The sequence below is a fragment of the Kaistella montana genome, assembly GCF_024436175.1.
Classification (GTDB): Bacteria; Bacteroidota; Bacteroidia; order Flavobacteriales; family Weeksellaceae; genus Kaistella; species Kaistella montana.
The window spans coordinates 115343-171738 of the sequence record NZ_JANFQP010000003.1; the positions used below are offsets into that span (position 1 = coordinate 115343).

Annotated in this window: 67 protein-coding genes, 2 tRNA genes and 1 riboswitch (2 of these 70 running past the window's edge); of the genes, 16 read left to right on the forward strand and 53 right to left on the reverse strand. The window is 35.8% G+C overall.

From position 1 onward, the window contains the following. The 31 genes from rpsD to NOV28_RS10520 form a co-directional block, all read right to left on the reverse strand. Positions 1-361: the 5' portion of a 30S ribosomal protein S4 gene (gene rpsD, locus NOV28_RS10370; protein ID WP_255930682.1), read on the reverse strand. The gene continues 248 nt to the left of window position 1, outside the view; 361 of the gene's 609 nt are visible here — the first part of the coding sequence; it begins with the start codon at positions 359-361; its stop codon lies off the left edge, out of view. Between the two features lie 95 nt (positions 362-456). Continuing rightward, positions 457-846: a 30S ribosomal protein S11 gene (gene rpsK, locus NOV28_RS10375; protein ID WP_088358785.1), complete on the reverse strand. Its 390-nt coding sequence runs from the start codon at positions 844-846 to the stop codon at positions 457-459. Positions 847-858: 12 nt separating this feature from the next. Next, a complete protein-coding gene (rpsM, locus tag NOV28_RS10380) occupies positions 859-1236 on the reverse strand; it encodes a 30S ribosomal protein S13 (protein ID WP_055041710.1) in 378 nt (125 codons plus the stop codon). A gap of 9 nt (positions 1237-1245) precedes the next feature. Then, positions 1246-1362 carry a 50S ribosomal protein L36 gene (gene rpmJ, locus NOV28_RS10385; RefSeq protein ID WP_007839480.1) on the reverse strand — a complete coding sequence of 39 codons (117 nt, stop codon included), beginning with the start codon at positions 1360-1362 and terminating at the stop codon, positions 1246-1248. Between the two features lie 138 nt (positions 1363-1500). Next, on the reverse strand, positions 1501-1716 hold the full coding sequence (infA, locus tag NOV28_RS10390; RefSeq protein ID WP_031503426.1) for a translation initiation factor IF-1: 216 nt from the start codon (positions 1714-1716) through the stop codon (positions 1501-1503). Positions 1717-1724: 8 nt separating this feature from the next. Further along, complete coding sequence (gene secY / locus NOV28_RS10395; RefSeq protein ID WP_255930710.1) at positions 1725-3104, reverse strand: preprotein translocase subunit SecY; 1380 nt, start codon at positions 3102-3104, stop codon at positions 1725-1727. Between the two features lie 8 nt (positions 3105-3112). Further along, entirely contained in the window at positions 3113-3559 is a 447-nt protein-coding gene (gene rplO, locus NOV28_RS10400; RefSeq protein WP_255930712.1) for a 50S ribosomal protein L15, read from the reverse strand. A gap of 77 nt (positions 3560-3636) precedes the next feature. Beyond that, complete coding sequence (rpmD, locus tag NOV28_RS10405) at positions 3637-3813, reverse strand: 50S ribosomal protein L30 (RefSeq protein WP_031503420.1); 177 nt, start codon at positions 3811-3813, stop codon at positions 3637-3639. A gap of 10 nt (positions 3814-3823) precedes the next feature. Beyond that, positions 3824-4345: a 30S ribosomal protein S5 gene (rpsE, locus tag NOV28_RS10410; RefSeq protein WP_255930715.1), complete on the reverse strand. Its 522-nt coding sequence runs from the start codon at positions 4343-4345 to the stop codon at positions 3824-3826. An 18-nt stretch (positions 4346-4363) separates the two neighbouring features. After that, positions 4364-4711, reverse strand: coding sequence for a 50S ribosomal protein L18 (gene rplR, locus NOV28_RS10415; RefSeq protein ID WP_255930717.1), 348 nt, complete (start codon positions 4709-4711; stop codon positions 4364-4366). A 17-nt stretch (positions 4712-4728) separates the two neighbouring features. Continuing rightward, on the reverse strand, positions 4729-5274 hold the full coding sequence (rplF, locus tag NOV28_RS10420; protein ID WP_255930719.1) for a 50S ribosomal protein L6: 546 nt from the start codon (positions 5272-5274) through the stop codon (positions 4729-4731). 17 nt (positions 5275-5291) lie between these two features. Beyond that, a complete protein-coding gene (gene rpsH / locus NOV28_RS10425; RefSeq protein ID WP_255930721.1) occupies positions 5292-5690 on the reverse strand; it encodes a 30S ribosomal protein S8 in 399 nt (132 codons plus the stop codon). Positions 5691-5839: 149 nt separating this feature from the next. Next, positions 5840-6109, reverse strand: a complete 270-nt coding sequence (rpsN, locus tag NOV28_RS10430; RefSeq protein ID WP_031503409.1) for a 30S ribosomal protein S14 — start codon at positions 6107-6109, stop codon at positions 5840-5842. Between the two features lie 3 nt (positions 6110-6112). Then, the gene (gene rplE / locus NOV28_RS10435) at positions 6113-6664 is read right to left on the reverse strand and encodes a 50S ribosomal protein L5 (RefSeq protein WP_255930732.1); all 552 of its coding nucleotides are present in this window, start codon (positions 6662-6664) and stop codon (positions 6113-6115) included. A gap of 11 nt (positions 6665-6675) precedes the next feature. Further along, entirely contained in the window at positions 6676-7002 is a 327-nt protein-coding gene (rplX, locus tag NOV28_RS10440; protein ID WP_255930734.1) for a 50S ribosomal protein L24, read from the reverse strand. An 18-nt stretch (positions 7003-7020) separates the two neighbouring features. Further along, the gene (rplN, locus tag NOV28_RS10445; RefSeq protein ID WP_031503404.1) at positions 7021-7389 is read right to left on the reverse strand and encodes a 50S ribosomal protein L14; all 369 of its coding nucleotides are present in this window, start codon (positions 7387-7389) and stop codon (positions 7021-7023) included. Next, positions 7389-7646 (reverse strand): 30S ribosomal protein S17, encoded by a 258-nt coding sequence (gene rpsQ, locus NOV28_RS10450; RefSeq protein ID WP_088263399.1) that lies wholly within the window; start codon positions 7644-7646, stop codon positions 7389-7391. Before rpsQ ends, rplN begins: the two co-directional genes overlap by 1 nt. A gap of 12 nt (positions 7647-7658) precedes the next feature. Then, entirely contained in the window at positions 7659-7847 is a 189-nt protein-coding gene (gene rpmC, locus NOV28_RS10455; RefSeq protein ID WP_255930737.1) for a 50S ribosomal protein L29, read from the reverse strand. A 12-nt stretch (positions 7848-7859) separates the two neighbouring features. Next, positions 7860-8285, reverse strand: coding sequence for a 50S ribosomal protein L16 (gene rplP, locus NOV28_RS10460; RefSeq protein WP_031503399.1), 426 nt, complete (start codon positions 8283-8285; stop codon positions 7860-7862). An 81-nt stretch (positions 8286-8366) separates the two neighbouring features. Further along, positions 8367-9101 carry a 30S ribosomal protein S3 gene (rpsC, locus tag NOV28_RS10465; protein WP_255930740.1) on the reverse strand — a complete coding sequence of 245 codons (735 nt, stop codon included), beginning with the start codon at positions 9099-9101 and terminating at the stop codon, positions 8367-8369. Between the two features lie 7 nt (positions 9102-9108). Further along, positions 9109-9510, reverse strand: coding sequence for a 50S ribosomal protein L22 (gene rplV / locus NOV28_RS10470; RefSeq protein WP_031503600.1), 402 nt, complete (start codon positions 9508-9510; stop codon positions 9109-9111). A gap of 2 nt (positions 9511-9512) precedes the next feature. Then, positions 9513-9791 carry a 30S ribosomal protein S19 gene (gene rpsS / locus NOV28_RS10475; protein WP_048499083.1) on the reverse strand — a complete coding sequence of 93 codons (279 nt, stop codon included), beginning with the start codon at positions 9789-9791 and terminating at the stop codon, positions 9513-9515. Between the two features lie 2 nt (positions 9792-9793). Then, on the reverse strand, positions 9794-10615 hold the full coding sequence (gene rplB, locus NOV28_RS10480) for a 50S ribosomal protein L2 (protein ID WP_255930755.1): 822 nt from the start codon (positions 10613-10615) through the stop codon (positions 9794-9796). A gap of 13 nt (positions 10616-10628) precedes the next feature. Beyond that, a complete protein-coding gene (gene rplW, locus NOV28_RS10485) occupies positions 10629-10919 on the reverse strand; it encodes a 50S ribosomal protein L23 (RefSeq protein ID WP_255930757.1) in 291 nt (96 codons plus the stop codon). 3 nt (positions 10920-10922) lie between these two features. After that, positions 10923-11552 (reverse strand): 50S ribosomal protein L4, encoded by a 630-nt coding sequence (gene rplD, locus NOV28_RS10490; RefSeq protein ID WP_255930759.1) that lies wholly within the window; start codon positions 11550-11552, stop codon positions 10923-10925. Then, positions 11543-12169, reverse strand: coding sequence for a 50S ribosomal protein L3 (rplC, locus tag NOV28_RS10495; protein WP_255930761.1), 627 nt, complete (start codon positions 12167-12169; stop codon positions 11543-11545). Before rplC ends, rplD begins: the two co-directional genes overlap by 10 nt. A 263-nt stretch (positions 12170-12432) precedes the next feature. Continuing rightward, a complete protein-coding gene (gene rpsJ / locus NOV28_RS10500; RefSeq protein ID WP_031503579.1) occupies positions 12433-12738 on the reverse strand; it encodes a 30S ribosomal protein S10 in 306 nt (101 codons plus the stop codon). Positions 12739-12757: 19 nt separating this feature from the next. Next, positions 12758-14875, reverse strand: coding sequence for an elongation factor G (gene fusA, locus NOV28_RS10505; RefSeq protein WP_255930764.1), 2118 nt, complete (start codon positions 14873-14875; stop codon positions 12758-12760). A gap of 6 nt (positions 14876-14881) precedes the next feature. Next, positions 14882-15358 (reverse strand): 30S ribosomal protein S7, encoded by a 477-nt coding sequence (rpsG, locus tag NOV28_RS10510; RefSeq protein ID WP_122027051.1) that lies wholly within the window; start codon positions 15356-15358, stop codon positions 14882-14884. Positions 15359-15383: 25 nt separating this feature from the next. Beyond that, positions 15384-15797: a 30S ribosomal protein S12 gene (rpsL, locus tag NOV28_RS10515; protein WP_027383325.1), complete on the reverse strand. Its 414-nt coding sequence runs from the start codon at positions 15795-15797 to the stop codon at positions 15384-15386. Between the two features lie 91 nt (positions 15798-15888). After that, complete coding sequence (locus NOV28_RS10520) at positions 15889-17442, reverse strand: DUF8728 domain-containing protein (protein WP_255930779.1); 1554 nt, start codon at positions 17440-17442, stop codon at positions 15889-15891. Between the two features lie 449 nt (positions 17443-17891). Between NOV28_RS10520 and pncB the strand changes: the two genes are divergently transcribed. The 4 genes from pncB to NOV28_RS10540 all read left to right on the forward strand — a co-directional run bounded on the left by pncB (position 17892) and on the right by NOV28_RS10540 (position 21917). After that, positions 17892-19070, forward strand: coding sequence for a nicotinate phosphoribosyltransferase (gene pncB, locus NOV28_RS10525; protein ID WP_255930781.1), 1179 nt, complete (start codon positions 17892-17894; stop codon positions 19068-19070). A gap of 14 nt (positions 19071-19084) precedes the next feature. Further along, a complete protein-coding gene (locus NOV28_RS10530; protein WP_255930783.1) occupies positions 19085-19561 on the forward strand; it encodes a YciI family protein in 477 nt (158 codons plus the stop codon). Positions 19562-19642: 81 nt separating this feature from the next. Continuing rightward, complete coding sequence (locus NOV28_RS10535; RefSeq protein WP_255930785.1) at positions 19643-21145, forward strand: DNA recombination protein RmuC; 1503 nt, start codon at positions 19643-19645, stop codon at positions 21143-21145. A gap of 1 nt (position 21146) precedes the next feature. Further along, complete coding sequence (locus tag NOV28_RS10540) at positions 21147-21917, forward strand: TrmH family RNA methyltransferase (RefSeq protein WP_255930787.1); 771 nt, start codon at positions 21147-21149, stop codon at positions 21915-21917. 51 nt (positions 21918-21968) lie between these two features. Here NOV28_RS10540 and NOV28_RS10545 read toward each other — a convergent pair whose 3' ends face one another. Beyond that, positions 21969-22307, reverse strand: a complete 339-nt coding sequence (locus NOV28_RS10545; RefSeq protein WP_255930789.1) for a hypothetical protein — start codon at positions 22305-22307, stop codon at positions 21969-21971. 180 nt (positions 22308-22487) lie between these two features. Between NOV28_RS10545 and NOV28_RS10550 the strand changes: the two genes are divergently transcribed. Continuing rightward, a complete protein-coding gene (locus NOV28_RS10550) occupies positions 22488-23657 on the forward strand; it encodes a hypothetical protein (RefSeq protein WP_255930791.1) in 1170 nt (389 codons plus the stop codon). Then, on the forward strand, positions 23641-24222 hold the full coding sequence (locus NOV28_RS10555) for a hypothetical protein (protein ID WP_255930793.1): 582 nt from the start codon (positions 23641-23643) through the stop codon (positions 24220-24222). The genes NOV28_RS10550 and NOV28_RS10555 overlap by 17 nt, the downstream gene beginning before the upstream one ends. Here NOV28_RS10555 and NOV28_RS10560 read toward each other — a convergent pair. The 4 genes from NOV28_RS10560 to NOV28_RS10575 form a co-directional block, all read right to left on the reverse strand. After that, positions 24159-24746 (reverse strand): 5-formyltetrahydrofolate cyclo-ligase, encoded by a 588-nt coding sequence (locus tag NOV28_RS10560; RefSeq protein WP_255930795.1) that lies wholly within the window; start codon positions 24744-24746, stop codon positions 24159-24161. The genes NOV28_RS10555 and NOV28_RS10560 overlap by 64 nt on opposite strands. Positions 24747-24751: 5 nt before the next feature. Next, positions 24752-26104 carry an oxygen-dependent tRNA uridine(34) hydroxylase TrhO gene (trhO, locus tag NOV28_RS10565; protein WP_255930797.1) on the reverse strand — a complete coding sequence of 451 codons (1353 nt, stop codon included), beginning with the start codon at positions 26102-26104 and terminating at the stop codon, positions 24752-24754. Positions 26105-26196: 92 nt separating this feature from the next. After that, positions 26197-27360 carry a putative sugar nucleotidyl transferase gene (locus NOV28_RS10570; protein WP_255930799.1) on the reverse strand — a complete coding sequence of 388 codons (1164 nt, stop codon included), beginning with the start codon at positions 27358-27360 and terminating at the stop codon, positions 26197-26199. 102 nt (positions 27361-27462) lie between these two features. Next, a complete protein-coding gene (locus tag NOV28_RS10575) occupies positions 27463-27714 on the reverse strand; it encodes a type B 50S ribosomal protein L31 (protein ID WP_055041739.1) in 252 nt (83 codons plus the stop codon). A gap of 183 nt (positions 27715-27897) precedes the next feature. On the opposite strand from NOV28_RS10575, the gene NOV28_RS10580 reads away from it, so the two are divergent. From NOV28_RS10580 to NOV28_RS10595, 4 genes are read left to right on the forward strand one after another with little or no spacing between them, the layout of a single operon-like run. Then, entirely contained in the window at positions 27898-29280 is a 1383-nt protein-coding gene (locus NOV28_RS10580) for a hypothetical protein (RefSeq protein WP_255930812.1), read from the forward strand. 4 nt (positions 29281-29284) lie between these two features. Beyond that, positions 29285-29611, forward strand: coding sequence for a nucleotide pyrophosphohydrolase (locus NOV28_RS10585; protein WP_255930814.1), 327 nt, complete (start codon positions 29285-29287; stop codon positions 29609-29611). A gap of 14 nt (positions 29612-29625) precedes the next feature. Further along, complete coding sequence (locus tag NOV28_RS10590) at positions 29626-30855, forward strand: 3-phosphoshikimate 1-carboxyvinyltransferase (RefSeq protein ID WP_255930816.1); 1230 nt, start codon at positions 29626-29628, stop codon at positions 30853-30855. A gap of 3 nt (positions 30856-30858) precedes the next feature. After that, a complete protein-coding gene (locus NOV28_RS10595) occupies positions 30859-31647 on the forward strand; it encodes an SDR family oxidoreductase (RefSeq protein ID WP_255930818.1) in 789 nt (262 codons plus the stop codon). Positions 31648-31680: 33 nt separating this feature from the next. On the opposite strand, the gene metF is transcribed toward NOV28_RS10595, so the two are convergent. The 6 genes from metF to NOV28_RS10625 form a co-directional block, all read right to left on the reverse strand. Beyond that, a complete protein-coding gene (gene metF / locus NOV28_RS10600; RefSeq protein ID WP_255930820.1) occupies positions 31681-32637 on the reverse strand; it encodes a methylenetetrahydrofolate reductase [NAD(P)H] in 957 nt (318 codons plus the stop codon). Positions 32638-32679: 42 nt separating this feature from the next. Next, a complete protein-coding gene (gene metH, locus NOV28_RS10605; protein ID WP_255930822.1) occupies positions 32680-35340 on the reverse strand; it encodes a methionine synthase in 2661 nt (886 codons plus the stop codon). A gap of 56 nt (positions 35341-35396) precedes the next feature. After that, the gene (locus NOV28_RS10610) at positions 35397-36407 is read right to left on the reverse strand and encodes a homocysteine S-methyltransferase family protein (RefSeq protein ID WP_255930824.1); all 1011 of its coding nucleotides are present in this window, start codon (positions 36405-36407) and stop codon (positions 35397-35399) included. 70 nt (positions 36408-36477) lie between these two features. Then, a complete protein-coding gene (locus tag NOV28_RS10615; RefSeq protein ID WP_255930826.1) occupies positions 36478-37656 on the reverse strand; it encodes an O-succinylhomoserine sulfhydrylase in 1179 nt (392 codons plus the stop codon). Positions 37657-37673: 17 nt separating this feature from the next. Continuing rightward, positions 37674-39212 carry an ACT domain-containing protein gene (locus tag NOV28_RS10620; RefSeq protein WP_255930828.1) on the reverse strand — a complete coding sequence of 513 codons (1539 nt, stop codon included), beginning with the start codon at positions 39210-39212 and terminating at the stop codon, positions 37674-37676. Positions 39213-39214: 2 nt separating this feature from the next. Further along, positions 39215-40159, reverse strand: coding sequence for an alpha/beta fold hydrolase (locus NOV28_RS10625; RefSeq protein WP_255930830.1), 945 nt, complete (start codon positions 40157-40159; stop codon positions 39215-39217). A 54-nt stretch (positions 40160-40213) separates the two neighbouring features. Beyond that, positions 40214-40318, reverse strand: a riboswitch (SAM riboswitch). Between the two features lie 100 nt (positions 40319-40418). On the opposite strand from NOV28_RS10625, the gene NOV28_RS10630 reads away from it, so the two are divergent. Beyond that, positions 40419-43049 (forward strand): MGH1-like glycoside hydrolase domain-containing protein, encoded by a 2631-nt coding sequence (locus NOV28_RS10630; RefSeq protein ID WP_255930832.1) that lies wholly within the window; start codon positions 40419-40421, stop codon positions 43047-43049. 6 nt (positions 43050-43055) lie between these two features. On the opposite strand, the gene NOV28_RS10635 is transcribed toward NOV28_RS10630, so the two are convergent. Then, complete coding sequence (locus NOV28_RS10635; protein WP_255930835.1) at positions 43056-43478, reverse strand: OsmC family protein; 423 nt, start codon at positions 43476-43478, stop codon at positions 43056-43058. A gap of 110 nt (positions 43479-43588) precedes the next feature. Between NOV28_RS10635 and NOV28_RS10640 the strand changes: the two genes are divergently transcribed. After that, positions 43589-43879 (forward strand): GNAT family N-acetyltransferase, encoded by a 291-nt coding sequence (locus NOV28_RS10640; RefSeq protein WP_255930837.1) that lies wholly within the window; start codon positions 43589-43591, stop codon positions 43877-43879. Positions 43880-43923: 44 nt separating this feature from the next. On the opposite strand, the gene NOV28_RS10645 is transcribed toward NOV28_RS10640, so the two are convergent. From NOV28_RS10645 to smpB, 3 genes are all read right to left on the reverse strand, one after another. After that, the gene (locus NOV28_RS10645) at positions 43924-44664 is read right to left on the reverse strand and encodes a YebC/PmpR family DNA-binding transcriptional regulator (RefSeq protein ID WP_255930839.1); all 741 of its coding nucleotides are present in this window, start codon (positions 44662-44664) and stop codon (positions 43924-43926) included. Positions 44665-44763: 99 nt separating this feature from the next. After that, on the reverse strand, positions 44764-46185 hold the full coding sequence (locus tag NOV28_RS10650) for an OmpA family protein (RefSeq protein WP_255930841.1): 1422 nt from the start codon (positions 46183-46185) through the stop codon (positions 44764-44766). Positions 46186-46262: 77 nt separating this feature from the next. Next, complete coding sequence (gene smpB, locus NOV28_RS10655; RefSeq protein WP_255930852.1) at positions 46263-46721, reverse strand: SsrA-binding protein SmpB; 459 nt, start codon at positions 46719-46721, stop codon at positions 46263-46265. A gap of 169 nt (positions 46722-46890) precedes the next feature. Here smpB and NOV28_RS10660 point away from each other — a divergent pair, with 169 nt between their 5' ends. Together NOV28_RS10660 and recJ are read left to right on the forward strand one after the other, a co-directional pair. Beyond that, positions 46891-48513, forward strand: a complete 1623-nt coding sequence (locus tag NOV28_RS10660) for an ABC-F family ATP-binding cassette domain-containing protein (protein ID WP_255930864.1) — start codon at positions 46891-46893, stop codon at positions 48511-48513. 115 nt (positions 48514-48628) lie between these two features. Next, positions 48629-50338, forward strand: a complete 1710-nt coding sequence (recJ, locus tag NOV28_RS10665; RefSeq protein ID WP_255930909.1) for a single-stranded-DNA-specific exonuclease RecJ — start codon at positions 48629-48631, stop codon at positions 50336-50338. A 6-nt stretch (positions 50339-50344) separates the two neighbouring features. Here recJ and NOV28_RS10670 read toward each other — a convergent pair whose 3' ends face one another. Beyond that, on the reverse strand, positions 50345-51496 hold the full coding sequence (locus NOV28_RS10670; RefSeq protein WP_255930866.1) for a hypothetical protein: 1152 nt from the start codon (positions 51494-51496) through the stop codon (positions 50345-50347). A gap of 80 nt (positions 51497-51576) precedes the next feature. Between NOV28_RS10670 and NOV28_RS10675 the strand changes: the two genes are divergently transcribed. Together NOV28_RS10675 and NOV28_RS10680 are read left to right on the forward strand one after the other, a co-directional pair. Then, positions 51577-52098: an NAD(P)H-dependent oxidoreductase gene (locus NOV28_RS10675; protein WP_255930868.1), complete on the forward strand. Its 522-nt coding sequence runs from the start codon at positions 51577-51579 to the stop codon at positions 52096-52098. Next, positions 52095-53927: a monovalent cation:proton antiporter-2 (CPA2) family protein gene (locus NOV28_RS10680; RefSeq protein WP_255930870.1), complete on the forward strand. Its 1833-nt coding sequence runs from the start codon at positions 52095-52097 to the stop codon at positions 53925-53927. Before NOV28_RS10675 ends, NOV28_RS10680 begins: the two co-directional genes overlap by 4 nt. On the opposite strand, the gene NOV28_RS10685 is transcribed toward NOV28_RS10680, so the two are convergent. The 6 genes from NOV28_RS10685 to NOV28_RS10710 form a co-directional block, all read right to left on the reverse strand. Next, complete coding sequence (locus tag NOV28_RS10685) at positions 53928-54410, reverse strand: hypothetical protein (RefSeq protein ID WP_255930872.1); 483 nt, start codon at positions 54408-54410, stop codon at positions 53928-53930. Between the two features lie 40 nt (positions 54411-54450). Then, positions 54451-54864, reverse strand: coding sequence for a type II 3-dehydroquinate dehydratase (locus NOV28_RS10690; RefSeq protein ID WP_255930874.1), 414 nt, complete (start codon positions 54862-54864; stop codon positions 54451-54453). Between the two features lie 65 nt (positions 54865-54929). Further along, positions 54930-55001, reverse strand: a tRNA-Glu gene (locus NOV28_RS10695). Between the two features lie 18 nt (positions 55002-55019). Then, positions 55020-55274, reverse strand: a complete 255-nt coding sequence (gene rpsT, locus NOV28_RS10700) for a 30S ribosomal protein S20 (RefSeq protein WP_255930876.1) — start codon at positions 55272-55274, stop codon at positions 55020-55022. Positions 55275-55361: 87 nt separating this feature from the next. Next, a tRNA-Glu gene (locus NOV28_RS10705) sits at positions 55362-55433 on the reverse strand. A 60-nt stretch (positions 55434-55493) separates the two neighbouring features. Further along, positions 55494-56396, reverse strand: the 3' portion of a protein-coding gene (locus tag NOV28_RS10710; protein WP_255930878.1) for an N-acetylmuramoyl-L-alanine amidase family protein. The gene runs 384 nt beyond the window's last position; 903 of the gene's 1287 nt are visible here — the last part of the coding sequence; the start codon falls outside the window, past its right edge — the gene reads right to left on this strand; it ends in the stop codon at positions 55494-55496.

The window sequence follows — 56396 nt, forward strand, 5'->3', positions numbered from 1 at the left end:
GTCTGTGAGAAACCAATTGTCTTGCTCCTGCTCTTGTTTTACCAAAACCAAGTCTGTAAACAACGTTATCTAATCTAGATTCACATAATTGTAAAAGAACTTCACCAGTAACGCCTTTTGCTCTTTGCGCTTTTTCGTATAGGTTAGCAAATTGTCTTTCTAAAATACCGTAAGTATATTTAGCTTTCTGCTTTTCCATTAACTGGACAGCATATTCAGATTTCTTTGATCCTCTTCTTTTGTTCACACCATGTTGTCCTGGTGGTTGGTTTTTTCTTTTCTCGAAGTTTTTGTCATCTCCGTAGATTGCAACACCAAATTTTCTTGCAATCTTAGTTTTAGGTCCAATATATCTTGCCATAATTTTCTAAGGATTATAGATTTTAGATTTCAGATTTCAGATTAATAAATGAATTCATTCAAAATTTAAAATTTAAAATTTAAAATTCTAATTTATTATACTCTTCTTCTTTTTGGTGGTCTACATCCGTTGTGTGGCATTGGAGTCACGTCAACGATTTCACTAACTTCAATTCCTGAATTGTGAATAGTTCTGATTGCAGATTCTCTACCTGCACCAGGTCCTTTCACAAACACCTTTACTCTTCTAAGCCCAGCTTCGTGTGCTACAGTAGAACAATTTTCTGCAGCCATCTGAGCTGCGAAAGGAGTATTCTTTTTAGAACCTCTGAATCCCATTTTTCCGGCAGATGCCCAAGAGATTACTTCTCCGTTTTTATTCGTCAAAGAAATAATAATATTGTTGAATGATGCTTGGATGTGTGCTTCACCAATCGCTTCAACTTTTACTTTTCTTTTTTTAACTACTTTAGTCTGTTTTGCCATAATTCTTACCGATTATTTACTTGCTTTTTTCTTGTTAGCAACAGTTTTTCTCTTTCCTTTTCGGGTTCTAGAATTGTTTTTAGTTCTTTGGCCTCTTAAAGGTAATCCCAGTCTGTGACGTATTCCTCGTTGGCAACCAATGTCCATCAATCGCTTGATGTTCAATTGTGTTTCAGAACGCAATTCACCTTCTACTTTGATGTTTTCAGTGATGTAGTTTCTGATCAATGCCAATTCATCGTCATTCCATTCGTTGACTTTCTTGTCTTCGCTGATTCCGGCTGCTTTAAGGATTTCGGAGGAAGTGCTTCTTCCGATTCCGTAGATGTAAGTTAAGCCGATAACGCCTCTTTTGTTTTTTGGTAAATCAATACCTGAAATTCTCGCCATAATTTAATTTTAGCCTTGTCTTTGTTTAAATTTTGGGTTTTTCTTGTTGATTACAAACAGAACGCCTTTTCTGCGAACAATTTTGCAATCAGCACTTCTTTTTTTGATAGATGCTCTAACTTTCATTTGTTTTGGTTTAATTTTCCAACGGTTAGATGAACTCCAAGTGATTCCACCCCCTTTTGTTTAAATATTTAAATGACTAATAAAATCGTATGATTCTATTTGTTTTCTTATTATAATAACTTCCGGACTGCTCCGTAATTAGTATCTAAATGTGATTCTTCCTTTCGATAAATCGTAAGGAGATAATTCCAATTTTACCTTATCACCAGGTAAAAGTTTGATGTAGTGCATTCGCATTTTACCCGAAATATGAGCAATAAGTACATGCCCATTTTCTAGTTCAACACGGAACTGCGCGTTCGAAAGTGCTTCTGTAATGACACCGTCTTGTTCTATATGTTTTTGTTTAGCCATTTATCTAATTACTGGTTTGTTGTTCTAGATAATTTCGACTGCATCAAGCCATCATAATGGTGGTTCAGCAAATACGTGTTGATTTGTTGAACGGTATCTAGGATTACTCCTACCATAATTAATAGCGATGTACCCCCGAAAAAGAGGGCAAATCTATCTGTTTGAACAAACGCTCCGTGCACTATTGCCGGAAGGATTGCAAAGATAGCTAAAAACATTGAACCGGGCAAAGTAATTTTTGATAAAATATCATCAATATAATCTGCAGTCTCTTTTCCGGGTCTTACTTTAGGAATTAATCCACCATTTCTCTTCAAATCATCAGCCATTTGATTCACTGGAATAGTGATCGCTGTGTAGAAGAAAGAGAATATGATAATCAATAACGCAAACAATACATTATATTGCCAGCTGAAAACATTTTTAAATCCTGCAAGGAAAGTATTGGTCTCATCAACTTTCGTTAAAAGTCCAGGAACAAACATTAAAGCTTGGGCAAAAATGATCGGCATTACTCCCGAAGCATTTACTTTAAGTGGAATCCACTGTCTTGCACCTTGCATTAAATTTCTGTTTGCACCACCTCTTGCCTGTGCTCTACTTACATACTGAATAGGAATTTTTCTTACCGCAACCGATAATACAATTGCTAAAAGAACTACAAGCATCCAGAATAAAACTTCAATTAAAATCATGATAGTACCTAAACCGCCTTTCCCAGTTTGTGTAGCAACTTCCTGGATAAATGCTCCCGGAAGGTCTGCCAAAATACCAACCATAATTAAGATTGAAATACCGTTTCCGATACCCTTATCCGTAATTTTTTCTCCTAACCACATTGCAAATACCGATCCTGCTACTAAAATTACAATACTTGGCAACCAAAACATGATAGAATCAGGATGCACATAATAAGCAGATGCAAATTGCGCATGTGGCAAGAACATCTGGGTAATTGAAGTAAGGTAAGAAGGTGCTTGCACCAAACAAACTGCGATCGTTAACCATCTTGTAATCTGGTTCAAAGTATTTCTACCACTTTCACCATCTTTCTGTAACTTCTGAAGATAAGGAATAGCCATCCCCATAAGCTGAACGATGATCGATGCAGAAATATAAGGCATAATTCCGAGCGCCATAATTGAAGCTCTACTGAATGCCCCCCCTGTAAACGAAGAAAGCAACCCAAGAAGACCTGCTCCTTGTTTGTTGCCACCTTGGTTCTGGTAATGTTCCAAAAGATTCCCTACCTCTGCCATGTTGATAGCAGGTAGGGAAATATAAGATGCGAATCTATACACGAGGACTAAACCAAGGGTAAAAAGTATTTTATCCCTAAGTTCCTTAAGACTCCAAATGTTTTTTAGTGTTTGTATAAATTCTTTCATTGTAATGATTATAGAGTAATTGCTTTACCTCCTGCTTTTGCGATAGCTTCTTCAGCAGTTTTTGTGAATTTGTGTGCAGAGATTGAAACCGCTGATTTCAATTCTCCTCTACCCATGATTTTCACAATTTCGCTTTTCTTAGCCAAACCGTTTTCTACTAAAATGTCTTTAGTAATTTCGGTGATGTTTTTCGCATCAGCTAAAAGTTGAAGGGTATCAAGATTAATTGCTCTGTACTCTTTTCTGTTTACGTTGTTGAAACCGAATTTAGGAAGTCTTCTTTGCAAAGGCATCTGTCCACCTTCAAAACCGATTTTTTGGGAGTAACCCGCTCTCGCTTTTTGACCTTTGTGTCCTTTTGCAGAAGTACCACCTTTTCCACTTCCTTGCCCTCTACCAAGTCTTTTAGAATTGTGAGTTGCACCTGATGCCGGTCTTATATTATTTAAATTCATTTCTAATTTTGTTTAAGGTTTAAAGTTTAAAGTTTAAGGCTAAAAAATTTAACCTCAAACTTCAACTGTAACAATTTTTATTTTTGAACTTCAACTAAATGACTCACAGCAGCCACCATTCCTAAGATAGAAGGAGTAGCTTCGTGTTCAACAACTTGGTGAAGTTTTTTCAATCCTAATGCTTCAAGCGTTCTTTTTTGGGTTTTAGTTCTACCAATAGCGCTTTTTACTTGTTTTACTGAAATTTTTGCCATTGCTTTTATATTAACCGTTAAACACTTTATCTAATGAAACACCTCTTAATTTTGCAATATCTTCTGGTCTTCTGATGTCCAACAATGCTTTGAAAGTAGCTTTCACTACGTTGTGTGGGTTAGAAGATCCTTTAGATTTTGACAAGATGTCGTGTACACCTGCAGATTCCAATACTGCTCTTACCGCACCACCGGCAATAAGCCCGGTACCGTGAGAAGCTGGTCTTAAGAAGATATCGGCACCGCCGTATCTTGCAGAAGTTTGGTGAGGAATGGTATGGTTGATTACTGGAACTTTAACTAAGTTTTTCTTTGCATCTTCTACCGCTTTTGCGATTGCAGAAGCAACTTCCTTAGATTTTCCTAAACCGAAACCTACGGTTCCAGCTTCGTCTCCTACAACAACAATTGCAGAAAAACCGAATGCACGTCCCCCTTTGGTAACTTTAGTTACTCTGTTTACAGCAACGAGACGATCTTTTAATTCTAATCCTCCCGGTTTTACTTTTTCTATATTATCTAGTCCTAACATGTTTCCGAAATTTAATGATTAGAATTTTAGTCCGCCTTCTCTAGCACCGTCAGCAAGAGCTTTTACTCTACCATGGTACACGAAACCGTTTCTGTCAAACACTATATTTTCAATTCCTGCAGCTTTAGCTTTTTCAGCGATTGCTTTTCCTACTTCTGCAGAGATTTCAACTTTATTTCCTTTAGCGTTAAGGCTTCTAGAAGAAGCTGATGCTAAGGTTTTACCTTCTTTATCGTCGATTAGTTGCGCGTAAATTTCTTTATTGCTTTTGTAAACTGATAATCTTGGTAATTCTGAAGAGCCTGAGATTTTTCCTCTTACTCTTCTTTTAATTCTATTTCTTTTTTCTAATTTGCTTAGTGCCATTTTCTTAAGTTTTAAAATTAAGCAGATTTACCAGCTTTACGTCTAACAATTTCACCTACGAATCTTACCCCTTTTCCTTTGTAAGGTTCAGGTTTTCTGAAAGATCTGATTTTAGCAGCAACCATTCCAAGAAGTTGTTTGTCGTATGAAGACAAAGTAATGATTGGGTTTTTACCTTTTTCAGATAATGTATCCAAAGTGATTTCTTTTGGAAGATCCATCACGATACCGTGAGAGAATCCTAAAGCCATATCCAATCTGTTACCTTGGTGTGATGCTCTGTATCCTACTCCTACTAGCTCCAATTGTTTAGTGAAGCCTTCAGATGTTCCTACAATCATATTGTTGATTAACGCTCTGTAAAGACCGTGTAATGCTTTATGTTGTTTTGATTCGGACGGTCTTTCTAAAGTAAGTATTCCGTCTTCTTGTTTTAGAGTGATTCCTTCACTGATTTGCTGTGTAAGTTCTCCTTTCGGTCCTTTCACAGTTACTAAACCGTCTTTTTCGGTTACGGTAACATTAGCAGGAATTTCTATAATTGATTTACCAATTCTTGACATTTTCCTTTGATTAAAAATTAATAAACATAGCAGATTACTTCTCCACCTACTTTTTCTTGTCTGGCTTTTTTATCTGTCATTACTCCTTTAGAAGTTGAGATAATAGCAATACCTAAACCGTTCAATACTCTTGGAAGTTCTTCTGAACCTTTGTATTGTCTTAAACCTGGTCTTGAAGCTCTTTGAATGCTTTTGATTGCAGGTTTGTTGGTTTGCTTGTCATACTTTAAAGCGATTTTGATATTTCCTTGAACAGCATTATCTTCGAACTTGTAGTTCAAAATATAACCTTGATCAAACAAAATTTTTGTAATCTCCTTTTTGATTTTCGATGCAGGAATATCCACCACTTTGTGGCCTGCGCTTTGTGCGTTCCTTACTCTGGTTAGGAAATCTGAAATTGGATCTGTTACCATTTTTCTATTTTAAATTATTGGTTTATGATAATTAGTTTTGAAAAAATAAGCAAGAGCAAAGAACAAAGAGCCAAGATCTGAATCTTTTCTCTTTATTCTTTTTTCTTTTATCTTATAATCAACTTGATTATCTCGATTGTTCTAAATTGTTACCAACTTGCTTTTTTCACTCCCGGAATCAAACCTGCATTGGCCATTTCACGGAAAGTTACTCTAGAAATACCGAAGGTTCTCATGTAACCTCTTGGTCTTCCTGTTAATTTACATCTGTTGTGCAATCTTACTGGTGAAGCGTCTTTCGGTAATTTTTGTAATGCTTCGTAATCTCCGGCTTCTTTCAAAGCTTTTCTTTTCTCAGCATATTTTGCTACTGTAGCTTCTCTTTTGCGCTCACGCGCTTTCATTGATTCTTTAGCCATCTTTTAGTTCTTTTTGAAAGGTAAACCGAAGTGAGTTAATAATGCTTTTGCTTCTTTATCAGTTTTCGCAGAAGTAACGAAAGTAATGTCCATCCCTTGGATTTTTTTTACTTTGTCGATTACGATTTCTGGGAAAATGATTTGTTCAGTGATCCCCAAGTTGTAATTTCCTCTTCCGTCGAAACCGTCAGCTTTGATACCAGAGAAATCTCTGATTCGTGGTAAAGCTGAAGAAGTAAGACGATCTAAGAACTCATACATTTGGTTGGATCTTAAAGTTACTCTTGCTCCTACTGGCATACCTTTTCTTAGTTTAAAAGCTGCCTCATCTTTCTTAGAGAGAGTTCCTACTGCTTTTTGGCCGGTGATTGCGGTAAGTTCTTCAACTGCATAGTCCACAATTTTTTTATCGGCTGTAGCAGCTCCTAAACCTTGCGAAATAACGATTTTTTCTAATTTAGGTACCTGCATTACAGATTTGTACCCAAATTCTTCCATCATCGCAGGAACAATTTTCTCTTTATAATTTTGTTTTGGTCTTGCTATATATTGCATCGTCTTTATAATTATAAGGTTTCACCGGTTGTTTTGGCAACTCTTACTTTTTTATCACCTTCCACTTTGTATCCTGTTTTAGTTGCTTTACCGTTCTTGTCGATAAGTGCTACGTTAGAAATGTGGATAGATGCTTCTTTTTCTACAATTCCGCCTTGTGGGTTTGCTGCTGAAGGTTTGGTATGTTTTTTAACGATATTTAAACCTGCAACAATTACTCTAGCGTCTTTGCCTTCTTTTCTGATCACTTCAATAACTTCACCTTTTTTACCTTTAATTTCTTTCTTTCCGGTAGTGATGATTACGTTATCTCCTCTTTTGATTTTTAACTTTGTCATTTTTTGTAAATTTTAAAATTAAAGTACTTCAGGAGCTAATGAAATGACTTTCATATATTCTTTATCTCTTAGTTCACGGGCAACGGGTCCGAATACACGGGTACCTCTCATTTCTCCGGCTGCGTTAAGAAGAACACAAGCATTGTCGTCGAATTTGATGTAAGATCCATCTTTTCTTCTTACTGCTTTTTTAGTTCTTACTACTACTGCTTTAGAAACGGTTCCTTTTTTGGCGTTTCCTTGTGGTGTAGAATCTTTGATAGTAACTACGATTTTATCACCAACTGAAGCGTATCTTCTTCTGGTTCCTCCCAGAACTCTGATAACAAGTACTTCTTTTGCACCTGTGTTATCAGCAACTTTTAATCTTGATTCGGTTTGTAACATTACTTAGCTTTTTCAATGATTCGTACTAATCTCCATCTTTTACTTTTACTTAAAGGTCTTGTTTCAGTAATTAATACTGTATCCCCTTCAGTACACTCGTTGTTTTCGTCGTGAGCGGTATATTTTTTCGTTTTTAGAACGAATTTACCGTACATCGGGTGCTTTACTCTGGTAGTTTCACTTACAACAATGGTTTTTTCCATTTTATTGCTGGAAACAATTCCGATTCTTTCTTTTCTTAAATTTCTATCCATGATAAAATGAAATTCTTATTGTTGTTTTAGTGTTAATTCAGTTTCAAGACGAGCGATTGTTTTTCTCAAGTCTCTGATTTGAATAGGATTTTCAATCGGGCTGATTGCGTGTGCAAGTTTCAATTTGTTGAAATCTGCTTTTACTTCAGCTAATTTGTTTTGGATGTCTCCTGCGCTTAGATTTTTGATGTCAGCTTTTTTCATAATAATTTCAGATTATTGAGGTTGAACAAAATCGTTAGCGACTACAAATTTGGTAACTACCGGTAATTTTTGTGCGGCAAGTCTTAGTGCTTCTTTCGCTACATCGTAAGGAACACCGCCTACTTCGAACATAATTTTCCCTGGTTTTACTACAGATACCCAATATTCCACGGCACCTTTACCTTTACCCATACGTACTTCGGCTGGTTTCTTGGTGATAGGCTTATCCGGGAAGATTTTGATCCATAGTTGACCTTCTCTTTTCATATATCTTGTAGCAGCGATACGAGCTGCTTCAATTTGTCTTGCAGTGATCCAAGCTCCTTCTGTTGCTTTGATACCGAAAGTTCCGTAAGCAAGTTGATTCCCTCTTTGGGCAATCCCCTTCATTTTCATCTTGTGAACTTTACGGAATTTGGTTCTTTTTGGTTGTAACATAATTTCTTAAATTTTAGATTTTAGATTTTAGCTTTTAAAAAAGTAACGGTCATTTAAAACTGTCCTCTAAAATTTTATTAATTATTTTCTTTCTCTTGGTCTTCTGTCTCCTCTATCGCCTCTTTCATTTCTCTCTCCTCTTCCTCCTGCGGCTTTCTTCTGCTGTCCTACTAGTGGAGAAAGGTCTCTTTTACCGTAAACTTCTCCTTTCATGATCCAAACTTTCACGCCTAATTTCCCATACTGAGTAAGTGCTTCACCGATATGATAATCGATATCTGCTCTAAAAGTTGACAATGGGATTCTTCCTTCTTTGAAAGATTCGCTTCTTGCCATTTCAGCTCCGTTTAATCTACCTGAGATTTGTACCTTGATTCCTTCAGCTCCCATTCTCATGGTGCTTTGAATTGCCATTTTCACAGCTCTTCTGTAAGAAATTCTATTTTCGATTTGTTTTGCGATGCTGTCAGCAACTAATACTGCGTCTAGTTCAGGTCTTTTGATTTCGAAGATGTTGATTTGGATATCCTTATCGGTAATCTTTTTCAATTCTTCTTTTAATTTATCAACTTCCTGTCCTCCTTTTCCGATGATTAATCCCGGTCTAGCAGTAGTGATGGTTACTGTTACTAATTTTAGGGTTCTTTCAATATAGATTTTTGAAATACCACCTTTAGATAATCTAGCTTCAAGGTATCTTCTGATTTTGTAATCTTCAGCGATTCTGTCGCCGTAGTTTTTACCACCAAACCAGTTAGAATCCCATCCTCTGATGATACCTAATCTGTTACCAATTGGATTTGTCTTCTGTCCCATACCTTGATTATTTATTGTCTTTAGTACCTAAAATTAGTGTAATGTGGTTCGATCTTTTTCTGATTCTGTGTCCTCTACCTTGTGGTGCAGGTCTTAGTCTCTTCAATTGTCTAGCACTATCAACCATAATTTCTTTTACGATTAAGTTTGCTTCTTCGATATCAGCTCCTTCGTTTTTAGCTTGCCAGTTTGCCATTGCAGAAAGAAGAACTTTCTCCAATTTGTTTGAAGCCTCTTTTTTAGAAAACTTAAGGATAGCTAAAGCTTTATCTACTTCTACTCCTCTGATGATATCAGCAACTAATCTCATCTTTCTTGGAGAAGATGGGCAATCATTATGTAACGCTTTTGCTACATCTTGGTTTGCTATTTTACGTGCTAATGCACTTTCTCTTTTTCTTGATCCCATGATTATCTACCTCCTTTATTTTTGTTACCACCGTGACCTCTGAAAGATCTTGTCGGAGAAAATTCGCCTAACTTGTGACCTACCATGTTTTCGGTTACGTATACTGGGATAAAAGATTTCCCGTTGTGTACTGCGATGGTTTGTCCTACGAAGTCCGGAGAGATCATTGATGCTCTGGACCAAGTTTTAATAACTGTCTTCTTACCAGACTCTATATTTGCCTGAACCTTCTTATCTAAAGTGTGATGAATGAAAGGTCCTTTCTTAAGTGATCTTGCCATAATTATTTTCTTTTAGATACGATAAATCGGTTAGACGCTTTGTTTTTCTTTCTAGTTTTGTAACCTTTAGCCGGCATACCATTTCTAGATCTTGGGTGACCTCCTGAAGAACGTCCTTCACCACCTCCCATTGGGTGATCAACTGGGTTCATTACAACTGGTCTTGTTCTAGGTCTTCTTCCTAACCATCTGCTTCTACCTGCTTTACCAGATACGGTAAGTTGGTGATCAGAGTTAGAAACAGATCCAATCATAGCCATACACTCAGTAAGAACCATTCTTGATTCTCCTGAAGGTAATTTTACGATTGCGTATTTACCATCTCTTGAAGTTAACTGTGCTGAAGATCCTGCACTTCTTGCCATTACCGCACCTTGACCAGGTCTAAGTTCGATACAAGATACTACAGTTCCTAATGGAATGTTCTTCAACTTCATTGCATTACCTACGTTAGGTTCTGCAGCTTCCGAAGCGATTACTTTCTGATCTACTTTGATCCCATTTGGAGCGATGATATATCTCTTCTCTCCATCTGTGTACTCTACTAGAGCGATGAAAGCTGTTCTGTTCGGATCGTACTCTACAGTTTTTACCGTTCCTTCAACATCAAACTTGTTTCTTTTGAAGTCGATAATTCTGTACTTTTGTTTGTGTCCACCTCCGGTGTAACGCATGGTCATTTTACCAGTATTGTTACGACCACCTGACTTTTTAATACCAACGGTTAGAGACTTCTCTGGTTTGTTGGTAGTAATTTCCTCAAAGTTGTTCACAACTCTGAATCTCTGTCCCGGGGTGATAGGTTTTAATTTTCTAACAGACATTACTATTGATTATTTAATTCGTTGCAAAAATATCAATTACTTCTCCTTCTACTAGAGAAACAACTGCTTTCTTCAATTTGTTGGTTTTCCCAACCTGTAATCCTTTTTTGGTGTGTTTCGCTGAAACTTTAGGAGCGTAAATCATTGTTCTTACGTCTGCTACTTTTACACCATAAGCCTCTTCTATCGCTTTTTTGATTTGGATTTTATTCGCTTTTGTGTTCACAAAAAAAGAATAAGCTCCTCTCAAATCGGTAAGATAGTTCGCTTTTTCTGAAATGATCGGTTTAATAATAATAGACATGATTTATTTTCTTAAGTTTTCCTGAAATTTTTCGATAGCACCTTCTAAAAATACAATCTCGCCAGCGTTTACTAAATCATAAGAACTGATCTCGTTATAAGTCAATACTTTTGTTTTAGGTAAATTTCTTGATGACAGATATACATTTTTGTTAGCTTCAGGTAAAATATATAAAGATTTTTTACCTTCAAATCCTAATGCATTGTTCAGATTGATAAATTCTTTAGTTTTTGGAGCTTCAAAGTTGAATGCTTCTAAAACTTTAATAGAATTGTCTCTCATTTTCTGAGAAAGCACAGATTTTTTTGCTAATCTTTTCAAAGCTTTGTTCAATTTGAATCTGTAGTCTCTTGGTTTTGGACCGAAAACTCTACCTCCACCTCTGAAAGTTGGAGATTTGATATCCCCGTATCTTGCAGATCCAGATCCTTTTTGCTTCTTAAGCTTTCTTGTAGAAGCTGTAATTTCGCTTCTTTCTTTCGATTTATGTGTCCCTTGTCTTTGTGCAGCAAGGTATTGTTTCACTTCTAAGTAAACCGCGTGCTGATTTGGCTCAATACCAAAGATAGCGTCGTCTAACTGAACAGATCTTCCGGTTTCTTTTCCTGATGTATTGTATACTACTAGTTCCATTTTCTGATAATTACATAAGAATTTTTTGCTCCCGGAACAGCACCTTTTACTACTAAAAGATTTTGCTCTTCATCTACTTTTAACACTTGAAGGTTTTGTACGGTAACTTGCTTACCACCCATTCTACCTGCCATACGCATTCCTTTGAATACTCTTGACGGGTCGGATCCTGCACCGATAGAACCTGGAGCTCTCAATCTGTTGTGCTGTCCGTGAGTTGCTTGCATTACCCCACCGAAGTTGTGTCTTTTTACAACCCCTTGGAAACCTTTACCTTTTGAAGTTCCTGTAACGTCAACATACTCGCCTTGAGCAAATAAATTAACTTTCACTTCATCTCCAACGCTTAAACTGTCTACGAATTCATGATAGAATTCTACCAATTTAGCTTTTGGAGCAGAACCAGCCTTCTTGAAATGGCCGGCTAACGCTTTACCAACGTTCTTTTCACTCTTGTCATCGAAACCAAGTTGAGCAGCTTTGTACCCATCTTTTTCTACGGTTCTGACCTGTAAAACCGAGCAAGGACCAGCTTGAATAACTGTACATGGCATGTTTTTGCCATTTTCGTCAAACAAGGAAGTCATCCCGATTTTTTTACCAATAATACCTGACATTGTTTATATATATTATTTAAAATTCACGTTTATCAATCGAGGTTTCAGTGATTTCTACTTCTGAAATAGGCATACTTCTTCCCTAAATTGAGTGTGCAAATGTATGAAGTTTTTTTGAATTGACAATGAGTGAGTTAAAAAATATTGATAAAAAACTAAAAAAACTTTAGATTTTTATCAAATTTAATATTACACCATTACAAACCAAAAAAAATCCCTCTTCTTTCGAAAAGGGATTTGCTATCATAGCAAAGGTGATTTTATCACACTTTAATTTCTACATCAACTCCTGAAGGAAGCTCTAATTTCATTAGTGCATCTACAGTTTTAGAAGAAGAAGAATAGATATCCATCAATCTCTTGTGAGCAGAAAGTTGGAACTGTTCTCTTGCTTTCTTGTTTACGTGTGGAGATCTCAACACAGTGAAGATTCTCTTATTGGTTGGCAATGGAATTGGTCCGTTTACAACAGCACCAGTCGCTTTTACCGTTCTCACGATTTTTTCAGCAGATTTGTCTACCAAATTGTAATCGTAAGATTTTAATTTTATTCTGATTCTTTGTGACATTTTAATCTAAATTTTAATATTAACCTCTTGCTTTAGCGATTACGTCTTCGGCAACGTTAGTAGGTGCTGCTTCGTATTTTTCAAATTCCATAGAAGATGTTGCTCTACCTGAAGAAAGTGTTCTGAGTGAAGTAACATATCCGAACATTTCAGAAAGTGGAACGAATGCTTTGATTACTTTCGCATTGTTTCTATCGTCCATACCGTTTACAGTACCTCTTCTTCTGTTCAAATCTCCTACGATGTCTCCCATATATTCTTCCGGAGTTACAACCTCCAGTTTCATAATTGGTTCCATGATTACAGGCTTCGCTTTTTTACCAGCTTCTTTGAAGCCCATCTTAGCAGCAAGTTCGAAGGAAAGTTGGTCAGAATCCACTGGGTGGAAAGATCCATCTTTCAATACTACTTTGATACCATCGATTTCGAATCCGGCCAATGGACCATTTTTCATTGCTTCTTTGAAACCTTTCTCTACTGCAGGAACGAATTCTTTAGGAATGTTACCTCCTTTGATTTCGTTAATGAATTCAAGACCAGCTTTGTTATCATCTGCAGGACCGATTTCAAATACGATATCTGCAAATTTACCTCTACCACCAGATTGTTTTTTGTAAACTTCTCTGTGGTTTGCAACCATGGTAAGGTTTTCTTTGTATTCTACTTGAGGTTGACCTTGGTTTACTTCAACTTTGAACTCTCTTCTCATACGGTCAACAATAATGTCGAGGTGAAGCTCACCCATACCGGAAATGATTGTTTGTCCAGAAGCTTCGTCAGTTTTCACTGTGAAAGTAGGATCTTCTTCTGCCAATTTAGCAAGAGCGTTACCCATTTTATCTTGGTCAGCTTTAGTTTTAGGTTCTACCGCGATACCGATTACTGGATCAGGGAAAACCATAGATTCTAGAACGATTGGGTTTTTCTCATCACACAAGGTATCCCCTGTTTTGATTGATTTGAAACCTACTGCTGCACCAATATCTCCTGCTTCAATATATTCTACAGGGTTTTGCTTATTAGCGTGCATCTGATAAATTCTAGAGATTCTTTCTTTATCACCTGAACGAGTGTTCAGTACATAAGAACCAGCATCCAATCTACCTGAATATGCTCTAAAGAATGCTAATCTTCCTACGAAAGGATCGGTAGCAATTTTAAATGCTAATGCAGAGAAAGGTTCTTTTACGTCTGGTTTTCTAACGATTTCAGCATCAGTTCTTGGGTCAGTTCCTTTGATATCATCCTTATCTAATGGAGAAGGAAGGTATTTACAAACTGCATCAAGCATGAACTGTACACCTTTATTTTTGAATGAAGAACCGCAAGTCATCGGAATGATAGACAAATCGATTGTTGCTTTTCTTAATGCTTCGTTGATTTCGTCTTCAGAGATAGAATCTGGATCTTCGAAGAATTTCTCCATCAAAGTTTCATCGTAATCAGCTACTGCTTCTACTAATTTCTCTCTGTATTCAAGAACTTCATCTTTCATATCTTCAGGAATTGGCACTACCTCGAAAGTAGCTCCTTGTCCTGCTTCATCCCAGATGATCGCTCTGTTTTTGATCAAGTCTACAACACCTTTGAAATCTTCTTCAGCACCGATTGGCAAAACGATTGGAACTGCGTTTGATCCTAACATTGTCTTAACTTGGTTTACCACGTTAAGGAAGTCAGCACCTTGTCTATCCATTTTGTTTACGAATCCCATTCTTGCAACTTTGTAGTTATCAGCAAGTCTCCAGTTGGTTTCAGACTGAGGCTCTACTCCGTCTACTGCAGAGAAAAGGAATACCAATCCATCTAATACTCTCAAAGATCTGTTAACCTCTACCGTAAAATCAACGTGTCCCGGTGTATCAATGATATTGAAGTGGTAAGGTTTTGTTTCAGGAAGAACTTTACCTTGGTCTGTTGGGAAATTCCAAGAACAAGTAGTTGCTGCAGAAGTAATGGTAATACCTCTTTCAGCCTCTTGCTCCATCCAGTCCATTGTAGAAGCACCTTCGTGAACCTCTCCGATTTTGTGAGTTTTACCAGTGTAAAACAAAATTCTTTCTGTTGTGGTGGTTTTTCCTGCATCAATGTGAGCAGCAATACCAATATTTCTTGTAAATTTAAGATCTCTTGCCATTTCAGATTAGAATTTAAAGTGTGAAAATGCTTTGTTTGCTTCAGCCATTCTGTGAGTGTCTGTTTTCTTTTTGTAAGCAGCACCTTCTTCTTTCGCAGCAGCGATAACTTCAGCAGCTAATTTCTGAGCCATTGATTTATCGTTTCTTGCTTTTGAATATTTGATTAACCATTTCATTGCCATAGAAATTTTTCTATCAGCTCTGATTGGCATAGGAATTTGGAAGTTAGCACCACCGATTCTTCTTGAACGTACTTCTACGTGAGGCATTACGTTGGTTAACGCATCTTTCCAGATTTCCAAAGAAGTCTTTTCGTTTTCTCCTTTTTTGCTTTCTACGATATCTAAAGCATCATAGAAAATTTTGAATGCGATAGATTTTTTACCATCAAGCATCAAATTGTTTACAAATCTTGTTACCAGTTGATCATTAAATTTAGGATCCGGTAACAACGGTCTTTTTTTCGCTTTTGTCTTTCTCATTGTTTCGTTTCTTACTAATTAATGATTACTTTTTCTTACCTTTTGCAGGTGCTGCAGCTGCTTGACCTGGTTTTGGTCTTTTCGCTCCATACTTAGATCTTCTTTGTGTTCTGCCGCTTACGCCTGCAGTATCCAAAGCTCCACGAACAATGTGATAACGTACTCCCGGTAGGTCTTTCACCCTTCCTCCGCGTACCAATACTATCGAGTGCTCTTGAAGATTGTGTCCTTCGCCCGGGATATAAGCGTTGACTTCTTTACCATTAGAAAGTCTTACCCTTGCAACTTTTCTAAGTGCAGAGTTAGGTTTCTTAGGGGTAGTGGTATATACTCTTGTACATACACCTCGTCTTTGTGGACAGGAATCAAGTGCAGCCGATTTACTCTTCTTGGTAAGTGCGACTCTTCCTTTTCTAACTAATTGTTGAATAGTAGGCATTTAATTGCTTTTTATTTTAGGGTGCAAAAGTATGAAATATTTTTTAACCCACAAATACTGATTAATAATTATTTACGATTTTTTAATAGCATTACTTCTCTTGTGTTTTATAAAACCTTCTTTCCACATTTTTGTCTAAGTCAAAATCCATCAGATTTTTCTGAAGAATTGGTACTTCTTCAGGCTTTAAAGCATAAAAAACTACTCCTTTTCTTGCCGGTCCATAACTTTTTTCATTAATCATCCATGATGCAACAGGGATCCAATTCGAAGGAACCCCTCCCGGAAACCATTCTGGGTAAATGACAGCAACCTTATAATCGTGTTTTGAAACGTATTGATTTATGTATTTTTTAATATTCTTATTGTATTCCGCACGGGCTCGATGCTTATTTACTACTATAGCATCGGCGATATCGGTGCTTCCCAATCCTACAATATCCAAAAGTTTGACATGGCTGAAATAGGCAATACTCCCAATATCATTAGCAACTACTTTTTCACCGGCATAATATTTCCCAAGAAACCTCGACATTTCTACTTGTTGCTCTTTTATGCCCTTGCTGGCCATTTTTAGTGGTAAATAATGATATCCAAATCTGTAAATTGAAACAAGTACAATAACCACAATTGAACATACAGAAATTAATTTCGATAGACCGAGTTTGAAATCTTGAGTTTTCAAGCCTTTCGTTTCACTTACAATCACTGGAATTATTAATAATAGAATGGATATCATTAAATAATTCTCATATCTATACTTCAATGAAGCGAAAAGCGAATGTAAAATTGCGGTTGCGACGATAGTAATGATTAAGGTTTCATTAACAAGAAATTTTTTGGAACCTAAACCTTTATATTTTTTAATTAAATAAATGAATAACAGAAGAAAAGGAAAAAATAAACATTTATAAAAGCTGCTGTTTAAGAAAATCCCATCCAAAACCAATTGCCATGTACTTGCTAAGAAATGATCACCTGCGGGAAAACTCCCTTTAATCATCACCGAATTCGGAAAAAAATATCCTCCATTTTGTATAGAAATAATCCCAAAAACTACAATGGCAAAAAATCCAACTAAAACTACCGAAACTCCTTTGAAAAATTGTTTCCTTAGAAACAAAGCAAAAGCTAAACTCACGGTAAAAAACATACTTTCGAACCGAACTATTGAATTAAAAAATACAATCACTAACAAAATGATAAAATCTTTCTTCTGAAAGCTATTTTTTACATTTTTATGAATAAAGTACACTGCCAAAACCATCAAAAATTGATGTATCGTATGCTCCATTCCTATAAGTGTCATAAAATACACTAATGAAAAAGGCAACAGAAGCACGATGAGCCATTTCATTTCTGCAACGCCATAGAAATCTTTAAAATATCTAAACGCAGCATATATGGTAAGGTATCCAAAAAAAATATTGATCAAAAGAGCATAATATTCCCAATCGCCAAAGATTTTTATTAAACCTGAAAGTAATAAAGTGTAAAGTATCGAAGATGATGCACTATCAAATCCTGTAGTATTGATCGACCACACACCATGTTCTGCAAAATTTCTTGCTAAGGACAAATGGATGTACACATCATCTAACGGATAAATATATCGATGACCTTCTGGAAGTTGCACCCAACTCATAAAAAAAAAGAAGCTTGTAACAATACTAAAAATCAATAATAATATAACTAAAAACCTATTCATACCGCAAATATGCAATTTTAGTAGATATCACTCTCTTCATTTTTTAATATCCACTATGTATTTAGCACAAATTTATTTTTAGTTTGGTTAAAACTTGTCTTAATATTACCTTGTCCTAAAGCCTAGTTTTCTCCCAGTCAAAGCCTAGTCCTAGCCCACTATAAAGGCACTAACCTCCTATCGGCAAAAAGTGCCCTTTTCGGCAAAAATGGTCGTTTTCGGTAAAAAACGGCAAAAATTCACCATCCTCAACTTATGCTGTAAACTTTAGAATCATTCAAATTCATCAAACATTAAACCTCAACATTCTTTAATATTAAAAAAAATCGTCTTTCGAAAGGCGATTTTTTGTTTTCTAATTTTTACATTTGTTTAAATATCATTTTATGAGTGAAGTGCGCCTAAAATCAATTCTTGATAATGATTTCTATAAAATCACCATGCAAAATGCAGTGGTGAAACTTTTCCCAAACGAAAAAGTAAAATACGAATTCATCAATCGCGGGAAACACCATTTCCCAGAAGGTTTCGATGCTGAGTTGAGAAAATCAGTCAATGCAATGGCAGAACTGAAACTCACCAAAGCTGAAAAAGAATTTTTGAAAGAAACTTGTCCTTATCTCGATTTGCCTTACTTGGATTTTCTAGCAGGTTATCATTATGATCCTTCCGAAGTTCAGATCGAGCAAACCGAAAACGAGTTGCGAGTAACTGTAGAAGGCGAATGGTACCGCACGATTTTATGGGAAGTTCCGCTTTTAGCTCTGATTTCCGAATTGCATTACCAAATGAACAACATGGAAAGGGATTCTGATGAGACTGTTGTTGCTAAAACTTTAGAAAAAGCTGAAGAGCTGAATAATCTCGGAGTTACTTTCGCAGAATTTGGCACCAGAAGAAGGCATTCTTATAAAGTTCACGATCTCGTGGTTGACACATTGGTGAAAAATAAAAATTCTAAATTTATAGGATCTTCAAACATTCATTTCGCGATGAAATATGGGGTAAAACCAATCGGGACACATGCTCACGAATGGTTTATGTTTCATGCTGCTGAATATGGTTTCAAAATGGCAAATGCGCTTTCGTTGGAACATTGGGTGGATGTTTACCGAGGTGATTTGGGTGTAGCTCTTTCCGATACTTATACTACTGAGGTTTTTTTCCAGCAATTCGATAAAAAATTTGCTAAACTTTTCGACGGCGTTCGTCATGACAGTGGCGATCCAATCGAATTTGCCAATAAAACCATTGAACATTACAAAGCAAACGGAATTAATCCTTTATTTAAATACATTATTTTTTCTGATGGTTTGAATATGGAAAAAGTCGCTGAAATCACACATGCCTGCAAAGGGAAAATAGGAATTTCTTTCGGAATTGGAACTAATTTGACCAACGATGTCGGCGTGAAACCAATGAATATCGTAATGAAACTCATTGCCGCAAAATCAATCAACGGAGAATGGATTCCAACCGTAAAACTCTCCGACGAACATGGAAAATATACCGGAGATCCAAAAATGATCGAACTTGCGAAAGAATTTTTAAGAATTAAAGATTAATAAAACCTTCTGCCATGAAATTAATCTTGTCCATCATTTCAATTTGCTTAATAAGCATCTCTTGTAATGCTCAAAACACCGAAAAACAAAGCAAAAATTACGACCAAAAATTGGCCGATTCTTTGGGCGCCGATGAAAGAGGAATGAAATCTTACATGCTTGTAATTTTGAAAACCGGCCCGAAAGACAAAGAAATCACCGATAAGGCTCAACGCACTGAACTTTTCAAAGGACATTTCAGCAATATGTCAGAAATGGAAAAAGCAGGAAAATTAAAAATGGCAGGTCCTTTTGCCACCAAAAACACGCTCGGTTATCGCGGAATTTTCCTTCTCGATACCAAAACCGAAGAAGAAGCAAGAGCGCTTATTCAAAATGATCCAACCATCAAAGCGGGAATTTTCGATGTGGAAATTTTGCCTTGGTACGGTTCAGCTGCGATTCCGATGCATTTGAAATATCACAATAAAGTTGCTAAAGAAAATCCTTAAATTTTAAATTTTTTCACAAATAGAATTTAAAGTACTTTTCCCAAATCCCGAAAATCATTTTTTTCTTCCTATTTTTGAAAAATGGAAATAACTACTTTATTTTTAGGGATCATAATTGGCGCTTTTTTAGGGGCGCTTCTCTCCTATTTTTTCTTAAAATCATCCAATGTTTCTCGAGCTCTTTTCGACGAACTGAATAACAATTTTATTCGCACAAATTCCGATTTACAAAATTCAAACTTGAGAATCAACGAATTAGAAAATTATTATCAATCAGAAAAACAAACCAATCTTCAACAAACTGATATTCTAAATCAATTAAAAACTGAAATTGCCAGAATTTCTGCTGAAAACAATTCTCAAAATCAGAAAATTGAAGAACAGACTCAAATCAACAATAATCAAAGTACAGAGATTAAAAAATTAGGTGACGAAAAAAATGAATTAATTTCCATAAAATCTCATCTCACCGCACAAAATGAAGGTTTACAAAAACTTCTAGATAACCAAAAAGAGGAAATAGAAAAGATGCAGGCTTTGGCTAAAGAAGAATTTCAGAACCTTGCCAACAGAATTCTTGAAGAAAAATCGAAAAAGTTCACGGACACAAACAAAGAAAACCTCGATTTACTCCTAAAACCATTGGGTGAGAACCTTGAAAATTTCAAGAAAAAAGTGAGTGAAGTTTACGAAAACGAAGCCCGAGAAAGATTCTCACTCAACAATACCATCAAATTAATGATGGAACAAACCACAAAAATTAGTCAGGAAGCTAATAATCTCGCGACCGCATTAAAAGGCCAAACCAAAACTCAAGGCGATTGGGGCGAAATGATTCTCGAAAGAATTCTGGAAGATTCTGGACTTACCAAAGACCGCGAATATTTCTCCCAATTCAATATTAAAAATGAAAACGGAGAAAATCAAAGACCTGATTTCATATTAAAACTTCCAGGAAACCAAATCGTTATCATCGATTCAAAAGTTTCGCTAAATGCTTATGAACGAATGATTTCTGCCGAAGATGAAGAACAAAGAAAGCAAAATTTGAATCTGCATATTTCAGCGTTGAAAAGACATATTGATACTTTAGCTGAAAAAAGATATGATAATTTGAAGGAATCTTTGGATTTCACCATCATGTTTGTTCCGGTAGAATCAGCTTTTCTTACGGCTTTGCAAGGTGATACACAACTTTGGAATTACGCTTACAAAAAACATATTATTTTACTAAGTCCAACCAATTTAATTGCTTATTTAAAATTAATTTCAGATGTTTGGAAACGTGATCATCACAACAAAAATGCATCTGAAATTGCAAGACAAGCCGGCGCATTATATGACAAATTCGATGGATTTGTTGCAGACTTACTAAAAATTGGTAAAAAGATGGATGATGCAAAAGGCGATTATGAAAATGCAATGAAAAAGCTTTCCACCGGAAAAGGAAATTTGGTAGGAAGCGTACAAAAACTAAAACAATTGGGCGCAAAAGCAAGTAAAAATCTTCCGGAAGCTTTACTGGAAAGAGCAAACGAAGATTCTGAAACCAATTTATTGGAAACCGAAAATACCGAAGAATAAAATGCTGATAGAAAGTTTACAAAACGAAAAAATAAAAAATCTCACCCGATTGATTATAGACAACCGTTTTCGCAGGAAATCCGGGAATTTTGTTGTGGAAGGAAAACAAGAAAATGACAGAGCTGTAAAATTTGGGTACGATAATGTGGAGTTTTATATTTGCGAAAGTATTTTCGATGAAGATTTCCCACATGGTAAAATCAATTTAGTTTCTGAGAAAGTATACGAAAAAGTTGCTTACAGAGGAAGTTCAGAAGGAATTATCGGGATTTATAAAGCAAAGATGAATGCTCTTTCTACATTTAAACCGAAAGAAAATTCTTCAATAATTATTGTTGAAAGCATTGAAAAACCAGGAAATTTAGGTGCAATTCTGAGAAGTTGCGAAGCTTTTGGAATTGACGCATTAATTGTGACCGATGCAAAAACCGATTTTTATAATCCAAATGTAATCCGTTCCAGCGTTGGTTGCTTATTTGGAATGAATGTTTTTCAATCGAATAATCAAGAATTACTCGAGTTTCTGGATAATAATCAATTTAACATCTATACAACCTTGATGGATGAAAGCGCAGAAGATCTTTATAAAAGAAATTTTACTGAAAAAAGCGCACTGCTGTTTGGTACAGAACATTCTGGCCTTAGCGATTTCTGGATCGGGAAAGGCAAAAACACATTAATTCCAATGGTTGGAAGCATAGATTCATTAAATCTTAGCAATGCAGTTGCAATAAGTTGTTACGAAATACTAAGACAGAAAAAATTGAAATAAAAAAAACCGCCTCTCAGGGAGAAGCGGTTATTTTGTTAAAAGAGTTACTAATTATTTAGTAGCTTCTTTTACTGCATTTTTAGCGTCAGCAGCAGCATCTTTAGTAGCTTCAGCAGCACCTTTAGCAGCATCAGCAGCACCAGCAGCAGCATCTTTAGCAACTTCAGCACCAGCAGCAGTAGTAGCAGCAGCAGCATCTTTAGCAGCATCTACAGTTACAGCAGCAGCAGAATCAACAACAGCAGCAGCAGAATCAGCTACAACAGCAGCAGAATCAGTTGCAGCAACAGCAGCTGAATCAGCAGCGTTAGCAGTTTCTACAGTTTCAGTTTTTTTACAAGCTACAAGAGCTAAAGCAGCGAAAGCAGCTACGAATAATGACTTTTTCATAATAAATTAAATTTAATTGTTTTGTTATTTTAAATTTTCTTCGTTCTCATTTATCATTTGAACAGGACAAAGGTATAGCGACAATTAAATTTGTTTTAGAAAATTAATTGTAATATCTTTGTAAAACCGTTTTACAAAATATCATAATTGATAATCAACGTTTTATATAAATAACAACCATTGGTCGATTTAGATTTATTACACTTTGAACAACTAAAAACCGAGGTTCAAGCTCGATATTTAGAAAATCACACCCCTTCTTTTGATAATATTTCGAAATGGAAGGGCATTGATATTATTTATTTCCAAGAAGATCTCCGAAAAAACGCAAAAGGAAACATCAGCGAGAAGTCTTTTTACACCTACTTCAAGAACTCGCCTTCTACAAAATTACCAAGAATAGATATGCTCAATATCCTTAGTATTTATGCAGGTTATACCTCTTGGTATGATTTCAAGAAGAATCATCTTTTTGCCAATGAAATATTAAATACAAATAACGAAGAGGAAACAATTGAGGAGGAAATTCTGGAAAAAATAACACAAAACACAGAAATTCCAGCAGAAGAAACAATTACAGAAGAATTTTCCGATTCAAACACTAAAATAACCGCTTCAGAAGACGAAAAAATTTCCGATTTACAAAAATCGAATACTGACAATCAACCACTTAAACAAAAAGAAGAAAATCTTAAGCCTGTATTAATTACTGAAGACCTTTCCACATTTTCTTTTGTAAAAAAATATCTTTGGCTGGGAATTTCAGCCATGTTGACTATTCTTGTTGGGCTTTTAGGCTTTAAAGATGAACTTTTCAGCAAAAAATTCTATTATAGTTTTATTGATGCTGATCGAAACTCCAAAATTAATGCAGAACTTCAGGTACAAATTCTTAAGGAAAATGAATCTCCAATCCTTTATGTAGCAAAACCTAACGAACCTTTTGTTTATACTACCAAATCCAAAAATCTTACGATGGTAGTTTCTTCCCCTTATTATAAGACCGATACCATTCAGCGAAATTTGGAAACTGCTCCAGAAGCAGAAAACATAGAGTTAAAACCCAATGATTATGCAATTATGCTCTTTTACTACTCGAAATCCTTAAAAGATTTAAAGAAAAAAAGAGTAAGTTTAAATTTTCTAATCAGTGATAACGCATTAATCTATCAAGTCTTCGACAATCAATTCTACGGAGTTGAAACCATGGATAAGCAACGCTATATTAATTTGGTAACCCTACCTTCTACTTCGCTGGAAAACTTAGATGTAATTGATACACAGACAGATAAATCAGGTAAAATTGTAATGATTAAATTTAAAATCGATAGCGATGAAGAAAAAAAATAACCTAATGCTCATCCTTTTCGCTCTTTTCTTTGTGTTTTCTTGCAAAAAAGAAAATACTGAAGTTTCAGATCTAGAAAAATTAAGAAACAATAAAAACACGATATCATATCCTGTAACAAAAATGGATAGTGCACAAGCTATCAATTCTATTACTAAACAAAAAATACAGGAGCTTTTGGATCTTTCTACTCTCTACACGTCCGGAAACCGCGACACCGAAATTGATTCTGTAATTTATGCACAAATGCAGAGTTATTTTACTGAAAACGATTCAAATAAACTAAAACCTATCCTAAAACAACTCGACAGTTTCAAAGTAAAGACAGCAAAAGTTGGAAATATTCTTGTAAAAAAGGAGATTAAAGGCAACGACACTTTGGATTTCGCAAAATTTGATGTAGAATATTTCGATTACAATGACAAACTCATCGGAAAATTTGAGAAGAATGCACAGTATATGCTCAAACTTTCTCCCGTAAAATTCAAAAAAGAATTTAAATTCTATTTCGTTGATTTCGATCTGGCTCCGTCAAAAGACAGCACCGCAGTAGGTGTCACCAAGTAATCTAAAGGAATATCACCTTCCCAAACATCATCGATTTCTTCATTAGGAGCAAAGAAATTCACCCCAATTTTTTTTGAATTTGGGTTGATATTTCCGAACAACGAATCGTAAAAACCTTTACCATAACCAACTCTATTTCCTTGATTATCACAATATAAAAGCGGTGTAATCACAAAATCAAAGTCTTTTTCACCAGAATCTTTATTACTTTCGGGCTCCGAAATTCTCCATCGATTTTTAATAAAATTCGTTTCAACATTAATTTCAATAGAAATCAGTTGATCATTGACGATTTTAGGAACGAAAACTCGAATCTTTCTTTTAAATAGATTCTCAATAAAATTATTGGTCTTAATTTCATTTTTACTTGAAATCGATAGAAAACAATGCACTTTTTGATTTTCAAATAAGTCAAAATACTGAAAAAATTGATCAAAAACACGGTCAGAAAGCAACGAAACCTCATCCTGAGACAAGGTTTCGCGTTTTTGCATATATTTTTTTCTAAGTTCCGCTTTTGTCATTTCATTTAAGACAAAACTTTATACAATTTATCAGACAAACGAACTCTAAAAGGAAGCGGAAACGTAATTTGATCTCCTTCTTTTGCAGTTTCATTAGGTTTTCCGTTTACAAAAATTTCGGTGAACGTAAATTCTTTTTCTCCTGTAGTTGGTCCTGAAATAAGAACTTTATCGCCAACTGAAAGTTCTTTTTCTAATAAAAACTGGGCTATTTTCGATTTGGTGTAATAATGTTCAGCCTTTCCTACCAATACTTTTTTTACCGATATTTTCTGGCGAATATTTTTTGTATTGACTTTTGCTAAAGGCTTGTTAGGTAAATCACCGGATTTTTTAAATTTCAATGCCTCTGATTTTCCTTTTTTGAAAATTTTATTTCCTACCTGCAATCCTTTTCTCAGTTTGAACTGTTCTTCCAAAGGTAAATGAATAATTTCTAAACATTCTGTAGAGCAGCAATTTTCCATCGCAGCTTTACATTCATCACACTGAATAAATAATAAATGACAGGCATCATTAAAGCAATTGGTGTGATTATCGCAAGGTTTCCCACATTGATGACATTGCGAAACGATATCATCGGTAATCCTCTCTCCTAAACGATGATCAAAAACGAAATTTTTACCTATAAATTTGCTTTCAATATTTTCTTCTTTGATTTGACGGGCATATTCTATAATTCCGCCTTCTAACTGATACACATTTTTAAAACCTTGATGCTTGAAATAAGCACTTGCTTTTTCGCAACGGATTCCGCCAGTACAGTACATCAGAAGGTTTTTATCATCTTTAAAATCTTGAAGTTTTTCATTAATAATCGGCAAACTTTCGCGGAATGTTTCCACATCAGGAGTTATTGCACCTTCAAAATGACCAACTTCACTTTCATAATGATTTCTAAAATCCACTACAATAGTATTCGGATCTTCAAGCAAATTATTGAATTCTCTTGCTTTCAAATGGATTCCTTTATTGGTTACATCAAAGGTTTCATCATTTAAACCGTCGGCAACAATTTTATGTCTGACTTTTATCGTTAATTTCAGAAAAGAATGGTTGTCTTGCTCAACAGCAACATTTAAACGGATTCCTTTCATGAAATCATAAACTTCCAATGTGTCACGAAAAGCATCGAAATGATCAGCCGGAACACTCATTTGAGCATTAATTCCTTCATGAGCAACGTAAATTCGACCCAAAGCATCAAGTGCATTCCAGGCTATAAATAATTCGTCGCGAAATTGTTTAGGGTTTTCGATTTTGGCGTACGCATAGAAAGACAAAGTAAGGCGTTGCTTACCGGCTTCATCAATAAGTTGAGCTCTTTCTTCTGCGCTTAAGGTGTTGTACAGTTGCATGCTATAAACGGTTTAAGTGAGAAAATTAATGCTGCAAAGATAAGAAATTTCAAATTTAGGGCAAAAATGAATTTCTCATGAGTTTTCTTGATTTAATATTCGCTGTAGATGTATTTCAGAATATTCCGATCCAAATCACTGAAAGCAACTTTCCTTCTTGCCATCGCCAATTCAGCAACTTCATACGCTTTTTCAAGTTTGAATTTCTCGTCGCCTTTCATTCCACCCCATGAGAAGTTTTCTATCAAATTCGGTGGAAAACCACTTTTGAAAATATTGGCCGCAACTCCAACTACCGTTCCAGTATTAAACTGAGTATTAATAGCTGTTTTCGAATGATCACCCATAATCAATCCGGCAAATTGAAGTCCTATATTTGCAAATCTTTTGGTGCGGTAATTCCACAATTTTACTTCTGCATAATTATTTTTAAGGTTAGATGAATTCGTATCTGCACCCAAATTACACCACTCGCCAATCACCGAGTTTCCTACAAAACCGTCGTGACCTTTATTTGTATATGCGAAAATAACAATATTATTTACCTCACCGCCAACTTTTGAATGCGGACCAATTGTCGTTGCACCATAAATTTTTGCTCCCAAATTAAATTTTGATTCTTCACAAAGTGCGATCGGGCCACGAAGATTGCAACCTTCCATCACTTCAGCATTTTTTCCGATATAAATTTTTCCAGTCTTCGTATTTAAAGTTGAGAATTCAATGGAAGCACCTTTTTCGATAAATAAATCTTGCGCATCGCCAAGGAAACCGTTGGTTGCTGAAAGTTCTTCAGAAACCCTATCTTTCGTCAGTAAATCGAAATCGAAATCGATAGCTTTTTCATTAAATGAGAATAAGTCAGTCGGCTGCTTAAACAAAAGAACACCTTCATGAATATCGGTCATTTTCTCAATTTGGTTCAACGAAAAATTCTCCATATTGATTCTAGCGACCAATAATTCGTTCTCGTAAACCAAAGCTTCGCCTAATTTCAAATCTCTTATTTGCTGCAAAACCTCATCACTTGGAAGAAAATTGGAAACGATAAAAAGACTTTCAGTCGCCTCCGGTTTCTTGAATTTATCTTGCAAATAATCTTCGGTGATATAAGAAACTTCATCGATTTCAAGCAATTTTTGCCATCTTTCAGCAAATGTGAGTATTCCGCAACGCATTTCCGCAACGGGTCTTGTGAAAGTAAGTGGTAAAAAATCTTCCCAAAACTGGGCATCTGAAAAAACGAGCTGTACCATTTAATATGAAAATTAATAATGAAAACAATTGAATCCCAAAATTACAATAAAAAAAGCCTTTCAGAAAACTGAAAGACTTTAATATTGCTAAAAAACTCTAAATTATTTAGAGAATTTTTTGTATTTGTTCATGAATTTGTCAACTCTACCTGCAGTATCAACCAATTTCACTTTTCCAGTGTAAAAAGGGTGAGAAGTTGAAGAGATCTCCATTTTGATCAATGGGTAAGTTTCTCCTTCGTATTCGATTGTATCTTTGGTATCTGCTGTAGATTTGCAAAGAAACATCTCGTCGTTACTCATGTCTTTGAAAACAACAAGTCTATAGTTTTCCGGGTGGATTCCGTTTTTCATAATAAAAATTTTAATAAATTAAAGTTTTGCTTCAGAAGTAGTAATGGATATTCCTCTGCTAATTTTTAGACCGCAAAAGTACAATTATTTTTTTAATCTGCAAATACTCAGTTTGATAATTTTAAAATTTTTCTGTTCACCAATTTTAATTAAATTTGGAACTTCTATAGATCGTCAACATCAATGTATAAATTAAAAGTCATATTCGCTTTATCTTTCTGGATTCTCTTAACGGCTGTAGCCTGTAGCAGAGACGATATCAGCTTCGAAAGTCCTTCGCAGTTGCTTCGTTTTTCTGCCGACACCGTTTTTTGCGATACCGTTTACAACCAAGTTCGATCTGAAACTTATGCAGTAAAGATTTACAATACTGAAGATAAAGACGTGATGATTCCTAAAATTTCTTTAGAAAATGGCCCTTCTTCTTTATATAGAATCAATGTTGACGGAAAAGCCGGCACCGATTTCACCAATGTTCCTTTAAGGAAAAACGATAGTCTATATATTTTTGTTGAAATTGCACCGGTTGCGAATGCAACTGAAGCGATTGCCGAAGACCGAATTAATTTCCAAACTCCGGCCGGAAATCAGCATGTAACCTTATTTTCCGTGGTTCAAGATGCTGAATTTTTCATTCAAACAGAAAACAATCCGAATGTTTTAACCGAAAACACGACTTGGACCAACGAAAAAGCAAAAATTATTTTCGGCAAGCTCACTTTAGAACCAGGAAAAATACTCAATATCCCAAAAGGAACAAAAGTATATTTTCATAAAAACAGTGGTTTAAAAATTTCTAGAAATGCGACTCTGAATGTTTTAGGAGATTTGAACGAAGAAGTAACTTTCCGCGGAGACAGAAATGACACCCGATACGACACTATTCCTAAAAACTGGAACGGAATTGCTTTTGACACTGGAGCAAAATTAGAAATGAATTATGCCAAAGTTTTCGGCGGAACCCGTGGTTTGGAAATGACCGAAACTCAAGCCAATATTAAAAATACCATTATCCACACGCATCAGGAATATGGAATTTTTGCGGTGAATTCTACAATTAACGCATCCAATTTAGTAATGAACAATTGTGGAGAAGCTGATTTGGGAATTTTCAAAGGTGGAAATTACAATATCACTCATGCTACACTAGCAAATTATTGGGATTTTAATTCCGCATTGCCCGGGTTAGGAATTTACGCAACGAATGAGTACCAAAACGGAACTTCACTCGAAAACGCACCTTTAACTTTAAAAATAAACAATTCCATCATCTACGGTAATGCCGAAAACATGGTAGAACTGAAACAAACTTCGGGACAAACTTTTGCTACAGAATTCAATTATTCTTTATTAAAATATGGTGGAAAAGCAAGCTATGTTACTTCAAATTCCATTAAAAATGAAGATCCGAAATTCGTGAATTATTTTACTCAAAAAATGAATTTGAGAGTAAAAGACGATTCTCCGACAAAAGGAAAAGGAAGCCAAGCGGTAGCGGCCATGTTCCCGCTGGATATTATGAAAAATTCAAGAACATCTTCTCCAACCATCGGCGCTTATCAATAAAATTATGGAAATTACAAAACTCCAAAAAGAGGTTGATGAATGGATACAAACCGTAGGTGTTCGTTATTTTAACGAGCTAACCAACATGGCAATGCTCACCGAAGAAGTAGGTGAAGTTGCTAGAATTATTGCCAGAAGATACGGCGAACAAAGCGAAAAGGAAAGCGACAAAACCAAAGATTTGGGCGAAGAATTAGCCGATGTTTTATTTGTAACTTTATGCTTAGCCAACCAAACCGGAATTGATTTACAAGCCGCTTTCGATAAAAAAATGAAAGTAAAAACTGAAAGAGATGCCGATCGTCATCAAAATAATCAAAAACTGAAATAACCACTCTTTTTCAAATGCAATTAGAAAAATCTAAATTAATAGGAAACCAAACGATAGAAATCAGCGGTTCGAAAAGTATTTCGAATCGCTTGTTGATTTTGCATCAGCTTTTTGAAAATATTGAAATCAAAAATCTATCGAATTCTCAGGATACGCAATTGCTGGAAAAAGCTTTAAACAGCGATTCGGAAATCATCGATATTCATCACGCCGGAACTGCGATGCGATTTCTCACTTCTTATTTTGCAATTCAAGAAGGGAAAACTGTTATTTTAACAGGTTCCGAAAGAATGAAGCAGCGCCCGATCAAATTTTTGGTTGATGCTTTACGAAATTTAGGTGCAGAAATTTCGTATCTTGAAAAAGAAGGTTTTCCTCCTTTAAAAATTGTTGGAAAGAAACTCGAGAAAAATTCGGTGACGATTTCTGCAAATATTTCAAGTCAATTTATTTCTTCATTAATGCTCATCGGCGCAAAATTGGAAAACGGTTTAGAAATTATTTTAGAAGGAAAAGTAACTTCGAAACCTTACTTGGATATGACCTTGAAAATCCTCAGAACTGTAGGAATCACGAATCGTTGGGAAGGCAATATCATCAAAATTGATCCATACAAACAGACCGAAAAACATTTGCAAAATATCCCATTTATCGTAGAAAGCGATTGGAGTTCGGCTTCTTATTTTTATTCTTTGGCGGCAATTTCCAGAGAGACAATCAATTTAAATAGTTTTAAACCTTATTCCCTTCAAGGCGATTCAGCTTTAAGGGAAATATATTGGAAATTTTTTGGTGTGAATACCATTTCTGAAGGTTCTGAAGCAAAAATTTCGCTATTTCCGGAACAATATTTCAATTTTCCTGAAAAGATTATTTTAAACATGAACGATTGTCCGGATATCGCGCAAACACTTTGCGTAACGGCAACTGCAATCAAAATCCCATTTGAAATTACAGGTTTGGAAACTCTAAAAGTAAAAGAAACCGACCGACTTTTGGCTTTGAAAAATGAACTTTTCAAAATTGGTTGTATTTCAGAAATTACCGACGATTCTATAATTTCTGTTAAATTTTTCGAGCCGAACGACAACATTTCAATCGCAACCTACAACGACCATCGAATGGCGATGAGTTTCGCACCGTTTTGTTTGATTAAAGAACTCAATATTGAAAATGAGGAAGTTGTAGAAAAATCTTATCCCGATTTTTGGAAAGATTTCAAAAAAATTATTGAAAAAAATTAAACAATGACAATCATCATCACAGGAACTTCCACAGGAATTGGCTTCACTTTAGCTGAATATTTTGGAAAAAAAGGACATCAAGTTTATGGTTTGAGCAGAAAAAATGTTGAATCTGATTTTTTTAAAACAATTCCTACTGATATTACAGATAATTCGCAAGTTCAAAATGCAATTTCGGAAATTTTAAAAAGCGAAAAAAGCATTGACATTCTCATCAACAACGCAGGAATGGGAATGGTGGGCGCTGTGGAAGATTCTACGCAAGAGGAAATTATGAAATTATTTAACCTAAATTTGGTAGGTTCTGTACAAATGATGAGCGCAGTTTTACCCAAAATGCGCAAACAAAAATCAGGAAAAATCATTAATATTTCGAGTATCGGGTCGGAAATGGGATTGCCTTTTCGTGGATTTTATTCAGCCTCAAAATCTGCTTTAGATAAAGTGACAGAAGCGATTCGCTACGAAGTTTCGCCTTGGAAAATTGATGTTTGCACGCTTCATTTGGGCGACATCAAAACAAAAATTGCAGAAAACCGAGTGAAAACCAAGGTTTCTGAACCGTATAAAAAAACTTTTGAGAAAGTATATTCTTTGATGAATGCTCATGTTGACGATGGAACAGAACCATCGGAAGTTGCGGAATATATTGATCAATTATTGGCTAAAAAATCATGGAAAGCCCATTATTATTTTGGGAAATTTGGCCAGAAAATCGGAGTTCCATTGAAATGGATTTTACCACAAAATTTCTATGAAAATCTCATGAAAAAGTATAATAAAATGGATTGATGCAGCATCAATCCATTTGTTTTTCCTTTGAAATTAAAAAATTTCTCTTGCCACTTTCTTAATATTATCGCTTTTTCCCATCGAATAAAAATGCAAAACCGGAGCACCAAATTCCATTAATTCTCGACATTGAGCAATCGCCCACTCGATTCCGATTTGTTTTACTGCTGCATTATCTTTGGCTTTTTCTACCGCTGAAATCAAATCTTCCGGCAAATCGATTTTGAAAACTTTCGGCAACATTTGCAAATGACCTTTCGTAGCAATCGGTTTAATTCCCGGAATAATTGGAACTTGAATTCCAATTTCCCGCGCTTGTTTTACGAAATCAATGAATTTTTTATTATCAAAAAACATTTGAGTAACGATGTAATCTGCACCGGCATCCACTTTTTGTTTTAGCCATTTCAAATCATAATTCATGGACGGCGCTTCGATGTGTTTTTCGGGATAACCGGCAACACCAATACAGAATTTATTGTTCTCATCGCAAATTTTCTCTTCATGAAGATACTTTCCGCGTCCCAGATCATTCATTTGATGCACCAAATCCATCGCGTTTTTATGGCCACCAACAGTCGGAACAAAATGCTGTTCTCCTTTCATCGCATCGCCTCGCAAAGCCATCACATTGTCGATTCCGAGGTACATACAATCTACCAAAAGATATTCGGTTTCTTCCTGAGAAAACCCACCACACAAAACGTGCGGAACGGTATCTACATTATATTTATGCTGAATCGCGGCGCAAATTCCCAAAGTTCCGGGACGCATTCTGGTGATTTTTCTTTCCATCAAACCGTTACCTTTATCAAGGTAAATGTATTCTTCGCGAGATGTTGTCACGTCGATAAACGGTGGCTTAAACTCCATCAAAGGATCGATGTTTTTGTATAAATCTTCAATTCCAATGCCTTTTTGCGGCGGAACGACTTCTAAAGAAAACAAAGTTTTTCCGTTGGCGTTTTTTATGTGGTCAGTAATTTTCATTTTTTATTTAAAGCTTAAAAACTATTATGTTTAGTCATTTTTTTAATGTGCCAAATTCGGACTGAGCCATTTTCTGGCAAATTCCAAATCGATATTTTTTCTTTCGGCAAAATCGATCAATTGATCTTCGGAAATTTTCCCAACTCCGAAATATTTCGCATTTGGATTTCCAAAATAATATCCTGAAACTGATGCTGTTGGAAACATCGCTAAACTTTCTGTTAATTCTAATCCGATATTTTCTTTCACTTTCAGCAAACTCCAAATCGTTTTCTTTTCCAAATGATCAGGACACGCTGGATACCCTGGCGCAGGACGAATTCCTAAATATTTTTCAGCGATTAAATCTTCGTTTTCTAAATTTTCATCTTCCGCATAACCCCAAAATTTTGTTCTCACTTGATGGTGCAAAAACTCTGCAAATGCTTCTGCGAGGCGATCTGCCAAAGCTTTTACAATAATCGCATTATAATCATCGCCTTCATCGTAATACTTTTGAGCCAATTCTTCGGTTCCAAAACCTGTTGTTACGGCAAAAGCTCCAATATAATCTTGTTTTCCGGAAGTTTTGGGAGCAATAAAATCGCTTAAAGCCAAATATTCTTTACCTGCTGATTTTTTGAGTTGCTGTCTTAAAGTACGGAATGATGCTAGTTCTTTTCCTTGCTCATCATCAACCAAAATATCATCTCGCTCGTTAGAATTTGCGGGGAAAATCCCAAAAATTCCTTTTGCGGTGAATAGTTTTTCCTCAATAATTTTATCGAGTAAAACTTTTGCTTCTTTAAATAATTCTCTTGCTTGTTCGCCAACGATTTCATCGGTTAAAATCTCCGGATATTTCCCGTGCAATTCCCAACTTCTAAAAAACGGCGACCAATCCATAAAATCGAGTAATTCTCTTAAATCCTGATTTTCAATCACATGAATTCCTAAAAAATTCGGTTTTTGAATTTCTTGGTTTTCCCAATCGATTTTAAATTTTTGTTGCCTTGCTTCTTCAATGGAAATATATTCCTTATCAATTTGTCGATTCAAGAATTTCTGACGGAAATCTTCGTAATCGCTTTTCAAATCTGCTTTAAATTTTTCTTTATTTTGATCTAAAAGTTGAGAAACTACGCCAACCGCTCTGGAAGCATCATTCACATGAACCACAGGGTGAGCATATTTTGGAAAAATTTTCACGGCGGTGTGCGCTTTGGAAGTCGTCGCACCACCGATCATTAATGGAAAATGAAGGTTTTTTCTTTGCAATTCATCCGCAACGTGAACCATTTCATCTAAACTCGGCGTAATCAATCCGCTCAAACCGATGACATCAACATTGTGGTCGATCGCCGCCTGAATTATTTTTTCAGCCGGAACCATCACTCCCAGATCAATGATTTCATAATTATTGCAACCTAAAACTACGCTCACAATATTTTTCCCAATATCGTGAACATCGCCTTTCACGGTTGCCATCAAGATTTTTCCGTTGGGTTTCTGTTTTTCATCTTTTTGCGCTTCGATGAAAGGTTGAAGGTAAGCAACGGCTTTTTTCATCACTCTCGCCGATTTCACTACTTGTGGCAAAAACATTTTTCCGCTTCCGAAAAGATCACCGACAACTCCCATTCCAGCCATTAAATTGATTTCAATCACATCCAAAGGTCTATCGGATAATTGCCGGGCTTCTTCCACATCTTCGATGATGAATCGATCAATTCCTTTCACCAAAGCGTGGGTAATTCTATTTTGTAATGGTTCTTTTCGCCATTCCAAATCTTCTACAAATTCTTTTTTGGTCGATTTTACCCTTTCGGAATATTCCAAAAGCCGTTCTGTGGCGTAATCTCTACGATCCAACATGACATCTTCGACCAATTCTAATAAATCTTTCGGGATTTCATCGTAAACTTCCAACATGGTAGGATTTACGATTCCCATGTTCATTCCGGATTTGATGGCGTGATAGAGGAAAACGGAATGCATCGCTTCCCGAACATTATCATTCCCACGGAAAGAAAATGAAACATTGGAAACTCCTCCACTCACAGAAACATTCGGGAGATTTTCTCTAACCCATTTCGTGGCTTCAATAAAATCTAAAGCATTTCTACGATGTTCTTCCATTCCGGTTGCGACTGGAAAAATATTGAGATCGAAAATGATATCTTCCGAAGGAAAACCGATTTCATTGACCAAAATATCATAAGATCTTTTGCAAATTTCAATTCTTCGATCGTAATTATCAGCTTGTCCTTCTTCGTCAAAAGCCATCACAATGACCGCTGCACCGTATCTTTTTATTTTTTTTGCTTGATTTTTAAATTCCTCTTCACCGCCTTTTAAACTGATGGAATTTACCACACATTTTCCTTGAACCACTTGCAGACCAGCTTCTAAAATTTCCCATTTTGAAGAATCAATCATGATCGGAATTCTGGAAATATCGGGTTCGGAAGCGATAAGATTTAAAAATTTTATCATGGACGCTTTTCCATCTAACAATCCGTCATCAAAATTGACGTCGAGAATTTGCGCGCCACCTTCTACTTGATGACGGGCAATATCGAGCGCTTCGGAAAATTTTTCTTCTTTAATTAATCGCAGAAATTTCTTCGATCCGGCAACATTAGTTCGTTCTCCAACATTGATGAAGTTGGATTCTGGAGTTATAATTAACGGCTCAAGGCCTGAAAGTTTTAAATATTTCATATTTTAATTTACAAATAAAAATGTAACAATTTATCAATCAGCACATTGTTAGATTGTTAAATTGTTACATTAATTTTTCTTGGTTCATAATTTTTCACCAAATCGGAAATGGCTTTTATATGTTCCGGCGTTGTTCCGCAACAACCTCCCACTACATTAATCAAACCTTTTTCAGCATATTCCCGAATTTGCTCTGCCATGAATTCCGGACTTTCATCGTACTGTCCGAAAGCATTCGGTAAACCCGCATTCGGATAAGCGGAAATATAAAAATTCGAATTATTGGAAAGCGTTTCCAAATAAGGCGTAAGTTGTTTCGCTCCCAAAGCACAATTGAAACCAACGCTCAGAAGGTTCAAATGAGAAATTGAAATAAGAAAAGCTTCAGCAGTTTGCCCGCTCAAAGTTCTTCCGGAAGCATCGGTAATCGTCCCGGAAACCATAATCGGAATTTGAATATTTCTTTCTTCCTGAATTTCATCAATGGCAAAAAGTGCGGCTTTTGCGTTCAAAGTATCAAAAATTGTTTCTACCAAAAGAATATCCGAACCGCCGTCTAAAAGCGCTTCAGCTTGTTGTTTATAAGCAATTCTCAATTCATCAAAAGTGATGGCTCGAAATCCGGGATCATTTACATCAGGACTCAAACTGGCCGTTTTATTGGTCGGACCCATAGAACCTGCGACGAATCTTGGTTTTTCTGGATTTTTTTTGGTGAATTCGTCACAAACTTTCCTAGCAATTTTAGCGGATTCGAAATTTAATTCATACACCAAATCTTCCATGTGATAATCGGCCATCGCGATGGTTGTTCCCGAAAAAGTATTAGTTTCGATAATATCTGCACCTGCTTCTAAATATTTTCTGTGGACCTCTTCAATCGCCTGTGGTTGCGTTAAAGACAACAAATCGTTGTTTCCTTTCAGCGGATATTCCCAGTTTTTGAATCTTTCGCCGCGATAATCTTCTTCCTCAAATTTGTAGCGCTGAAGCATCGTTCCCATCGCTCCGTCTAGAACTAAAATTCTTTCGGATAAAACTTTGTATAATTGTTCTGAATTTTCCATTTTATGAGATTTGTCAAATCCAATTGTGATTTTTAATTTTAATAAAATCGTTAAAGTCCGTTTCTATTGATTAAGCCAAAGCTTGTTTTAAATCATTAATGATATCATCAACATTTTCTAAACCAACAGAACAACGAACCAAACCGGCGGTAATTCCTACTTCATTTCTTTCGTCATCTGACAACTTAGAATGCGTTGTAGAAGCCGGATGCGTCACAATTGTTCGGGTATCGCCCAGATTTGCGGAGAGTGAACACATTTTAATTTTATTTAAAAAATTTCTGCCGCCTTCAATTCCTCCTTTTATTTCGAAAGCAACGATATTTCCTCCTAATTTCATTTGTTTTTTGGCAATTTCATAACTTGGATGTGACGGTAAAAACGGATATTTTACCAAAGAAACATTCGGATGAGTTTCTAAAAATTGGGCAACTTTTAAAGCATTTTCACAATGTTTTTCGACACGAATCGCAAGTGTTTCCAAACTTTTACTCAAAACCCACGCATTGAAAGGCGACATCGCAGGTCCGGTATTTCTGGCAAATAAATAAATTTCGCGGATTAAATCCTTTTTCCCAACTGCGATTCCACCCAAAACTCGTCCTTGTCCATCAATCAATTTTGTAGCGGAATGTACCACCAAATCAGCTCCGTATTTGATCGGTTGCTGAAGATAAGGCGTCGCAAAACAATTGTCTACAATAAAAATAAGATTGTGTTTTTTAGCAATATTTCCGAAAAACTCAAGGTCTAAAATTTCAATCGCAGGATTTGTCGGAGTTTCCAGATACAAAATTTTGGTATTGGGTTGAATGTGTTGCTCCACATTTTCGGCATCTTCAGCTTTGAAATAGGAGGTTTCAATATTCCATTTCGGGAAATATTTGGTAAATAAAGTATGCGTAGAACCAAAAACCGATTGGCAACTCACAATATGATCACCGGAATTCAGCAAAGCCGCAAAGGAAGAATATATCGCAGCCATGCCTGTCGCAAAAGAATATCCAGCTTCCGCGCCTTCCATTTTCACAATTTTTTCTGTGAATTCATTGACATTCGGATTGGAAAAACGGCTATACAAATTTTTATCTTTTTCTTCGGCAAAACTTGCACGCATATCTTCAGCATCTTCAAACACAAAACTCGAAGTTAGATACAACGGTGTTGAATGTTCATCAAAATGAGATCGTTGCGACTGTGTTCTGATCGCAAATGTTTCGAAATTATTGTTTTGATTATCTTGATTCATTGTAATTTTTTTAAAGATTATTTGTTTTCAGAAAGTCTTAAAATATCGCCAAAAACTCCTCTCGCAGTAACTTTTGCTCCCGCTCCCGCTCCCATGATTACAATTGGATTTTCGCCATAACTTTCGGTATAAATTTCAAAAATAGAATCGGAACCATTGAGTTGACCGAGTGCGGAATTTGCCGGCACGGAAACCAATTTTACATCCAATTCACCTTTTTCTTTTTGCAAATCGCCGTGCAAATCGCCTACGAAACGCAAAACATGATTTTCTTGTTGTTGATTTTTAATATTTTCGAAAACTTCATCCAATTCAATCAACCTCTGAGAAAATTCTTCATTGCTGCATTTTTGTAAATTTTCTGGAACTAAATTTTCAACATTAATGTCAGAAAATTCATTAATTAAATCGAGTTCACGGGCAAGAATCAGCAATTTTCTGGCAACATCATTTCCTGATAAATCCTCGCGCGGATCGGGTTCGGTGAATCCTTTTTCCATCGCTTCTTTTAAAATAGTTGAAAATTTCTCGTCTCGAACTGAAAAATTATTGAAAATATAACTCAACGATCCAGAAAAGACGCCTTTGATTCTCGTAATATTTTCTCCAGAAAGATGTAGAAGTTTAATGGTATCAATTAATGGCAAACCAGCACCTACATTGGTTTCGTACAAATACTTCTTATTCTTTTTAGCTAAAATATGACGGAAATTTCTGTATTCCGAAATCGGAAGTGTGTTGAAAATTTTATTGGAAGAGACCAAATCGAAACCATTCTCGGCCAAAGTCGGATAGTTTTTCACAAAATCTTTACTCGCGGTATTATCAACAACAATCAGGTTTTCAAGTTGGTTTTCATGAGAAAATTCGATTAATTCATTCACCTTCGATGGTTTTTCTGCTAGCAGAATTTCATCATTCCAACCATTTCCGAAACCATTTTTATTGAATGCAATTTTCTTTGAATTGGCGATAGCAACTACTTTCAAATCAATTTTTTTTCGATTTCGGATTTCTTCGGCACTTTCCAGAACTTGATTAATTAAGGTTTTTCCAACATTTCCGTGACCTATTATTGCAAGGTGTACCGTTTTAGGTTTTGAAAAAATTTCTGCTTCAATAATATTTTTCGCTTTTTCATCTTGGGAAGATGCAACTACAATATTGATTCGATTTTCAGCAGCAACTTGGTTCAGAATCAACGGGAAAATGTTATTTCTCGCCAATTCAGACATGATTTTATTAAAATCTTTGGACACGAAGCCAATCACGGAAACATTATTAATGCTATAAATCTGGCTTACTTTTCCGGATTTTCTTTCATTTTCAAATTCATTGATGAGACAACTCACTGCTTTTTCTGCATCAGTTTCGCTTACCAAAACCGAAATTCCGTTTTCTATCGCTTGTTGAGAAATCACTCCTACACTGATTCTTGCAAAAGTAAGTGCTTTAAAAATTCGACCATCAACACCAACTTCACCTAAGAAATTCTGGCCTTCAAATTTGATGATTGCGCGGTTTTTTAAAACTTTTATATTGTTTTTCTTGATCATTTCTAATTTAATATTTTTTGTAAAATGTTATTAAGCTGTTCGTATTCCATCAAAAAGGCATCGTGGCCGTGAATGGATTTTATTTCATGATAGAAGACATTTCCCTTGGTTTTGTGGAGAAATTCGAAACAATTTTTCATTTCAAAAGCAGGAAAAAACAAATCGGAATCCACCGAAATCAAATGAACTTCTGCTGTAATGTTTATTAATTGTTCAGAATCGGTATTAATCGTCATCAAAAGTTGATTCATTAAATGGTAAGCTTTTAAACTAAATCTTTCATTTAAACTTTTACCGTGGAAATTGAGCCAGTCGTGAGATTTCCGAATTTGTTGATCTTGAATCCATTCATTATTGAATCTTAAATTCAAAGATTCCGGAGTTCTGTAGCACAACATCGCATGAATTCTGGCTTTTTCAAGAGGTTTTTCATTTTGTTTCAATAAAAATTGCTGCACCAAACATTGAGCATGGAGCCAATCGGAAGTTTTGTAATCACAAGCAATGGGAATAAATTTCTCGGTCAAATCTGGTTTGATGGAGAGCATTTCCCAACCAATCGCACCTCCTAAAGATCCGCCAATTATTGCATGAAGTTTCTTAATATTTAATGAAAATAGTCCTTCAAGGAAAATATTTGCGATATCTTTTGTGGTAAAATCTTCGCAATGATCAATAAAAAAACCATCATACCCATTTCCAGGAATATTAAAACAGAGGACGGTGAAGTTGGTCGTATCAAAAATTTTTTGATCGCCCACCAAAGTTTTCCACCAACCATTTTCTCCCGAAACATTGGAGTTTCCGGTCAATGCATGATTAATGAGAATAATGGGCGCAGAAAAAAGTTCAGCACCAAAAATTTGGTATGAAAGATTCAAATCAAGAGTGTTTCCTGACTGGAGTTTAAATTGATGAAGAGTGATATGTTGTAGCGTATTTTCCAATTTATAAATAAAATAAAATTGAAAATGCTACCAGAAAAAAGGTAAAAAAAGTTCGTGTTATCTGTACCCGAAATTGGGTTAGAATGTAGCACCTTCTCCGTTTCCGAAGGGTTGCCAAGGTTTCATTGAGTCTAATCTCTCCACCTTTCTTGATAACATTTTCAATATGTAAATGAACAAAATCTGTGGCAAATATAGGTATTATTTTGAAATTAGGGCAAATAATAATTTCATATTTTCGCAACTGAAAAATGATATTATGATTGCAGAGAAAGAGAGAATGCTAGATGAAAGCTGGAAAAAATGGGGTCCTTATGTAAGTAACCGCCAATGGGGAACCGTGCGGGAGGACTATAGTTCCGATGGAAACGCTTGGGAATACACCAGTTATGAAAGTGCTTTGAGCAGGGCTTATCGCTGGAATGAAGACGGAATTGCAGGAATCTGCGATGATCACCAGAAGCTTTGTTTTGCATTTTCATTTTGGAATCGTAAAGATAAAATGATTAAAGAACGCTTCTTCGGGCTAAGTAATTATCAAGGAAACCATGGAGAAGACATTAAAGAAATTTTCTATTATTTGGATAATACACCCACTCATTCTTACATGAAAATGGTGTACAAATATCCGATTAATGAGTTTCCTTACGACCAATTAATTAATGAAAACGGGCGTCGCAGTGGCAAAGAATCTGAATACGAAATTGTTGACACTCAAATATTTAACAATAGTGAATATTTCGATATTTTTATAGAATATGCAAAAGCTTCCCAAGATGATTTCCTGATTCGTGTGACGGCGGTTAATAGAAGCAATAAAAAAGCTCCACTTGTGATTTTGCCAACTTTATGGTTCCGCAATAATTGGAGTTGGGGATACGATCGTTATCATCCAAAACTAAAATCTTCGGCAAACGGAATTATCGACATCGAACATGAAAATAATTCCATGAAAAAGCTTTATGCTAAAGATAAAAGAACCAATACATTCTTCTGCGAAAACGAAACTAATTCACCGAAACTTTTCAATATACCAAGTGAATCAAAGTTCTTCAAAGATGGAATTAATGAATATTTGGTGCATGGAAAAGCATCAGCAATCAACCCTGAAAAATCAGGAACAAAGGCAAGTTTCTATGTTGACACCGAATTAGAAGCAGGTGAAAGTAAAAGTTTTGATTTCCGATTATCTTCCGCTGATTTAGAAGATGCTTTCTTTGATTTCGATAAGATATTTAATTTAAGGAAAAAAGAAACAGAAGAATTCTACCACGAAATTCAACACGAAATTGAAAGTGAAGAAGAGAAAAATATCCAGCGACAAGCTTTTGCAGGTTTGCTTTGGAACAAACAATTCTATCATTACGATGTTTCAAAATGGCTGAAAGGTGACCCAAAATACAAAGCAGACCGCAATTTCAACCATTTTGTAAGAAATACAGAATGGGAGCACATGCAAAACAAAGATATCATCTCAATGCCCGACAAATGGGAATATCCGTGGTTTGCAACATGGGATTTGGCCTTTCACTGTGTTCCATACGCGATTTTGGATTCCGATTTTGCGAAATGCCAGTTGAAACTTTTAACTAAAGAATGGTATATTCACCCAAATGGGCAGCTTCCGGCGTACGAATGGGATTTTAGTGACGTGAATCCGCCTGTTCATGCTTGGTCAACTTTTAGAGTGTTTAAAATTGATGAAAAGATAAACGGAAAACCAGATATTCCTTTCTTGGAAAGTGTTTTTCAAAAACTTTTACTCAATTTCACTTGGTGGGTAAACCGAAAAGACAAAAAAGGAAATAATGTCTTTGGTGGCGGTTTCCTCGGACTTGATAACATCGGAGCATTTGACCGAAATATGCAGTTTAAAAACGGTGACCACCTAGAACAAGCCGACGGAACAAGCTGGATGGCGATGTTTGCTCTTAATATGATGAGGATTTCTATGGAATTAGCATTGTACAATCCTGTTTATGAAGATATGGCGATCAAATTTTTTGAACATTATCTGTACATCGCTGCGGCTATGGAGAATCTTGGAGAAACCAGAAATGGCCTCTGGAACGAAGAAGATGGTTTTTTCTATGATGTTTTACAATTAAATAATGGAGATTCTATTTCTTTGAAACTAAGAAGTATTGTAGGTTTAATTCCGATGTTTGCTGTTGAAATTATCGAGCACGATATTTTAGAAAAATTGCCCAACTTTACGAAAAGAATGCATTGGATCCTCAAAAACAAACCAGAACTTGCTAATTTGGTATCTCACTGGGAAGTTGAAGGCGAAGGAGGAAAACACTTAATGAGTATTTTAAGAAAAACCCGGCTTACACGAATCCTGAAAAGGATGGTCGATGAAAAAGAATTTCTTTCCCACTACGGAATCCGTTCAATGTCGAAAGTTTATGAAGAAAACCCATTCAAATTTACAGTTGACGGACAAGATTTCACGGTAAAATACACTCCTGCGGAAAGCGAAAGCCGAATGTTCGGAGGAAATAGTAACTGGCGCGGTCCAATTTGGTTCCCAATCAATTTCCTTATCGTAGAAAGTTTGCAGCGATTCCACTACTATTATGGCGACAGCATGAAAATAGAATTCCCCACTAATAGCGGGGAAATGAAAGATTTACTTTACGTTTCCGAAGATCTGAGCAAAAGGTTGTACTCTATTTTTTGTAAAAACGAAAATGGTGAAAGGGCTTTCAATGGTGGAAATTACATGATGAATCATGATGAACATTTCAAAGATTACATTATGTTTTACGAATATTTCAACGGCGATACCGGAATGGGAATTGGTGCATCACACCAAACCGGCTGGACAGCGACCATTGCTAAACTCATTCAACCAACCAATATCGTGAAAGGTAAATTTTCTTAGAAAAAATTAATTTACCAGATTTCCATTTACATAAACTTCGTACGCAATTGCTACGTTGGGCTCAAGCGTTTTGGAAACCGAACAATATTTATCAAAAGAAAGTTCAGCAGATTTTAAAGCTTTTTTAGGATCGATATTTCCCTCAAGGAAGAATTTTACCAAAATTGATTTAAATGGTTTTGCATCATCTACTTGAACGCGTTCTCCTTCAACCTCAGCGGAAAAACTGGTGATATCTTGACGTTGTTTTTTTAGGATCGAAACAATATCGATTCCGCTACAACCTGCAACTGCCATGAGAATAGATTCCATCGGAGAAATTCCTTTAGCATCCGGCTGTGAAGTATTATCAAGCAAAATTTTGTTGCCTGATTGATTGGTGCATTCAAATAAATAATCGCTGTTGATTCTATTGAGCGTGATTTTCATTTTTAAATTATTAAAATTGGAAAGATTCTTGTTTTACAAAATTACTAAATCTGAATTGTAATCTTCCGAAATTCAGTTTTAAAAAAAGCATTATCTTTAAAATAAAAATTATGAAATACGAAAACCATCAATCTGGAAACGGCGGTGTGATAACTTTGAATAATGATGAGGAAGAAATTGGAAGATTGACTTACACTATTTTTCCTGAAGAAAATAAGCTCATCATTTCTTTTGTTTTGGTACACCCAAAATTTGAAGGTCGTGGTATGGGGAAATATCTGGTAGAAGAAGGCATAAAATTCGCCAGAAAAAACAATTGGAAGGTTTATCCTCATTGTTCTTACGCCAGATCTGTTATGCAAAGAATGACCGATATCGACGATATCTTGCTACAACGATAAAAGAAAAACCTCAAAGAAATTTTGAGGTTTTTTTTATGTTTGAGTTACATTTTTTCTAATAACTCTTCGGAGATTTCCATGTTGTGATAAACATTCTGTACATCGTCATCTTCTTCAAAACGGTCTAGCATTTTCATGTTTGCTTTGAATTGTTCTTCAGTGACCTCTTTAGTATTATTAGCAATTCGTTGTAATTCTGCGCTCTTCACTTCAATGCCGAGTTCATCCAATTTGTGGGAAAGAGCACCAAAATCTTCAAATGCTGTAGTAATCATTACTTCTTCATCATCACTATCAATTTCTTCTGCTCCACCGTCGATCATTTCCATTTCAAAATCATCCCAAGGCAATTTAATTAAAGATTTATCGATAGAAAAAATACCTTTTCTATCGAAAATAAATGCAAGTTCTCCATTTTTACCGAGATTTCCATCAAATTTATTAAAGACAGCTCTCACATTCGCTACTGTTCGGGTAGGATTATTGGTTGTACATTCCACAAAGAAAGCAACGCCTCCTTGTCCGTAACCTTCATAGGTAATCTCATCATATTGTTCTGCATCTGCCCCAGAAGCTTTTTTAATAGCTCTTTCTACATTATCTTTTGGCATATTGGCACCCTTTGCATTCTGGATGCATCTTCTTAATGCGGGGTTAGATTCAGGATCTGGTCCTCCAGCTTTTACGGCAATAGCAATGTCTTTTCCAATCTTAGAGAATGTTTTGGCCATCTTGTCCCATCTAGCCATTTTTGAGGCTTTTCTATATTCGAATGCGCGTCCCATATTTTTTATGAATTTTGTGTTTGCAAAAATAATGAATTTAAGTCAATAAAAAAACGCCCTCATTGCTGAGAGCGTTTATTATTTAGAAAAATAATTTAATTATTTTTTCTTTTTAGCTGGAGCTTTTTTAGTAACTACATCTGATTTTTTGTAAGTAGCCCATTCAGTAGCATCTTCGATTGCTCTTACAACTACTTTTCTGTCTTGTTGTCTTTCTGCATCAGTTGCAGTTTCTGGAACTACAGCTTTAGCTTCACCAACACCGATAGATTTAAGTGAGTTAACATCTACACCTCTTGCATCTAAAGCAGAAACTACAGAAGCAGCTCTTTGTCTAGATAAATTAAGGTTATATGCTTCAGAACCTTTTTTATCAGTTTGACCTTCTAATAGATAGTTACCACCATCTGTTTTGATTAAAGTAGCAGCAGCATCTAATCTTGGTCCTGATTCAGACTTGATTGTAGCTTTGTTGAAATCGAAATAAATGTTTTTCAATTCTCCTTCTACTTCAGTAGCTGTTACAGATTTAGGTTTAGGACAACCGTTATATTGTGCAAGACCTGGAACTGTTGGACAAGCATCGTCTTTGTCTAACACTCCGTCCCCGTCAGTATCTGGCCAAGGACATCCGTTGTTTTCAGCTGGACCTGCTACTGTAGGACAAGCATCATCTTTATCTACAACACCGTCACCGTCAGTATCTGGCCAAGGGCATCCGTTGTTTTCAACTGGACCTGCTACATCTGGACATTGATCATCTTTATCTGGAACTCCGTCGCCATCAGTATCAGGACAACCTTGGAACTGAGCTAAACCTGGAGTATCTGGACATAAATCGTCTTTATCTAAAATACCATCTTTATCTCTATCTGTGTTTCCAAATCTGAACAATAAAGATGCAGAAGCTTGCCAAAAGTTAGCTACGCTAGATTTATCTCCTGGGGTAGATACATAATCACCTTGAATACCAAGACCAAAGTTTTTAGTTAACCAGAAGTTTGAACCCAATCCTGTTGCTAGAGCGAAGTGATTAGCTCCGATATTCTGTCCATCTCCGTCAACCGCATTTGTAGCACCTGAGTAATCATGTCTTAGATAGTTAGCTCCTACTCTTAAGTAAGGATCAAACCAAGACTCTTCATTCCATAGTCCATTAAATTTAAATTGAAGACCCAAACCTGTCATTAGGAAAAATTCTTTTCCCATTCCAATTCTTTTGTTGTCAACATTCCCTACGGAAGTTTGCCAATCAAGAACTAAATACTTGTTTAAGTTTCTTGCAACTGTTAATTTAGAAAGCGGTGGAGTGATTGTGAAATTGTTTATGTTATACAATTCACCTCCGTCACCACCACCAAAAGCTGTTGAAAAAACATTTCCAACGTTTCCTCCTGCTGCAGCATGATTTACTCCGTGAGCACCAACACCGATTAACCACGGGTTGCTGGTCGTCTGAGCGAAAACAGTAGAGGCAACAGTAAGTGCCAATGCTGAAATTCCTAATTTTAGATTTTTCATAGAATTAAATGATTAAATAATTGATAATGCAAAATAAATATAAATTTTCTTTATAAACAAAGATTTTAACTGTTTTTTTAACTTTTCTTTAATATTCGATCGAGATTTCTTTTGTTTTCTCTATCTTTTATAGTTTCCCGTTTATCAAAGAGTTTCTTACCTTTTCCAAGTGCGATAAGAATTTTGGCTTTTCCTTTATCAGTAATATATAATTTCAAAGGGATAATTGTATTTCCTACATCTTTTAGTTTTTTTTCGAACTTTTGCAATTCTCTTTTGTGCAACAACAATTTCCGTTCCCTTTTTGTCTTATGATTATAAAAAGTTCCCAATTTATATTCATCAATCATCATATTAATGATGTATAATTCTCCATCAATGAACTGGCAAAACGCTTCTGTGATGCTCGCCTTTGAAGACCTCAACGATTTGATCTCAGTCCCTGTAAGCACCATTCCTGCCTCGATTTCTTCAAGTATCTCGTACTCAAATCGGGCTCTTTTATTAAAAATATTGATTGATTTTTCTATCTTCATTGATCATCAAATTTGGGTTTCAAAAAAAAATATATTTTTTTTTAACATTAACAAAATTTTATCTTAATTTCTTTTTTTTTGATTTTAATAATTAAAACCAACGAAACTTATAAATGCTTAAAAAAAACCGTTTTCTTTTCGTAATTTTGCGCCAAATTTACAAAACTATATGTTAACAGTATCTAATTTATCATTACAATTCGGGAAAAGAGTGCTTTTCGATGAAGTAAATATCATGTTTACCAAAGGAAACTGCTACGGAATTATCGGTGCAAATGGTGCCGGAAAATCTACTTTCCTTAAAATATTAACCGGAAAACAAGATCCAACTACTGGTTCAGTATCTCTAGAACCCGGAAAGAGAATGTCAGTTTTGGAGCAGGATCACTTTGCTTACGATAATTTCACTGTACTCGAAACTGTGTTAAGAGGAAATAAAAAACTTTTCGAAATTAAAGCGGAGATGGATGCGCTTTACGCAAAAGAAGATTTCTCTGATGAAGATGGTATCAAAGCCGGAGAACTTGGCGTATTGTACGATGAAATGGGCGGTTGGAATTCAGAATCTGATGCCATGACGATGCTTTCTAACGTTGGAATCAAAGAAGATATGCATTATCAAATGATGAGCGAGCTAGAAAACCAAAACAAAGTAAAGGTTCTTTTGGCACAAGCTTTATTCGGAAATCCGGATGTATTGATTCTCGATGAGCCTACGAACGACCTTGACATCGACACCATTTCTTGGTTGGAAGATTTCTTGGCAGATTATGAAAACACGGTGATCGTTGTATCTCACGACCGTCACTTCCTCGATACCGTTTGTACCCACATAGGCGATTTAGATTATGCTAAATTGAATCTTTACACCGGAAACTACTCTTTCTGGTACCAAGCTTCGCAACTTGCAACGAGACAACGTCAACAAGCCAACAAAAAAGCTGAGGAAAAGAAAAAAGAACTTCAGGATTTCATCGCAAGATTCTCTTCCAACGTAGCGAAAGCAAAACAGGCTACAGCACGTAAGAAAATGATCGACAAATTGAACATCGACGACATTAAACCTTCATCTAGAAGATATCCGGCAATTATTTTTGATACAGAACGTGAAGCAGGTGATCAAATTTTAGAAATAAAAGATTTAGAAAAAACTAAAGACGGAGAACTTCTATTTTCAAATATCGATTTGAATTTAAAGAAAAGCGACAAAGTAGCGATCATTTCCAAAAACAGTTTAGCAATCACCGAATTTTTCGAAATTTTAGGCGGAAATGCACAACCGGACAAAGGAAGCTTCAACTGGGGAATCACTACCAACCAGTCTTATATGCCGCTCGACAACACCAATTTCTTCCAAGAAGACATCAATTTGGTTGATTGGTTGCGTCAATTCACCAAAAACGATGAGGAACGTCACGAAGAATATATGAGAGGTTTCCTGGGTAAAATGCTTTTCTCGGGCGACGAAGCTTTGAAATCTTGTAAAGTACTTTCAGGAGGAGAAAAAATGCGTTGTATGTTCTCTCGAATGATGTTACAAAGAGCCAATGTTTTGCTTTTAGATGAACCAACCAACCACCTCGATTTGGAGAGCATCACGACCTTGAACAACTCTTTAACCAATTTCAAAGGCACTATTCTACTCTCTTCTCATGACCACGAAATGTTGCAAACTGTTTGTAACAGAATCGTTGAACTCACTCCAAAAGGAATCATCGATAGAGAAATGACTTACGATGAATATTTGGCCGATAAAAAAGTGAAAGAACTACAAGAACAGATGTATTCTTAACAACAAATAATTTATTTAAAAGCCGTTCAATTCATTTTGAACGGTTTTTTTTGTTTGAATACGAACTTAGAAACCACCGAATTCCCAACATTTTTTTTTGTATTTTTGTAACATGATGAGTCAAAAATGGATTTATAAGCCCGAACCCGACGCCGACACTGTCGATGGAATAAGTTCCTCGCTTGGTTTTGGAACTTTTGAATCTAAAATCCTTGTTCTTCGTGGCATTGATAATTACCAGAAAGCAAGAGAATTTTTCAAACCAAACCTCAACGATATCCACAATCCTTTTCTGATGAAAGATATGCAAATTGCGGTAGATAGAATCGCAACTGCCATCGAAAATGGAGAAAAAATATTGGTTTATGGCGATTATGATGTCGATGGAACCACCGCGGTTGCTCTCATGTACCTTTATTTAAGCAAAATTGTAGAGAAAAAATACCTCGATTTCTATATTCCAGATCGAAATTCCGAAGGCTACGGCATCTCTAACGAAGGAATCGATTTTGCTAAAGAAAACAATTTCTCACTAATTATCGCACTTGATTGCGGCATAAAAGCCATCGATAAGATTGAATATGCCAAAAATCTCGGCGTAGATTTCATTATTTGCGATCACCATTTACCTGGAGACAAAATTCCAGAAGCTGTCGCTGTTTTAGACCCGAAAAGAAAAGATTGCCGATATCCTTTCAAAGAACTTTCGGGTTGTGGCGTTGGTTTTAAATTATGTCAAGGACTCAATACGATTTATAAAATTCCGGAAGCTGAATTGTTTGAACTCACCGATTTATTAGCAATTTCTATTGCAGCCGATATTGTTTCTATGACCGGCGAAAACAGGGTTTTAGCAAAACAAGGTTTAAAAATTTTAAGAAAATCACGGAATTTAGGTTTAAGAATGCTAATTCCGGAAGATAAATTGGCGACTTTTGAAATCTCCAACATCGTTTTCGAAATCGCTCCGAAAATCAATGCGGCCGGTAGAATTTCTCATGGAAAAGCAGCTGTTGAATTGATGGTTTCCGACAATCTAAAACAAGCCCATCAAATCGTTAACGACATCATCACGCTCAACGATTCCAGAAGAGAGATGGATATGAGTAGCACTACGGAAGCGCTTTTGCAAATCGAAGAAACCGGTCAACTCGAAAATTACACTACGGTAGTTTATGGCTCCAATTGGAACAAAGGCGTAATCGGAATTGTAGCTTCGCGATTGATTGAAACTTATTATAAACCCACTTTGGTTTTCACTGATGGAAACAATGGTGAATTGGTTGCGTCCGCGCGTTCCGTCGCAGATTTTGATGTGCATGATGCATTGGAAAATTGCTCTGAATTTTTCACTAAATTCGGCGGACATCCAGCTGCTGCGGGACTTTCCATGGAAAAAGATAAATTTGATTTGTTCCGTGAAAAATTTGAAAAAGTAGTTGCCGAAAAAATTCAGGAGCACCAAAAAGAACCAAGTATCACCATCGATTCTGAAGTGGAAGTAGATGATTTGAACAAAGATTTTTTCAATTTCCATCGTAAACTTGCACCTTTCGGGCCTCATAATATGAAACCTGTTTTGGTTTTAAAGAACCAAAAAGTCTCCGGATATGTAAAAACGATGGGAAAAGATGCAGGTCACATCAAATTTTACATCAAACAAGATTCTACGGGAAGAAACATCGAATGTGTCGGATTTAAATTAGGCAAACACGCCGATCAATTCCGAGAAAAAACTTTCGATATCGCCTTTACTGCTGAAGAAAATCATTGGAAAGGAAACGTAACCTATTTCTTGAATATTCGGGATGTGAAGTTTCATTAAAAAAAATTAGAGCATTTTGTGCCTTTCAAATTCTTTAGTTCTATCGAAAAGAAAGCGATAAGTTGCCAATTTTCGGGTCACTTCAGTTTCCAGATTCTCTGCTATTTTCATCATTTTCGGGTTGAAATCTCCGATCCATTGCATTTCATAATCTTCAAAAGAAGTCGTTTTGCGAAAATGTTTGGTGCCTTCCCAAATCATGAATCCATCGATGCCTTTACGCTGCCATTCGGGAACAATCCCAAAAACCAAACCTACCATTTTCTTATTGGTTTTAAATTTTTTTATGAAAAGAAACTTTAGTTTTTGCCATAAACTAAATTTTCCATTCAAATATTTAAACCATTGGTTCAGATCGGGAATATTCATCCACATTGCAATTGGTTTTTCGTTTTCATAGACAAACCACGAAATATGCTCGTTAATCACAGGTTTTAAAGTAGCAAAAAGTTTAAGCGTTTGCATATTCGAAAGTTGCTTTCCTTCGCCGTGACTCGCCCAAGCCTTGTTGTAAACTTCCGTGAAATCATCTGCAAATTTCTTCAGATTTTTCACCTTCATTCTTTTGGCGGTAATATTTTTATTCTGCGAAATTCTCGCATGCATTTGCATGAAATTTTCCGCTACCGGATCGTGAATTTTCCTACCAAAACATAATTGATTGAAATAAATCTGGAAACCATAATTCTCGAAAAGCGTTTTGTAATAAGGCGGATTATAATTCATTCCATAAAGTGGCTCGCTAAATCCATCAATTAAAAGTCCCCAGAATTTGTCGCGTTCCCCGAAATTGATCGGTCCGTCCATCGCTTCCATTCCTTTTTGCTGAAGTTCATTTTTAGCAAAATCGAAAATAAAATCGGCGGTTTTTTGATCATTAATGCAATCAAAAAATCCTATGCCGCCGGTAGGTTGCTGTTGTTTGTATTGTCTGCTGATAAAAACTGCAATTTTCCCGACAGTTTCGCCTTTGGAATTTATAAAAAGGTACCGTTCACATTCTCCTGAACGGAAAAATTTATTCTTTTTCTCATCGAAAACCTGCTCGATATCTTGATCAAGTGGCCGAATGTAGTTCGGATCATTCATCAGGAGTTTTCCGGGAAAATTTAAAAATTCTTGAATGTGATTATGGGAAACGACTTTAATTGCCTTCATATCTCAAAAATAAGATTTTTTCCAATGAGTTATAAATTGCTTTTATTTTTTTTCGTTAATTTTATAGAAACTTCTTCCTCTTGAAAAAAACACTTGTCATTTTTGCTCATCCTTATTTCGAGTACTCTACAGCTAATGTAGAGCTGATAAAAGCGTATGAAAAAACGGATAACATTTATTTCAAGGATTTATACGAAGAATATCCCGATTTTCATATCGCCACATTCCGCGAAAGAAAACGAATTAGGGATTTTGAACGGTTGATTTTTCATTTTCCATTAATTTGGTTCGGGCTTCCCCCGCTTTTGAAACTTTGGATCGATGAAGTTTTCGACATGAAATGGATAACAGAAGACGAGCATCCATTATTGAATAAAGACGCCATAATCGTTGTTACAGCAGGTGGAAAAGAGGAAAATTACACCGAAAATAGCCTTTATGAAACTACTATTTCTAATTTATTGAAAACACTTACGCTTTCATTAAAAGTAAATAATATCGAGGTAAAAGAGATTATTGCGATCCATAATGCCGATGAATTAGAAGAAAAAGAACTCGGGAAACTTCGGGAATTCATTCACAAAAAAATACAAATCCCATGACAGAAAACACGCTTGCAATGAACACCCTGATTTTTTTGGGAGCTGCAATCATCATGGTTCCGCTGGTTCGTAAGCTGGGACTGAGTTCTGTGATAGGATTTATCTTAGGCGGAATCATCATCGGTCCATTCGGGCTGAAACTGACCGGTAAAGACTCCGATGACATTATGCATGCAACAGAGTTCGGAGTGATCATGTTGTTATTCTTAGTCGGTTTGGAAATAGAACCTCGGAAATTCTGGAAAATTCGAAAAAAGATTTTCGGAATGGGCTTAAGCCAAATGCTACTTACCATCTTCATCCTTTTTGTGATATTTTATTTCTCAGGTTGGCGTTTAGATCAAGCTTTGGTTGCTGGAATTTGTTTTGCACTGTCTTCCACCGCCATTGTACTGCAAACACTGAAAGAGAAAAATATATTCCGAACCGATGCCGGAGAATCATCGTTTTCGATTCTTCTTTTCCAAGATATTTCAGTCATTCCGATTCTCGCTTTGCTTCCAGTACTTGCTAAAAGACAGGAAGACAATGAACATCAACTTCTTTTACAATATCTTCCGGATTGGTTGCAACCGTTTTCAATTATTTTAGGGGTTTTGCTGCTCATTTTTTTGGGTAAATTTATCTTTGTCCCGTTCCTTCGATATGTTTCCCGATCCGGGATGAATGAATTACTCACAGCTTCTTCGCTTTTTTTAGTCATCGGGGTTTCAGAATTGATGTCTTCAGTGGGTTTGAGCCCCGCATTGGGAGCATTTATTGCGGGTGTGATGTTGGCAAACAGCGAATTCCGGCTAGAGCTCGAAAGCCAAATCGACCCTTTCAAAGGTTTATTATTGGCTGTATTCTTTGTAAGTGTTGGTGCTACCATTAACTTTTTTGTGATCATGCACGATCCAATGTTTATTTTCACTACGACTGTGGTTGTATTGATCGTAAAATTTTTGGTTCTTTTAGGTGTTGGGAAATTTTTCGGGTTAAAACTAGGACAAAATTTTCTTGTTGCATTTGCATTATCACAAATTGGGGAATTTGCATTTGTACTCATTAATTATTCCACCAAATTATATTTACTCGATCCTAAACTGAATGCACAACTCATGGCGATTACTGCTATTACCATGTGCATCACTCCTATTCTATTGCTCATTAATGAGAAATTTTTGGAACCTAAATTTATCATTAAAGACAATATTCCAACATCTACAAAACCTATTAAAGAGAGAAAAATAATTATCGTAGGATTTGGTCATTTTGGAAGCACTGTAGGAAGGCTTTTGCGTGTAAATGGCGTACAAGCAACCATTCTCGATAATGATCCACAACGTGTGAATCTCCTGAAATCGAATCGATTCAAAGTGTATTTTGGGGATGCTACAAAACCTGGAATTCTCCGTTCTGCGGGTGTAGAAACAGCAGATTTACTTATTCTTTGCCTTGATAATCCTGCAAAAAACAAACTTATCCTAGAATATACCAGAAAAAACTTTCCTCATCTGAAAATTTTTGTCCGTGCAAAAAACCGACTTGATGCCTACGATTTTTATAATAATGGTGTGGACAACATCTATCGGGAAACTCTGGGAACAGCTGTAGATATGGCTGTAGATATCTTGAAAGCCAAAGGAATGCGAGCCTACGCAGCTCGAAGACTCGGTAAAAGATTTATGATAATTGATAAATCAATGGTTCGGAAACTCGCAAAAGAGCAACTAAAAGACAAAATCACCTTTACTATGAATGAATCTTTGGAACGTGAAGCCGAGTTACTTGCCGAAGACAGCCAGTCTTTTGACCAATCGCAATGGATTGATAACGAAGAAGTTTAATTAATAATTAGGACAATCCTGAACTTTTATGTTCGTAAGATTAAGCGTTTTACCATTCAAAGAAATTTTAACATCAGAGAAATCACCATAAACACAATCGCCTGTTGTGTCTTTAAAATCGCCGTTGGTTACTTCAATTTCTACATTATTTCCGTATAATGAATAGTTGTTTTCATTAAAATCAAATCGGTCTAAAGAATAATCCTCTTCATCAATTCTAATAATTCCTTTGTTTGAATTTTGGTCAAAATAGAAAAGTGTTTTTCCGTCTTGGGTGAAAATTGCTCTTCCTTTTTCCGCCGAAATATCTTGTGGAATAACATTAAAAACACCAGAATATTCAGGATTCTCGATATTCACTGCAGAAGAACTGTCCGCAACTATGCTTGCTGAATCCGGTTTTGAAAGCTGAGCAATTGGTTCAACATCTTTTTTACAAGAAACCAATGCTGCGAAAACAATTAAAGGCAAAATATTCTTCATACTATTTTATTTAAAACGGCAACAAGAATCGTTCCTTCGCTTAGTTATTAAGCAAACTAATGATCGCAAGTCGATAACCATTCAGCCCAAAACCACTCAACACTGCATCGGTGTGAGTTGCAGTCACCGATTTCTGTCGAAACTCCTCTCTTTTGTAAATATTACTGATATGAACTTCTATTTTTGGCTTCGATGAATTCTTAAGACAATCGGAAATTGCATAAGAATAATGCGTATAAGCTCCAGGATTAATAACTAAAGCATCAAAATCGTCTTGCTGAATCCGATTGATAATTTCACCTTCGATATTAGACTGGAAGTAATCTATTTGTTGTTGATCAAAATCAGATATTAAAGTATTGAGATAATTTTCCATCGAAATATTTCCGTAGATCTCCGGTTCGCGTGTTCCGAGAAGATTAAGATTGGGACCGTTTATAATAAGTATTTTCATAGGTAATAAAACTCTTCAAATATAAACATAAAAAAACTTCCGAAGAATAATTTTCGGAAGTTTAGTAGCCCGTAGGGGAGTCGAACCCCTCTTACCAGGATGAAAACCTGAGGTCCTAACCGATAGACGAACGGGCCGTGCGTCTTTTTATAAGGTTACGCTAATTTATTAACGTGCTTAGTCAACTTGCTTTTTAAGTTCGCCGCCTTGTTTTTGTGGATGATGTTTTTCTTCACCAATTTATCCAACAAAGAGATCACTTTTGGCAACTGTTCTGCAGCAGCTTTTTTGTCTTCTTCATTTCTCAATACTTTCAAAGCTGTTCTAGCAGTCTTGTGATAGTATCTGTTTCTTAATCTTTTCTTTTCGCTTTGTCTGATTCTTTTCAGAGCTGATTTATGATTTGCCATATCTTCTAAAACTTGGGTGCAAAGATATAAATCTTTTTTTAATTACAAAATTATTTTTTTATTTTTTTTCAAAACTTTCATTTCTTGTAGCCTATAGGGGAATCGAACCCCTGTTGCAAGAATGAAAATCTTGAGTCCTTACCACTAGACGAATAGGCCTTTGTTTTGAGGACTGCAAAAATAGGAACTAATTTTTAAACACGCAATAGCTTTTTAAAATTATTTTAAATTTTTCTGAATTACGGTGTTTTTAATGCCCTTATCTTCTAATGTTTTTTGCACTTTCACAGCTTCTTCTAAACTTGAAAATCTTCCGTAAGTATAGTAGAACTTACCATTTTCTTTCGTACGCACTACATCCTTCAATGTATTTAGCATATAAGAATTAGCACTAAGCTTCTGTTCACTTACGGCAATTTCTATCGTATAATAGCCAATTCCCAGTTTTTGGTTCGGGATAAAGGAGATAGAGGTTGCATTCCGGAAACCAGCATCTTTAGCTGATTTTAAATTATTATCGCGTACAGATGCCATATTGGTAGTTCCATAATAGTATTTATACATTCCGTTTTCCTTTAAGGTAAGGATATAATTTAAACCTTTAAGTGCGGGATCGTTGTTATTATACTTGCTTGGCGACGACATCAGCAAAATTCTGAAATCATTTTTAAGTGGTTTCTCCTCAGGTTTTGCAGCTTCAGGTTTTGCAGTTGCTCCATCATTTCGTCCGATTGCTTTTTTATAACTCATTATAGCATCGTAAATACTGTCTGCTATTTCATTTTGACCTTTTTCCGAACCTAAATACATCGCATCATCATAATTACTGATAAAACCGGTTTCGATAAGTACCGATGGCATTGCATTTAATCGAAGAACGTGCAAATTCTGTTGTTTTACACCTCGGGAATAACGTTTATCTTTTTTCTCAAAGTTACCTTCCACAAAACTCCCAAAAAGCAAACTGCTTTCGAGATACTTACTTTGTTGAATTTTCAATGCAATTAATGATTCAGGAGATTTGGGATCGTAGCTGGCGAACATTTGTCGGTCTTTTTCATCCAAATAAATCACATCATTTTCAGCTTTCGCCACTTCGAGATTGGTTTTATTTTGATCCGG

Coding starts and splice junctions, on each gene's coding strand:
- rpsM (WP_055041710.1), bottom strand. CDS start 1,236: ATGGCGAGAATTTCAGGTATTGATTTACCAAAAAACAAAAGAGGCGTT.
- rplP (WP_031503399.1), bottom strand. CDS start 8,285: ATGTTACAACCAAAAAGAACCAAATTCCGTAAAGTTCACAAGATGAAA.
- pncB (WP_255930781.1), top strand. CDS start 17,892: ATGAGTGAAGTGCGCCTAAAATCAATTCTTGATAATGATTTCTATAAA.
- NOV28_RS10575 (WP_055041739.1), bottom strand. CDS start 27,714: ATGAAAAACGGAATCCACCCGGAAAACTATAGACTTGTTGTTTTCAAA.
- rpsJ (WP_031503579.1), bottom strand. CDS start 12,738: ATGTCACAAAGAATCAGAATAAAATTAAAATCTTACGATTACAATTTG.
- NOV28_RS10680 (WP_255930870.1), top strand. CDS start 52,095: ATGACAGAAAACACGCTTGCAATGAACACCCTGATTTTTTTGGGAGCT.
- rplN (WP_031503404.1), bottom strand. CDS start 7,389: ATGTTACAAACCGAATCAAGATTAAAAGTTGCTGATAACACAGGTGCA.
- NOV28_RS10615 (WP_255930826.1), bottom strand. CDS start 37,656: ATGAATCAAGATAATCAAAACAATAATTTCGAAACATTTGCGATCAGA.
- rpsN (WP_031503409.1), bottom strand. CDS start 6,109: ATGGCTAAAGAATCAATGAAAGCGCGTGAGCGCAAAAGAGAAGCTACA.
- NOV28_RS10585 (WP_255930814.1), top strand. CDS start 29,285: ATGGAAATTACAAAACTCCAAAAAGAGGTTGATGAATGGATACAAACC.
- NOV28_RS10635 (WP_255930835.1), bottom strand. CDS start 43,478: ATGAAAATCACGCTCAATAGAATCAACAGCGATTATTTATTTGAATGC.
- NOV28_RS10545 (WP_255930789.1), bottom strand. CDS start 22,307: ATGAAAAAGTCATTATTCGTAGCTGCTTTCGCTGCTTTAGCTCTTGTA.
- rplE (WP_255930732.1), bottom strand. CDS start 6,664: ATGCAATATATAGCAAGACCAAAACAAAATTATAAAGAGAAAATTGTT.
- fusA (WP_255930764.1), bottom strand. CDS start 14,875: ATGGCAAGAGATCTTAAATTTACAAGAAATATTGGTATTGCTGCTCAC.
- trhO (WP_255930797.1), bottom strand. CDS start 26,104: ATGCAACTGTACAACACCTTAAGCGCAGAAGAAAGAGCTCAACTTATT.
- recJ (WP_255930909.1), top strand. CDS start 48,629: ATGAGTCAAAAATGGATTTATAAGCCCGAACCCGACGCCGACACTGTC.
- NOV28_RS10595 (WP_255930818.1), top strand. CDS start 30,859: ATGACAATCATCATCACAGGAACTTCCACAGGAATTGGCTTCACTTTA.
- NOV28_RS10670 (WP_255930866.1), bottom strand. CDS start 51,496: ATGAAGGCAATTAAAGTCGTTTCCCATAATCACATTCAAGAATTTTTA.
- NOV28_RS10570 (WP_255930799.1), bottom strand. CDS start 27,360: ATGGTACAGCTCGTTTTTTCAGATGCCCAGTTTTGGGAAGATTTTTTA.
- metF (WP_255930820.1), bottom strand. CDS start 32,637: ATGAAAATTACTGACCACATAAAAAACGCCAACGGAAAAACTTTGTTT.
- rplR (WP_255930717.1), bottom strand. CDS start 4,711: ATGGCACTAAGCAAATTAGAAAAAAGAAATAGAATTAAAAGAAGAGTA.
- NOV28_RS10590 (WP_255930816.1), top strand. CDS start 29,626: ATGCAATTAGAAAAATCTAAATTAATAGGAAACCAAACGATAGAAATC.
- rplW (WP_255930757.1), bottom strand. CDS start 10,919: ATGTCTATTATTATTAAACCGATCATTTCAGAAAAAGCGAACTATCTT.
- NOV28_RS10540 (WP_255930787.1), top strand. CDS start 21,147: ATGCTGATAGAAAGTTTACAAAACGAAAAAATAAAAAATCTCACCCGA.
- NOV28_RS10645 (WP_255930839.1), bottom strand. CDS start 44,664: ATGGGACGCGCATTCGAATATAGAAAAGCCTCAAAAATGGCTAGATGG.
- metH (WP_255930822.1), bottom strand. CDS start 35,340: ATGAAATATTTAAAACTTTCAGGCCTTGAGCCGTTAATTATAACTCCA.
- NOV28_RS10620 (WP_255930828.1), bottom strand. CDS start 39,212: ATGATCAAGAAAAACAATATAAAAGTTTTAAAAAACCGCGCAATCATC.
- rplX (WP_255930734.1), bottom strand. CDS start 7,002: ATGACAAAGTTAAAAATCAAAAGAGGAGATAACGTAATCATCACTACC.
- NOV28_RS10630 (WP_255930832.1), top strand. CDS start 40,419: ATGATTGCAGAGAAAGAGAGAATGCTAGATGAAAGCTGGAAAAAATGG.
- NOV28_RS10660 (WP_255930864.1), top strand. CDS start 46,891: ATGTTAACAGTATCTAATTTATCATTACAATTCGGGAAAAGAGTGCTT.
- rpmC (WP_255930737.1), bottom strand. CDS start 7,847: ATGAAAAAAGCTGACATCAAAAATCTAAGCGCAGGAGACATCCAAAAC.
- rpsK (WP_088358785.1), bottom strand. CDS start 846: ATGGCAAAACAGACTAAAGTAGTTAAAAAAAGAAAAGTAAAAGTTGAA.
- rplC (WP_255930761.1), bottom strand. CDS start 12,169: ATGTCAGGTATTATTGGTAAAAAAATCGGGATGACTTCCTTGTTTGAC.
- NOV28_RS10610 (WP_255930824.1), bottom strand. CDS start 36,407: ATGGAAAATTCAGAACAATTATACAAAGTTTTATCCGAAAGAATTTTA.
- rpsS (WP_048499083.1), bottom strand. CDS start 9,791: ATGGCAAGATCACTTAAGAAAGGACCTTTCATTCATCACACTTTAGAT.
- rpsL (WP_027383325.1), bottom strand. CDS start 15,797: ATGCCTACTATTCAACAATTAGTTAGAAAAGGAAGAGTCGCACTTACC.
- NOV28_RS10580 (WP_255930812.1), top strand. CDS start 27,898: ATGTATAAATTAAAAGTCATATTCGCTTTATCTTTCTGGATTCTCTTA.
- infA (WP_031503426.1), bottom strand. CDS start 1,716: ATGGCTAAACAAAAACATATAGAACAAGACGGTGTCATTACAGAAGCA.
- NOV28_RS10650 (WP_255930841.1), bottom strand. CDS start 46,185: ATGAAAAATCTAAAATTAGGAATTTCAGCATTGGCACTTACTGTTGCC.
- NOV28_RS10535 (WP_255930785.1), top strand. CDS start 19,643: ATGGAAATAACTACTTTATTTTTAGGGATCATAATTGGCGCTTTTTTA.
- rpsH (WP_255930721.1), bottom strand. CDS start 5,690: ATGGTAACAGATCCAATTTCAGATTTCCTAACCAGAGTAAGGAACGCA.
- rplV (WP_031503600.1), bottom strand. CDS start 9,510: ATGGGATCAAGAAAAAGAGAAAGTGCATTAGCACGTAAAATAGCAAAC.
- rpsG (WP_122027051.1), bottom strand. CDS start 15,358: ATGAGAAAGACAAAAGCGAAAAAAAGACCGTTGTTACCGGATCCTAAA.
- rpsT (WP_255930876.1), bottom strand. CDS start 55,274: ATGGCAAATCATAAATCAGCTCTGAAAAGAATCAGACAAAGCGAAAAG.
- secY (WP_255930710.1), bottom strand. CDS start 3,104: ATGAAAGAATTTATACAAACACTAAAAAACATTTGGAGTCTTAAGGAA.
- rplF (WP_255930719.1), bottom strand. CDS start 5,274: ATGTCAAGAATTGGTAAATCAATTATAGAAATTCCTGCTAATGTTACC.
- NOV28_RS10690 (WP_255930874.1), bottom strand. CDS start 54,864: ATGAAAATACTTATTATAAACGGTCCCAATCTTAATCTTCTCGGAACA.
- rpmD (WP_031503420.1), bottom strand. CDS start 3,813: ATGGCAAAAATTTCAGTAAAACAAGTAAAAAGCGCTATTGGTAGAACT.
- NOV28_RS10555 (WP_255930793.1), top strand. CDS start 23,641: ATGAAGAAAAAAAATAACCTAATGCTCATCCTTTTCGCTCTTTTCTTT.
- rplO (WP_255930712.1), bottom strand. CDS start 3,559: ATGAATTTAAATAATATAAGACCGGCATCAGGTGCAACTCACAATTCT.
- rpsE (WP_255930715.1), bottom strand. CDS start 4,345: ATGTTAGGACTAGATAATATAGAAAAAGTAAAACCGGGAGGATTAGAA.
- rpsC (WP_255930740.1), bottom strand. CDS start 9,101: ATGGGACAGAAGACAAATCCAATTGGTAACAGATTAGGTATCATCAGA.
- rpmJ (WP_007839480.1), bottom strand. CDS start 1,362: ATGAAAGTTAGAGCATCTATCAAAAAAAGAAGTGCTGATTGCAAAATT.
- NOV28_RS10640 (WP_255930837.1), top strand. CDS start 43,589: ATGAAATACGAAAACCATCAATCTGGAAACGGCGGTGTGATAACTTTG.
- rplB (WP_255930755.1), bottom strand. CDS start 10,615: ATGTCTGTTAGAAAATTAAAACCTATCACCCCGGGACAGAGATTCAGA.
- NOV28_RS10560 (WP_255930795.1), bottom strand. CDS start 24,746: ATGACAAAAGCGGAACTTAGAAAAAAATATATGCAAAAACGCGAAACC.
- NOV28_RS10685 (WP_255930872.1), bottom strand. CDS start 54,410: ATGAAGAATATTTTGCCTTTAATTGTTTTCGCAGCATTGGTTTCTTGT.
- rplD (WP_255930759.1), bottom strand. CDS start 11,552: ATGGAACTAGTAGTATACAATACATCAGGAAAAGAAACCGGAAGATCT.
- smpB (WP_255930852.1), bottom strand. CDS start 46,721: ATGAAGATAGAAAAATCAATCAATATTTTTAATAAAAGAGCCCGATTT.
- NOV28_RS10530 (WP_255930783.1), top strand. CDS start 19,085: ATGAAATTAATCTTGTCCATCATTTCAATTTGCTTAATAAGCATCTCT.
- NOV28_RS10520 (WP_255930779.1), bottom strand. CDS start 17,442: ATGAGTTGGGTGCAACTTCCAGAAGGTCATCGATATATTTATCCGTTA.